Genomic DNA, 57671 nt, shown 5'->3' with positions numbered 1-57671 from the left:
GGGTTCGCGCGTCGAGGTGGAGCTGCGCGCCGAGGGCACGACGGTCGTGCTGCGGGTGTCCGACGACGGTCCCGGCGTACCGCCCGAGGCCCGTGAGCAGATCTTCGCCGAGGGCTGGACGACGAAGCGGTCCCCGGCCCACCGCGGCCGCGGGCTCGGCCTCGCGCTCGTGCGGCGGCTCGCCGAACGGTACGGCGGCATGGCCCGGGTGACCGCCCGCGCGGGCGGCGGCGCGGTCTTCACCGTCGTCCTGCCGGAGGCGCTGGCCGGCGTGGAACTCACCTCGGCCGCGTCCGCGGCCTCCGGGGCGTCCGCGGGGGGAGCACGATGATCGACGTCATGGTCGTGGACGACGACTTCCGCGTCGCCGAGATCAACGCGGCGTACGTCGCCAGGCTCCCCGGGTTCCGGGTGACCGCCCGCGCCCACACCGCGGCCCAGGCGCTGGCGACGCTGGAGCGCATGCACGTCGACCTCGTCCTGCTCGACCACTACCTGCCGGACGAGACCGGCCTCACCCTGGTGCGGCGCATGCGCCAGCTCGGCCACAGCGCGGACGTGATCATGGTGACGGCCGCCCGTGACGTGGCGACCGTGCAGGCGGCGATGCGCTTCGGCGCGCTGCAGTACCTGGTCAAGCCGTTCAGCTTCGCCGGACTGCGGGCCAAGCTGGACGCCTACGCGGCGCTGCGCCGCACGCTCGACGGCGTCGGCGGGCGCGGTGAGGCCGGCCAGGAGCAGGTGGACCGCATCTTCGGCGCGCTGCGCACGGCCGGTGCGGCGCCGGCGGACCTGCCCAAGGGGCACTCGGCACCCACCGCCGACCTGGTGCGCAAGGTCCTCACCGAGGCCGCGCAGCCGCTCTCCGCCCACGAGGTCGCCGCACGCGCGGGCATCAGCCGCTCCACCGCGCAGCGCTACCTGAAGTTCCTGGAGCGCGAGGGCCGGATCAGCCTCACCCTCAAGTACGGCGACACCGGCCGCCCCGAGCACCGGTACGCGTGGGCGCGGACCGGCTGACCCGGTTCACCGGCGGGCGAGTTCATGGCTCAGCGCCCGCGCCGCCGCGCACACCACGGGCGCGACGCGGTCCGGCCGCAGCCCCCGCGTGGCGCCGGTGACGGAGACGGCGGCGACGGGGAAGGCGCTCGGGCCCAGCCGCGGCCCGTAGACGGGGGCGGCGACGGCGGAGACGCCGACCTCGGCCTCCTCCCAGTTCACGGCGTAGCCGCGGACCCGGGTGCGGACGAGGTCCTGCTGGAGCAGCCGCGGCACGACGATGGTCCGCGGGGTGCGACGGCGCAGCCCGCCGCCGAGCACCACCGCCAGGCCGGGCGGGGCCCCGTAGGCGAGCAGCGCCTTGCCGGTGGCGGTGCAGTAGGCGGGGAGGCGGCCGCCGACCCGCGAGATGATCTGCATCGAGCGGCGGCCGGTGAGCTTCTCCAGGAAGACGGTGTCGGCGCCGTCGACGACGGCGAGGTGCACGTTCTCGTGGGTGGCCTCGTACAGCTCCTCCATGAACGGCAGCGCCGCCTCGCGCAGCCGCCGGTGCGGCACCCGCTGGCCCAGTTCGAAGAGGGCGAGACCGAGCCGGTAGCCGTCCGTCCCGCGCTCCACCAGGCCGACGGCGGTCAGTTCGGCGAGCAGCCGGTGCACGGTCGACTTGGGCAGGCCGGTGCGGGCGGCGAGTTCGCCGAGCGGGATCCCGTCCTCGCCCGCGGCGAAGGCACCGAGCAGCGCGGCCCCGCGGGCCAGCATCGACCGGCTCTCCGTCACGGTCGCATCCTCGGCGCTCATGCGTGCCCCCGCAAGGGCACCTCGACCAGGAGCGGGCCGTCGAGCCCGCCCACCGCCGCGACCGTCCGCGCCAGTTCCTCCGTGCCGTCCGCACGGATCGCGGGGATGCCGAAGAAGCGGGCGGCCAGCCGCCAGTCGAGCTCGCCCAGGTCGAGACCGGGGTGCGGGGCGGAGGGGCGGCCGCCACGGGTGTCGAGGGTGTCCTTCAGGGTGCGGTACTCGCCGTTGGCCATCACCACGAACAGGACCGGCACCCGGTGGTGCGCCGCGCTCCACAGCCCCTGCAGCCCGAACATCGCGCAGCCGTCCCCCAGCACGGCCACCACCGGGCGTCCGGGCGCGCCGAGTCGGTGGCCGACGGCCGCGCCGATGCCCCAGCCGAGGCCCCCGCCGACCGTGTGGACGAAGCCGCCCGGACGGTCCCGGCGCAGCACACCGCGCAGGTGCACCCCGACGGTGATCGACTCCTCGACGAGCACCGCCTCCTCCGGCAGCGCGGTGGCCAGGGCGTGCGCGGCGGCGAGCGGGTCGACCGGGGCACGGTGCCGCGCCGACCGGGCCCGCAGGCCGAGCCGGTCCCGTGCCTCGGCGTGGCGGGCGCCCGCCTCCCGTATCCGCTCGCGGGCGGTGTCCTCGGGAACCAGGCGGGCCAGATGACCGGCGAGCGCGGCCAGCGAGGAGTCCAGTGGCCCGGTGAGGCCGAGGGCGACGGGGAAGTTGCGGCCCGGTTCGGCGGGGTCGGCGTCGATCTGCACGACCGTCAGGTGCTCTGGGACGGGCGGGCCGGGACTGTAGTGGTGGGGGGTGAAGGCCCGGCAGCCGGCGATGAGCAGCGCGTCGTGGCCCTTCAACCGCTCGTGGATGCGGGCGTTGACGGGCGGCAGCGGTCCGGCGTACAGCGGGTGGGAGCCGGGGAAGTCCAGGTGGTCGTTCATCGGCTGGTGGTAGGTGACCGCGCCGAGCGCCTCGGCGACCCGTACCAGCGCCGCGACCGCCCCGTCCCGGCCGACCCCGTCACCGGCGACGACCGCGGGCCGTCCGGCGGCGGCCAGCAGGGCCGCCGCCCGGTCGAGCCCGCCGGCCGGCCCGGGCGGCGCGAGGGGGGAGCGTGCGGGGATCTCCACGGGTGCGGCGTCCTCGAGGACGTCCATCGGCACGGAGACGAACACCGGGCCCTGCGGCGGCTGCCGGGCCAGCGCGAAGGCGCGGCGCAGCACGAGCGGCAGGTCCTCGGGGCGGTGCACCTCCTCGGCCCGTTTGGCCGCTCCGGCGGCGAGGGCGACCAGGTCCCCGGCGAGCATGGGCTCCTGGAGCAGGTGGCGCCGGTCCTGCTGGCCCGCCATGACGACCAGCGGGGTGCGGGAGCGCCGGGCGTTGAGCATCCCGATCAGGCCGTTGGCGGTGCCGGCGGCGATGTGCAGGCTGGCGAACGCGGGACGGCGGGTGGCCCGGGCGTAGCCGTCGGCCATGGCCACGACCGAGCCCTCGTGGACGCCGAGGACGTACTCGGGCGAGGGGCGGGGCCCGGACAGCGCCTCGAGGAAGGGGAGTTCGGTGGTGCCCGGGTTGCCGAAGACCCGGTCCCCCCCTCGTCGGCGAGGATCTCCAGCAGGGCCCGCAGGGCGGTCGTCATGGCGGGGACGCCTCTCATACGCTCATGCCGCCGTCGACCGCGACGGTGGCTCCGGTGGTGAAGCTCGCGTCGTCGCCCGCGAGGTGGAGCACGGTGCGGGCGATCTCCTCGGGTGCCGCGTGCCGGCCGAGGGGGACCATCGCGTCGAACGCCCTGGCCGCGTGCTCGGAAGGCTGCCCGGTGGCGGCGGTCTCGATGCGCCGCATGAACGGGGTGTCGGTGGGGCCCGGGTGGATGGTGTTGACGCGGATGCCGCGGGCGGCGCACTCGCGTGCCGCGACACGCATCAGCCCGACCTGGGCGTGCTTGGCCGCCGCGTAGCCGCTGATGCCGGGGTCGGCGGTGCGTCCGGCGACGCTGGAGTTGATGATCACGGAGGCACCGGGCCCGAGGTGCGGGAGGGTGTGCTTGAGCAGGAGGAAGGCTCCGACGACGTGGACCTCGACGACCCGCCGGAAGACCTCCTCCGGGTAGTCCTCGACGGCCGCGACCTCACCGGTGATCCCGGCGTTGCTGAAGACGACGTCGAGGCGGCCGAAGCGGGCGAGGCCCTCGGCGACCGGGACGGCCACCGCAGCCGCGTCGGTGACGTCGACGACGCCGGCGCAGCAGCGGCCGGCGCCCACGGGGACCAGCCGTCGCGGATGCAGACCGCGCCGGCGGTCACGCCGAGCGCGTAGACCCCGCCGACCGACAGGTCGACCTCGCGCATGGCGAGGGCGAAGACCATGCCGGCCGCCATCAGCCCCACGTAGCAGGCGTTGTGGGCGGTCCCGGTCAGGTTGGACCGCGTCAGGAAGTCGGGCTCGGCGATGCCCACGACGAGCACCAGCAGGACCAGTACCGCTGCCACGCCCGTCTCGTCGCGCAGCAGCCAACGCACACGGCTCGATGGCATGCCGCACAGCGTGGAGGCGCCGCGGGCCTGCGGCAATCGATGCGTTCCGCCAGGCGGAACGGGTGTCAGACCGCTCCGGCCCCGGTGAGCGAACGGACCTCGACCTCGGCGAACTTGTCCTCGTCGGCGCGCTCGCGGGACAGGACCGTGCCCAGCCAGCCCGCCGCGAAGCCCAGCGGGATGGACACCAGGCCCGGATTCTCCAGCGGGAAGTACTGGAAGTCCACGCCGGGGAAGAGCGACTGCGGGCTGCCCGACACCACCGGGGACAGCACCACCAGCGCGACCGCCGGGAGAAGGCCCCCGTAGATCGCCCACACCGCGCCGCGGGTGGTGAACCTCCGCCAGAACAGCGTGTACAGCAGCGCGGGCAGGTTGGCGGACGCGGCCACCGCGAACGCGAGCCCCACCAGGAAGGCCACGTTCTGGCCCTGCGCGAACAGGCTCAGCGCGATGGCCACCCCGCCGATGCAGACGGCGGCCACCCGGGCCACCCGCACGTCCTGGTTCTCCCGGCGCCTGCCGCCCGGTGCGGTCCTTCGACGGCGCAGCGTCGCGTGGAGGTCGTGGGCGACCGAGGCGGACGAGGCGAGCGTGATGCCGGCGACGACGGCCAGGATCGTGGCGAAGGCGACCGCCCCGACGACCGCGAAGAGGACCGTTCCACCGGTGGAGCCCGCTCCCCCGCCCAGGTCGAGGGCGAGCAGCGGCACCGCCGTGTTCCCGGCGGCGTTGGACGCGCGCACGGTGTTCGAGCCGACCAGCGCCGCCGCGCCGAAGCCCAGCACGATCGTCATCAGGTAGAAGCCGCCGATGAGTCCGATCGCCCAGACCACCGAACGCCGCGCCGAGCGTGCCGTGGGCACGGTGTAGAAGCGCGACAGGATGTGCGGCAGCCCGGCGGTGCCCAGGACGAGGGCGAGGCCGAGGCTGATGAAGTCCAGCCGGTCGGTCCAGCTCTGCCCGTACAGCCTGCCGGGGGCGAGGAACTCCCGGCCCTGGCCGCTGCCGTCGGCGGCCGAGCGCAGCAGCGCTCCGAGGTCGCCGTGGAAGCGCACGAGGACCAGGACGGTGAGGGTGATCGTGCCGCCCATGAGGAGCACGGTCTTGACGATCTGGATCCAGGTCGTGGCGCGCATGCCGCCGAAGGCGACGTAGAAGACCATGAGCGCGCCGACGCCGATGACGGTCCAGGTGCGGGCGGCCGATCCCTGACCGCCGAGCAGGAGGGAGACCAGGCTTCCGGCGCCGACCATCTGCGCGACCAGGTAGAGCACGGAGACGGTGACCGCGGAGGTGCCCGCGGCGATCCGGACCGGGCGCTGGCGCATACGGGCGGTGAGGACGTCGGCGAGGGTGTAGCGGCCGCAGTTGCGGACCAGTTCGGCGACGAGCAGCAGCACGAACAGCCAGGCGACGAGGAAGCCGACGGAGTAGAGCATGCCGTCGTAGCCGAAGAGCGCGATGAGCCCCGAGATGCCGAGGAAGGAGGCGGCGGACATGTAGTCGCCGGCGATGGCGAATCCGTTCTCCAGCGGGGAGAAGAGACGGCCGCCGGCGAAGAACTCCACGGACGAACTGCGCCGTCGGCCGGCCCAGGCGGTGATCGCCAGGGTGACGGAGACGAAGACGGTGAAGAGGACCAGCGCCAGGCCCTGGTGGTTGCCGGTCACCGCATCCGCTCCTGGGTGTCCCAGCGCAGGTCGAGGGCGGCCCGGTCCCGGCGCAGCCGGGCGTGCCGGGCGTAGGCCCAGGTCAGGAGGAAGGTCGTGGCGAACTGGGCGAGGCCCAGGACCATGGCCACGTTGAACTCGCCGACCAGCGGCCGGGCCATCAGCCGCGGCGCGGTCGTCGCCAGGACGAGGTAGAGCAGGTACCAGGCGAGGAAGGCGGCGGCCGCCGGGAAGACGAACCGCCGGTAGCGGGAACGCACCTCCTGGAAGGGGCCGCTGGCCTGCACCTCGCGGTACACCCGGGCGTGTGCGTCGGCCGGGCGGGCCTGCGTCGGGAGGGAGACCGGCGGTGGCTCGGGGCCCTCCCACTCCCCCGCGGCCAGGACGTCGTACCAGGGGTCGTCCACCCACAGCCCTCCGGTTTCCGCCCGGTCGTGCTCTTTCACGAACTCTCCTCGCCTCACGGGCCGATCGGCCGTGCGCCCAAGCATGGACATTGCGGGAAGATCCGGGAGCCTCCAAGCAGAAACCTTCACCTCATCGGGTGATGGTGCCCCACTCCTGGGGGTGGGGAGGCTCCGGCGCCCTCCACGGGTGGGTGACCGCGGAGGGCGCCGGCACGGGGAACCGGTCCGTCAGGCGTCGATCCGCGAACGGTCGAGCGTGGCTGCGGAGTTGGCGATGAACTCACGACGCGGCGCGACCTCGTTGCCCATCAGCAGGTCGAAGGCGAGCTCCGCGCCCTCCAGGTCGCTGATGTTGATGCGGCGCAGGGTGCGGTGGCGCGGGTCCATCGTGGTCTCGGCCAGCTGGTCGGCGTCCATCTCGCCGAGACCCTTGTAGCGCTGGATGGAGTCCTTGTAGCGGATGCCCTTGCGCTCGAACTCCAGCAGCGTCTCGCGCAGCTCCCGGTCGGAGTACGTGTAGACGTACTTGTCCTGGCCCTTGCGGGGGTTGGTCAGCTCGACCCGGTGCAGGGGCGGCACGGCGGCGAAGACCCGGCCGGCCTCGACCATGGGCCGCATGTAGCGCTGGAAGAGCGTCAGCAGCAGACAGCGGATGTGGCTGCCGTCGACGTCGGCGTCCGTCATCATGATGATCTTGCCGTAGCGGGCCTGGTCGATGTCGAAGGTGCGGCCCGAGCCTGCTCCTATGACCTGGATGATGGCGCCGCACTCGGCGTTCTTCAGCATGTCCGTGACCGAGGACTTCTGGACGTTGAGGATCTTGCCCCGGATCGGGAGCAGCGCCTGGAACTCGGAGTTGCGCGCGAGCTTGGCCGTGCCCAGGGCCGAGTCGCCCTCGACGATGAAGAGTTCGCTGCGGTCCACGTCGTCGCTGCGGCAGTCGGCCAGCTTGGCCGGCAGCGACGAGGACTCCAGCGCGGTCTTCCGGCGCTGCGCGTCCTTGTGCTGCCGGGCGGCGATCCGGGTGCGGGCCGCGGCGACGGCCTTCTCCAGGACGGCGCGGGCCTGCTGCTTGTCGTCCCGCTTGGTGGAGGTGAGGAACGCCTTGAGCTCGCGGGACACCACGTTGGCCACGATGCGGTTGGCCGCCGAGGTGCCCAGCACCTCCTTGGTCTGGCCCTCGAACTGCGGCTCGGCGAGCCGGACCGTGACGACCGCCGTCATGCCCTCCAGGGCGTCGTCCTTGACGATGTCGTCCTCGGCGACGCGCAGCATCTTGGTGGCGCGCAGGACCTCGTTGAACGTCCTGGTGACGGCGCCCTCGAAGCCGCGCACATGGGTGCCGCCCTTGGGGGTGGCGATGATGTTCACGAAGGAGCGCAGCGTGCTGTCGTAGCCGGTGCCCCAGCGCAGGGCGACGTCGACGCCGAGCTCGCGGGTGACCTCGGTCGGGGTCATGTGGCCGAGCTCGTCGAGGACCGGGACGGTCTCCTTGAAGGTGCCGCTGCCGGTCAGCCGCAGCACGTCGCAGATCGGCTTGTCCGGGGTGAGGTACTCGGCGAACTCGCTGATGCCGCCGTCGAAGTGGAAGGTGTCCTCGACCGGCTTCCCGTCCTCCGAGCCGTTGTCGGGGCGCTCGTCGCGGACGACGATCGTGAGCCCGGGGACCAGGAACGCGGTCTGGCGGGCGCGCTGGTGGAGCGTGTCCAGGGAGAGCTTGGCGTCCTTGAGGAAGATCTGACGGTCCGCCCAGTAGCGGACGCGGGTGCCGGTGCGGGCCCGCGGCACCTTCTTGACCTTGTCCAGCCCGTTGCCCGGCTCGAAGGCCGCCTCGGGGCCGACCTTGGCGAAGCTGCCGGGGACGCCGCGGCGGAAGCTGATCGCGTGCGTGTGGCCGCCGCGGTCGACCTCGACGTCCAGCCGCGCGGAGAGCGCGTTGACGACGGAGGCGCCGACACCGTGCAGACCGCCGGAGGCCGCGTAGGAGCCGCCGCCGAACTTGCCGCCGGCGTGCAGCTTGGTCATGACGACCTCGACGCCGGACAGACCGGTCTTGGGTTCGACGTCGACGGGGATGCCGCGGCCGTTGTCCCGCACCTCGACGGAGGCGTCGCCGTGGAGGACGACCTCGATGTGGTCGCAGTGGCCACCCAGGGCCTCGTCCACCGAGTTGTCGATGATCTCCCACAGGCAGTGCATGAGGCCGCGGCTGTCGGTGGAACCGATGTACATGCCCGGGCGCTTGCGGACCGCTTCGAGGCCCTCGAGCACGAGCAGGTGTCGCGCGGTGTAGTTGGAGCCGTCACGATCTGCACCGGTCAGCAACGCGGTGGACGGCACGGATGTTTCGGCGGTCACGCGAACGTCTCCTCATGAAGTTCTTCAGCCGTATCGGTGAGAGGGTACCGAGGTCACGCACGGCCGTTTCGCCGCGACCCGGTACGGGCATCATGCTAGCCCTTTTTCGAAGGTACGTTCGATCCCTCGTTTGAGTGATACACATGTCACGTTCCCCTGGAGGCATGAACCATTTAGGCTCGGGGCACGTCCTCCTCAACAACCGGCTTCCGGGCCGGGGGGACACAACCGAACAATCTGACCAGTTCTGCCAGAACGACCCGAAGCCGACAGATAAGACGCCAGAGGATCTTTCGCCGCCAATCGGTAGCATCCGGCCGCTACAACGACAGTTTCCAAGGAAAAGACCTGAGCGGGAACACTTTGGGCCTGGTTGGATGTTGACCCTGGTACGACAGCTCGTCGAGCTAGAGAAGAGGCGACGTGACTACAGTTCTGACCCCCGCGAGCCCGCTGACGGCGGCGGACCGCTGCGACCGTTGCGGCGCCCAGGCCTACCTGCGCGTCGTACTCATCAGTGGCGGCGAGCTGCTCTTCTGCGCGCACCACGGGCGTAAGTTCGAGCCCGAATTGAAGAAGATCGCTACGGAGATACAGGACGAGACCGGTCGGCTCACCGCCACCCCGGCCGTCGCGGCCGAAGACGAACGCTGACGCGTAGCACTGCGACGAGCTCTCACGACGGGCGGCCCCCCTTGCGGGAGGCCGCCCGTCGGCTTGTCCGCCGCACGTCACGAAGAGTGCTGGCCGACCAGTCCCGCCACCGAAGAGACCCGGGTGTACACACCGGGATGCCCCGCCTGGGCGCATCCCGCGCCCCAGGACACAAGCCCTATCAGCCGCCCCTCCGCCACCAGCGGACCGCCGCTGTCCCCCTGGCACGAGTCGTGCCCGCCGGCCAGGTCGCCGGCGCAGACCATGTCGCTCTTCTGGTACTTGCCTTCCGTACTGCCCGGATACGCCTGCTCACAGACCGAGTCGGCGAGCACCGAGACGTTCGCCGCCATCAGGACGTTCGAGTAGGTCCCCAGGCCCGCCGTGTCCCCCCAGCCGAAGACCTGTGCCGGCGCGCCCGCCTCGTAGGAGTTCACGTCCCCCGGTGCCGCCATGCGTATCGCGCTTCCCACGGGGAACGGCTCCGCGGTCGTGACGACCGCCACGTCGCCGCTGTTGGTCGTGGGGTCGTACGCGGGGTTGACCCAGACGTTGCGGACCGCCACCTCCCGGCCGTCGGAACCGGCGAGGTCCGTCCGCCCCGCGATGATGCGCAGGTCGGGCACCTGGTCCCAGTCCCCGCCCAGTGCGGTCGGACTGAAGCAGTGCGCCGCGCTGACCACGGTGTTCGGCCCGACGAGCGCTCCGCCGCAGAACTGCCCCGAACGGCCTGTCCCGTAGCGGGACCGGCTCGACAGGACCACCGCCCACGGGTGCTGCTCCGTGGTGACCGGCGTGCCACCTATGACACCGTTGTCGGCGCCCGGGGCGCCGGGGGCGTACTCCACCGCCGCGGCGGTGGCGGAAGCCGGTAGCGACAGCGCGAGCGCGGACCCGGCTATGAGCCCGCCGATCAGCGTGCTGATCGAGGAACGCATGCATTCTCCTCACCCTCCGGAATGCCCAGAACACCCACAGTGACGTGAGGGAACGGGAGCCGCATCCGGAGAACTGTCCGGAAAGGCCGACGGGCCCGCGGCCGCCGTGGCGGTCGCGGGCCCGTCCGGGCGTCCTGCCGGATCAGTCCAGGTAGTCGCGGAGCACCTGGGAACGCGAGGGATGACGCAGCTTGGACATGGTCTTGGACTCGATCTGGCGGATGCGCTCACGGGTGACCCCGTACACCTTGCCGATCTCGTCCAGCGTCTTCGGCTGGCCGTCGGTGAGGCCGAAGCGCATGGAGACCACGCCCGCCTCGCGCTCACTGAGCGTGTCGAGCACCGAGTGCAGCTGCTCCTGCAGCAGCGTGAAGCTGACCGCGTCGGCCGGCACGACGGCCTCGGAGTCCTCGATGAGGTCACCGAACTCGCTGTCGCCGTCCTCGCCGAGCGGGGTGTGCAGCGAGATGGGCTCGCGGCCGTACTTCTGGACCTCGATGACCTTCTCCGGGGTCATGTCGAGTTCCTTGGCCAGCTCCTCCGGGGTGGGCTCGCGGCCCAGGTCCTGGAGCATCTGGCGCTGGACGCGGGCCAGCTTGTTGATGACCTCGACCATGTGCACCGGGATGCGGATGGTGCGGGCCTGGTCGGCCATCGCGCGGGTGATCGCCTGGCGGATCCACCAGGTCGCGTACGTCGAGAACTTGAAGCCCTTGGTGTAGTCGAACTTCTCGACCGCACGGATCAGACCGAGGTTGCCCTCCTGGATCAGGTCCAGGAAGAGCATGCCGCGGCCGGTGTAGCGCTTGGCCAGCGAGACCACCAGACGGAGGTTGGCCTCCAGGAGGTGGTTCTTGGCCCAGCGGCCGTCCTCGGCGATGATCTCCAGCTCGCGCTTGAGCTTGGGGGCGAGCTTGTCGGCCTGGGCCAGCTTGTCCTCGGCGAACAGACCGGCCTCGATGCGCTTGGCGAGCTCCACCTCCTGCTCGGCGTTGAGCAGCGGGACCTTGCCGATCTGCTTGAGGTAGTCCTTCACCGGGTCGGCGGTGGCGCCGGCCGCGGCGACCTGCTGCGCGGGCGCGTCGTCCTCGTCCTCGTCGGACAGCACGAAGCTCTCCGCCTCGGCCTCGGCCGGGACGTCCTCGTCCTTGCCGGGGGCGGCGTCCTCGATGAGCTCCTCGCCCTCGACGAGCTCGTCGTCCTTCTTGGTCTTGGTCGCGGTGGTCTTCTTCGCCGCGGTCTTCTTGGCGGTCGCGGTGGTCTTCTTCGCCGCAGTCTTCTTGGCGACGGCCTTCTTCGCGGATGCCACGGCATCGTCCTCCGGCTCCGCCACGGGCTCCGCCGCCATGGTGGGGGCGGGGGCCGCGGTGGTCTTGGCAGCGACGGTCTTCTTGACCGGGGCGGCCTTGGTGGCGACGGTCTTGGTGGCAGTACGCTTCGCCGGGCTCTTGGCTGCGACGCTCTTACGGGTGCGCTTGGGCGCCTCGGCGGCACTCACCATCAGCGTCACACCCTCCTCGTCGAGGACCTGGTTGAGGCTGCGCAGAACGTTCTTCCACTGGGTTGCCGGGATCTGGTCCGCTTCGAAGGCTCGGCGCACGTCGTCGCCGGCGATCTGACCCTGAGCCTTACCCCGCTCGATGAGCGCCATCAGAGACTCGGACTCGGCGATCTCCGGCGGGAGCGTACGGGATGTGCTGGCCGACACGAACAACCTCTCGGAACGATGGAAAACGACTACGGTGGGAACCGCTCAGCAACTCAGCGTCATGTTCGTCGCGGATATTCCTCGCACGGCCGCCACCTCTAAGCTCATCGCGCTGCCGCCGAGAGCGTTACGCCCGGCCGTACGTGGGCCGGGTCACACCCCGGATCGGCACCAAACCGTCGATAGCGGGACACTCCCCTGCACGCCACGACCATGCCCGGTCGGATGCGGGCGTCAAACATGGCGGACGGCTCCGCCGCCGGGCCCGGAGGGCGTGGGCCGGCGGCGGAAGTCGATGCCGTCTCGTGCTGCCCGGGAGCGGTCAGTGCTCCCGGGGGGCGGGAACGACGTGGTCCGTCGAGCCGCCGGCACCCGGGTCGGGGTGGGCGGCGAGCAGCTGGCGCATGGCGGTCTCCGCCTCGGCACCGTCGGAGGCGGCCAGCGCCTCGACGACCCGCGTGTGCAGGGCCACCGAGTGTTCACCGGGGCGCTCGCAGCCGGTGACGGGGCCGCCGGAGACCTGCAGGGCGGAGGAGACGATGCCGGAGAGGTGCTCCAGCATCCGGTTGCCCGCGACCTGCAGCAGCAGGGCGTGGAACTCCGCGTCCGCCCGGGAGAAGGTGAGGCCGTCACCCTGTCCCACGGCGTGGGACATGATGTCGGTCATGTCGACGAGGCGCTGCTGGACGTCCTCCCGGCCGTGACCCGCCGCGAGGCGCGCGGCGAGGGGCTCGATCGTCCAGCGCAGTTCGAACAGCTCCCGGCGCTGGTCGTCGCGCTGCGGGCCGAAGGCCCGCCATTCGATGATGTCGGGGTCGAGCAGGTTCCAGTCGCTGACCGGGCGGACCCGGGTGCCGACGTTGGGCCGGGCGCTGACGAGGCCCTTGGCCTCCAGCACCCGCAGCGACTCGCGGACGACGGTGCGGGAGACCTCGAAACGCTGGCCGATCTCCTCGGGGACGAGCGGGCGGTCGGCCCCGAGATCGCCGGAGACGATCATCTGGCCGAGTTGCTGGACGAGTTGGCCGTGCAGCCCGCGGCCACGGCTCCCGGCGGCGCGACGGCCGACCCGGCCCATGTCGGTGTCGCCGCCGTCCCAGGAGGGTGCGGGGCCGGGGCGGTCGAGGCCGACGGGGGCGTCGGCGTACGGATAGCGGTCGATGTCCCCGCCGCCGAGACTCGGGTCGGCGGGGCGGGCCGCGGTCATCATGGTGTGCGCAAGGGTACTCACGCATCATTTGTCGGCGATGGCGCGGGAGGCCTTGAGGGCTTTCCTGAAAAGCACACGAAAGGGTGAGCACTCATCACCTGATAATTGACGCTTTATCGGAAGGAAATGGGGTTTCTCCGGCGCAAGACCGTTGCCGCATAGGCACACAAGAGAGCGAAGAGCGACAAGGCGAAGGAATAGCGCACCGGTTGGGTCGCCATGCGGACCACGTCGATCGCCGGGGCGGACGCCGCCCGCCTCACCACCGGCGCGACCAGCAGCGGAACCGCGAGGACACCGGCCAGCCCGAGCGCGGTGGTGCGGAACACCCCGGCCGCCAGCACCCCGGCCCAGCAGCAGACGAGCACGAGGGCGACCGAGGCCGCCGTGGTGGAGGCCAGCGCGAACGGCGCGGGCAGTCCGCCCGCCCCGAACTCCAGGCGCATCACGACCAGGCTGAGCCCCGTCCCCAGGAGGGCGATCAGCGTCGCCGCCGACCCGTTGACGACGAGTTTGGCGAGCAGCAGACGCAGTTGACGGGGCACGGGCGCGTGCGCGGGTGCCAGCGCGGGATAGCGGAACTCCTGGCCGTAGGCGAGCGCGCCGAGGAGCCCGCCGCCCAATGCGGCGGGCGGCAGGGGCAGGGAGTGCGACCAGCCGGTCAGCAGGCGCAGGGAGAAGGCGTCGTGCCCGGTGCGCAGCAGCGCCAGGGTGGCCAGTCCCGAGGCCAGGACGGAGACCAGCGCGACGAGCCAGGGGCCGCGGACGCCGGTGAGGCGGCGCAGTTCGTAACGGACCGGCCGGGCGGGACCGGCGGGCGGCACCGCGGCGCGCGCGGCCGCCAGGGGCACGGCGGGCCGGTCGCGGTCGCCGAGGGGACCCTCCGGAACACCGGTGTCGGCGACCTCGTCCGCGAGACGGTGCAGCAGGATGCCGTTGCGGAAGGCGGTTTCGCCGACCTGGGCGGTGGTCGCGCCGTGCACGCGGATGCGGCTGCCGCTCTCGTGGGTGATCTCGGTCCCGTCGTCGGTCAGCAGCAGGCCCAGGCGTTCGGCCTGGGGCGAGTGGACGGCCACGTACGGGCGCAGCCGGCGGCAGCCGAACTCGTGGGCGGACTGGTCGGCGACGAGCCGGCCCTTGTCGAGGGTGACGACGCGGTCGCCGAGCCGGCCCGCCGCCTTGGGGTCGGCGCAGGTGACCACGACGGCGCCGCCGCGCGCCGCGTACGCCTTGAGCAGGCCGTACAACCAGGCGGTGTCGTGCGGGGAGAGCCCTTGGGCGGGATCGTCCAGGAGCAGCGCGGGAGGGTCTCCGAGGAGCGCCGCGGCCACACCCAGACGGCGGTCCATCCCGAGGGAGAAGGTCGACAGGCGGCGTCCGGCCGTTTCGCGCAGGCCCACGATCTCCAGGACCTGGTCGGCGCGTTCGGCGGGGGCCCCGGCCGCGGCTGCGAGCATGCGCAGGTGGCCGCGCGCGGTCCGGGAGGGGTGGCCGGGGACCTCACCGAGCAGCACGCCCACCGCGTTGGCCGGATGGGTGTGGCGGTGCAGGGGGCGCCCGCCGAACAGCGTGATGCCGCGGCCCGGTTCGAGTTCGAGCATCAGCCGCAGGACGGTGGACTTGCCGGCGCCGCCGTCGCCGAGCAGGACGGTGATCTCGCCGGGACGGGCGTCGAAGCTGAGGTCGTCGACGGCGGGGGGCTCTTCGCCCCGGGACGCGCTGGTCAATCCGATGGCCTGGATCACCATTGCACCATAACGCGCAAATGGCCCGGAATTTACACCTCTGGTCGCAACATCGGCGGATTGAGGATGGTTGCACCACCCGCGCGGAACAACTGCGCGGGGCGGCCGCCCTGACGGGTCGTGGTGCCGCCGCTGGGGACGAGGAAACCGACCGTCCCCGTCACCTTGCGGTGGAAGTTGCGCGGGTCCAGGGCGACGCCCCACACCGCCTCGTAGACCCGGCGCAGCTCGCCGACGGTGAACTCGGGCGGGCAGAAGGCGGTGGCCAGAGCCGAGTACTCCAGTTTGGAGCGGGCGCGCTCCACGCCGTCGGCCAGGATGCGCGTGTGGTCGAAGGCGAGGGCACCCTCCTCGCCGTTGCGCAGCAGTTCCTCGACCGGGGCCCATCGGGCGCTGCGGGCGTCGCCGCCGGCGCGGGGCGCGGGCAGGTCCGGGGCGAGCACAAGGTGGGCGACGCTGACCACGCGCATGCGAGGGTCGCGCTTGGGATCGCCGTAGGTGGCCAGCTGCTCGAGGTGGACCCCGCTGCCCGCGCGCAGTCCGGTCTCCTCCTCCAGTTCGCGGGCGGCCGCCCCGGACAGGTCCTCGTCGCCGCGTACGAAGCCGCCGGGCAGCGCCCACCGGCCCTGGTAGGGCGGCTCACCGCGGCGGACCGCGAGGGCGCACAGGGCGTGGCTGCGCACTGTGAGCACGACGAGATCGACAGTGACGGCGAAGGGCGGGAAAGCTGACGGGTCGTAGGGCGCCATGCCCGCGATCATAGTCGTCTGCCTGACGATAAACAGCAGGTTGGCGGGATGACGCGACCCGCTTTCGGCCTGTTGTTCGACGTCACGGCGCCGGTGCGGCGCCCGGTGCCGCCGACGGGTTCAGGCACCGAGCTGAAGTCCCGGAGCCGCCTCCTCGATCACGGCCGTACCGGACGCGCCGATCCGCAGCGCGAAGGGCTCCTCGGCCACCCGCAACCCAGTGAGGCCGAGGTCGCCGAGCGGGGCGGTGACCAGAGGGCGTACGGCCACCATGCGTTCGGGGGCGTCGGGGCGGATCCCGGCGAGGGCCATCAGCAGGTGGACGGCCCCGGCCGCGGCCACCGCGGCGGGCCGCGAGGCCGTCGGGTGCGGGGCGGGACGACGGGAGTCGTCGCGCTGCTCCCCCGCGTACATCTCGGGCAGCCGGTGGCCGAAGGCACCGGCTGCGTCCAGCACGCCCAGGAGGAGCGCCGAGGCCTCTCGCTCGTGGCCGGCGGCCGCCAGCCCGGCGACCGCGACGGCCGTCTCGTGGACGCGTACCGCTCCGCCGCGGTGGCCGAAGGGGTTGTAGCCAGGGGCCTTGGCGGACAGTGTGCGCAGCCCCCATCCCGAGTCGAGTTCCGGGGCCGCCAGGAGGCGGGCGAGCTGCTCCGTCTGCACCTTGTCCAGCAGACCGGGGGCGAGCTCGCAGCCGCCCAGCAGACCGGTGTCGAGCAGATGGGCGGCTGCCGAGCCCAGGTGGGGCACGGGTCTGCCGTCAGGGGTGAGCGCGGCGGCCGGGCTCCCGCCGGCCAGGTCGTCAAGCCAGAAGTCCTCCCGGAACCTCCGGCGCAGCGCCTCGGCCCGCTCCCGCCATTCCTCGGCGCCCGGGCGTCCGTGGGCCTGGAGCAGATCGGCGCCGTGCAGCATGGCCCGGTGGGCGTGTGCCTGCACGTCGCAACGCAGCGGGCCGCCCGGCGCGGGGTCGGGGACGTATCCGCCCTCACCCGCGACGGACCGCAGCCACCACAGACTGCGCTCGGCGGCCGGCAGCAGCTGTTCGGTGTCCCGCTCCGGAAGTCCCCACCGGCGTGCCTCGGCGAGCAGCGTGACGAAGAGCAGCCCCGCCTCCACTCCGGAACAGGTGGGCGGCAGATGCGGACCGGCATGGCGCAACGGCCCAGGCAGGCCGCCGGTCTCCGGGTCCTGACGGCGGGCGAACGCCCGCAGGGTGCCGGCCGCCAGGCGGGTGCCGAGCGGCAGCAGCATGCGGGCCGCCCACAGGGCGTCGGCCGGGGCGGGACCGAGCCGCCAGGGGGCGCCCGCCGCCACATGGACGTCCAGCGGGTGGCCCGGGTCGCGCAGCAGCAGCGCCCGCAGGTCGTCGAGGGCGGCGCGCAACAGCGTCTCCGCCCGGCCGTCGGCGCCGCGGATCTCCGGGGCCGACCAGGGCACGGGGACTGCGGGGGCGGATCCGCCGTTCACGCCGGCCGCCGCGGGCTCCAGCGTCACGCGCAGCTCGATCGTGCGGGACGCCCCGGAGGGCAGGGCCAGCTCCCAGCACAGCAGCCCGGCGGAGGCCATGGCGCTCTCGGGTGCCGGCACGGCGGTCACCCGGGCCCGCAGGCCCTCCGCCGACCACAGCAGCCCCGCGTCGCAGACGCTGGGCTGCAGTTCAGGCCCGGAGGATCCGGCCGCGATCGCCGCCAGCTCGGCGAGGTCGGTCGCCAGCGCCACCTCGAACGGGATGCGCAGGGCGCGGGAACCGGTGTTGTGGACCGTGATGCGCTCGGTGCCCCCGGCCGTGCGGAGCCTCTCGACGGTGAGGGCCGGGTCGGGTGCGGTGTCGCCGGGAACGCGGGCGACGGAGGTGAACCGCGCCCGCCCCGCCGTGACGAGCCCGCCCTGCACGGGGACCGGTGGCGCCCCTGCGATGCGCAGCTCGCAGCGGGCCAGGACCCGGCGGCCGCCCTGGTAGAAGCCGGCGAGACCGCTTCCGTCCAGTTGTCCGTGCTCCGGCGAGACCGCGAGGGCCGGGGCTGCGACGCACATCACGGCGTCGTGCACCGGCTGCGGCCCCCGGTCCTGCCGGGGCGGCCGGTTGACCGGCTGCGGGCTCATGCCACCTCCTCGTCGAACGGTCGCTCGGGCGCTGCCGCCACTACCCACGAGAACGGCCGTGTGGGCACTCGGGTCACGCGCCGTCTACCGTTCCTGATCGGGAAGCCCTCCGTATCACCGGAAAGAGAGCCATGGCCGTCTACCGTCAGCCGGGAACCGTCATCACCGACCACACCTTCCAGGTGCCGCTCGACCACGCGGACCCCGGCGGTGAACGGATCGAGGTGTACGCACGCGAGGTCGTGGCCGCCGGGAAGGAACGAGATCCGCTGCCCTGGCTGCTGTTCCTGCAGGGCGGGCCGGGCGGCCGGTCGCCGCGGCCGCTGGGCCGCGACGGCTGGCTCACCCGGGCGCTGGACGACTACCGGGTGCTGCTGCTCGACCAGCGGGGCACCGGCCTTTCCACCCCGGCGAACCGGCAGACCCTGCCGCTGCGCGGGGACGCCTCCGCCCAGGCCCGTTATCTGGAGCACTTCCGGGCCGACTCGATCGTCCGCGACTGCGAGCTGATCCGCCGTGAGCTGCTCGGCGAGGACGGCCAGTGGAGCCTGCTCGGCCAGAGTTACGGCGGCTTCTGCACGCTCACCTACCTGTCCTTCGCCCCCGAGGGCGTCCGCGAGGCCTTCGTGACCGGCGGGCTGGCCGGCCTGCGCAGCACGGCCGAGGACGTCTACCGGGCTGCCTACCCCCGTGTGGAGCGGAAGGCCGCGGCGCACTACGCGCGTTACCCGGAGGACGTCGAGACCGTCCGCGCGATCGTGCGGCACCTGCGCGAGCGCGAGGTCAGGCTCCCGGGCGGCGGACTGCTGACCGCGGAGGCCTTCCAGACCACCGGGATGCTGCTCGGTACGGGCACCGGCTCGCACACGCTGCACTACCTGCTCGAGGACGCCTTCGTGACCGGAGGATCCGGCCTCCAGCTCTCCGACTCCTTCCTCGCCGAGGTCCAGGGCCATCTGTCGTTCGCGGGCAATCCGCTCTACGCGGTGCTGCACGAGTCGATCTACGGCCAGCGTTCGGTCTCGCCGCGGGCCACCGGCTGGGCCGCCGAGTCGGTCCGGGCCGAGTTCCCGCAGTTCGACGTCGACAAGCCGCTGGCGGACGACGCGCCGGTCCTGCTGACCGGCGAAATGATCTACCCCTGGATGTTCGCCACGGACCCGGCACTGGCGCCGCTGCGCGAGACGGCGCACCACCTCGCGCAGCACGAGGAGTGGCCCGACCTGTACGACCCGGATCAGCTGGCGCGGAACGAGGTGCCGGTGGCGGCGGCCGTCTACCACGACGACATGTACGTGGACACGGCCGACTCGCTCGCCACCGCACGCTCGGTCCGCGGCCTGCGCACCTGGGTCACCGACGAGTACGAGCACGACGGGCTCCGGGTGAGCGGCGGCCGGGTCCTCGACCGGCTGATCCGGCTGGCCCACGGCGAGCTGTGAGGAGCGCTGCCCGGCGGGCCCGTGCGATGCTCTGCCGCCGCAGGTAGCGTCGGAGCGGCTCCGGTGAGAGGCCGTTGTTGACGGCGGCGTGGAGCAGCCGGGCGAAGGTGTAGTCGGGGGCGAGGTGCAGGGCGCGGCCGAAGGCCACGCGCGCCGCCGCCTCGTCCCCGGCGGACCAGGCCACCCAGCCGGCGAGGGTCAGGGGCGCGGCGGCGTGCTCGTGGTACGGCTCGACGCAGCGCCGGGCGAGCGCCCGCCACAGGCGCACCGCAGGGTCGGTGTGCGGCGGGTCCATCCACTCGGCGGCCTCGTCGCGGGTGGTGCGGTCCTGCAGGCCGAGGATCATCGTGGCGGCCTCGTCGTCGTCCAGCAGGGCGTCGTCGCCGTGGTCGGCCTCCGGTCCGTCCCCCACCGGGGTGGCGGCCCGGAAGCGGTCGAGCGCCTCCCGCAGCAGCCGCAGGGTGGTGCGCCGCACCTCTTCGGAGTCGTCACGCTCCAGCATGCGGGGGACCAGTGCGGCGGCCGCCGCGTCCAGGGCGTCCCCGCGGGCCGCGGAGGCCGGTGCGCCGGGCGGCGGCGGGGTGAGGCGCTCCTCCATCTCCTTGAGGGAGCCGCTGATCCGCAGGCCCGCGTAGGCGGCCGCCGCGGCCATCACGGAATCGCCGGACCGCGTGATCCCGATGCCCTCACGCGGGAACCGCTCCGTGTCCGGGCAGCAGTACGACCACCAGCGGCCGGCGGCGACGCACAGCGCCTCGACGACGGGGATGTCGAGCGTGCCGCAGGCGATCCGCAGCCGCTGCGCCAGCGGGCGCAGCCGTTCCATGACCCGGTGGGGGTCCTCGCCGGGAGCGGGCTCCTGGACGAGGAAGAGCACGATCGCGTCCGGCCGCGCGCCGCGCTGCTCGCTGCCGTTCACGAGGCACTCCGCCAACTGCTGGGCGGCGCCGGGCCACTCGGCGGCGTCCCGTGGGATGCCGAGCCGGGCCCGGCCGCCGAAACGGCCGTGTTCGCCGTGCAGGGCGATCATCAGAATGCTGTCGTCGGGGTGGAAGCCGCACAGGTAGGGGAGCGCGGCGGCGAGTTCGGCCGGGCTGCGCAGCGTGACCTTCGGGTCGTCCGAGGGACGGGGGGATTCGGTGTGCTGAGTCATGATCCGAAGGTCCCGTACGCCGTGGATCTCCGCCAGACCCCTCCAAAACCTGTGGATAACTCGCGCATATCATCACAATTATGCGAGGCGGGTTGTCCACAGGCCGCCTCCCCACGGTTGGCGCGGTGTCGGTGCCATCGGGTTGCATGGGGGCATGACCACCGCACTGCGCACCGCCGCCGACACGATCCTCAGCCGGCTCGTCGGGGACCCGACGGGCACCGCCCGCCTGCGCGAGGACCAGTGGCGTGCCGTCGAGGCGCTGGTCGCGCACGGCCGCCGCGCCCTGGTGGTCCAGCGCACGGGCTGGGGCAAGTCGGCCGTGTACTTCGTGGCCACCGCGCTGCTCCGTGAGCGGGGCAGCGGTCCCACGGTGATCGTCTCCCCGCTGCTGGCGCTGATGCGGAACCAGATCGAGGCCGCCGACCGGGCCGGGATCCGCGCCCGCACGATCAATTCGGCCAACCCCGAGGAATGGGACACGGTGCAGGCCGAGGTCGCCTCGGGGGAGATCGACGTCCTGCTGGTGAGCCCGGAGCGGCTCAACAACCCCGATTTCCGGGACCATGTGCTGCCCAAGCTGGCCTCCACCACCGGCCTGCTCGTGGTCGACGAGGCCCACTGCATCTCCGACTGGGGCCATGACTTCCGGCCCGACTACCGCCGGCTGCGGACGATGCTCGCCGATCTCACCCCGGGCGTTCCGGTGCTGGCCACGACGGCCACCGCCAACGCACGCGTGACGGCCGACGTCGCCGAGCAGTTGGGGACCGGCGACCACGAAGGTGCCCTCGTGCTGCGCGGGCCGCTGGACCGCGAGAGCCTGTCGCTCGGGGTGCTGCGCATGCCCGACGCCGCCCACCGGCTCGCCTGGCTCGCCGACCACATCGGCGACCTCCCGGGCTCGGGCATCGTCTACACCCTGACCGTGGCGGCCGCGGAGGAGGTCACCGCCTTCCTCCGGCAGCGCGGTCACCGGGTCGCCGCCTACTCGGGGCGCACCGAGGACGCCGACCGCCGGGCCGCCGAGTCCGCGCTGCTGAACAACGAGGTCAAGGCGCTGATCGCCACCTCGGCGCTCGGCATGGGCTTCGACAAGCCGGACCTGGGCTTCGTGGTGCACCTGGGTTCGCCCTCCTCCCCCATCGCCTACTACCAGCAGGTCGGACGCGCCGGACGCGGTGTGGACCACGCGGAGGTGCTGCTGCTCCCCGGGCCGGAGGACGAGGCGATCTGGCGCTACTTCGCCTCGCTCGCCTTCCCCCGTGAGGAACAGGTGCGGCGCACCCTGGAGACGCTGGCCGCCTCCGGGGGCCCGATGTCGGTGCCCGCGCTCGAGACCCGGGTGGACCTGCGCCGCAACCGGCTGGAGACCATGCTCAAGGTCCTCGACGTGGACGGTGCGGTGCACCGGGTGCGCGGCGGCTGGACGGCCACGGGCCTGCCCTGGACGTACGACACCGAGCGGTACGCGTGGGTCGACCGGCAGCGCAAGGCCGAGCAGCAGGCGATGCGCGAGTACGCCACGACCTCGGTGTGCCGCATGGAGTACCTGCGCCGTCAGCTCGACGACGAGGAGGCCGCCCCCTGCGGCCGCTGCGACAACTGCGCCGGGCCCCGGTTCAGCGCGGAGGTCTCCCGCGAGGCCCTGGAGGCGGCACGGGCGGCCCTCGGGCGCCCGGGGGTCGAGGTCGAGCCCCGCCGGATGTGGCCGACGGGTCTGCCCGCGATCGGCATCGACCTCAAGGGGAAGATCCCGCCGGGCGAACAGGCCGCGCCCGGACGGGCACTGGGACGCCTCTCCGACATCGGCTGGGGCAACCGGCTCCGCCCGCTGTTCGCCGAGAACGCGACGGACGGCCCCGTTCCGGACGACGTGGCGCAGGCCGTGGTGCAGGTGCTCGCGGACTGGGCGAAGGGCCCGGGCGGCTGGGCGAGCGGTGAGCCCGACGCCCCTCAGCGGCCGGTCGGCGTCGTCACCGTCGCCTCGCACACCCGGCCGCAGCTCATTGCGTCGCTCGGTGCGCGCATCGCCGAGATCGGCCGCATGCCGCTGCTCGGGGAGGTGGCGCACAGCGGTGACCTGGAGCCCTCGCGGGTGCCGCGCAGCAACAGCGCACAGCGACTGCGGGCGCTGCACGGGGCGTTCACCGTTCCACCCGCCCTCTCCGAGGCCCTCGCCGCGGCCGCGGGACCGGTTCTGCTGGTCGACGACTTCACCGATACGGGGTGGACCGTGGCCGTCGCCGCGCGGCTGCTGCGCCGATCCGGTGTTACGGCGGTGTTTCCGCTGGTCCTGGCCTTGCAGGGCTGACCGGTAGTCACCATGTGAGACGGAGACGGGATCTAAGCGGCGGAGGGTCAGATAACAGACAGGTCGACAAAATGACCGTTGCCGCCTGCGTGTGCGACAGGAACAATTGAGTCTGGATCCCCGCATCGGCTCTTGGAGCCCCACGACCGGCATGCCCTCGCACGCCCGGTCGCGGACGCATACCCGAAGGGAGGACCGTGGCCATCGGCTTCGCTCCGGAAACCGCTTCCGTGAATTCCTCCCGCCGTGCCGGACGCCATCGCACCCTCGAGCCGACCGAATGGACGGCCGCGGGCATCCCCCTGCTGATCAACCCGCGCGAAGTGGTCACGGACCTCCACACACGCCACCTCCCGGCCCCGGGAACCGCCGTGGTCGCGGTCTACTCCCCGGACGAACGGCTGACGGCCAGCGCGTCCTTCGCGCAGCGCCCCGGCGTCACCGACGGCTGGGAACGCCGCAACGCGATCCTCGTCCACCTGCGCCGGATCACCGCGGACGACCTGCGGCGGCGCAGGCCCGTGCGCACCGCGGTCCTGCTCGTCTGCCGCGACGGCGGAGCGGGGTGGACCGAGGTGGACGGTGCGTGGATGTGGGGACTGCGCGACGCCTGCTCGCTGTACGGGCTGCGCCCCGGTTCGTACATCACCCTGACCGAAGACGGCTGGCGGGTGCAGGGCGAGGACCGTTCGGGACGTTCTCCGAACGCCACCTCCTGGTCGGCCACGAGCCGCGGCGCAGCGAGCCTGCGTCCCAGTGGGACGCCGTCCCTGCGCCGCGCGGCGGCGCGCTGATCAGGCGTTGACGCCGAGCAGGGCGTTGATCCGCTGCGGGTCGCCGCAGACGACCAGCAGGGTTCCGGCCCGCGCCATCGCGGAGGGCAGGACACGCGCCACGGTCTCGTCGGAGCCGCCGTTGACGGCCACGACCACCACGGGCCGCCCCTTGGCGCGGTCGGCGTCGTGAGCGGCGTAGAACACGTCGTCGCCGGCGTCGTGCTGGGCCCAGTAGGACGTTTCGCCGAAGCTCAGCTCGTGGGCGGCCCAGGGGTGCTGCTCGCCGGTGGTGAGCACCAGGACCTCACCCGGAGCGCGCCCGCTGTCCAGCAGCAGGTCGACGGCCTCGTCGGCGGCGTCGAGGGCACCGTCCACCGAAGCGGGGATGAGCTGGATCTGCGCCGACGCGCCGGCGGGGACGGAGGCCATGACCTCGGTGTCCCGCGGCGAACGCTGCTGCGGGGGTACGACGGGTCCGCGGGCCGGACCGGGACGGCCGGGCCGGGCGTTGGCCGCCGGGGCGCCACGCGGCGGCGCGGGGCGGGGGCCGGGGCCCGGTACGGGACGGGGGGTCGGCGCGGGCCGGCCGGCGGCCGGGGCTACGCGGGGACCCGGGACACTCTCGTGAATCTGAGGCTCCTCGGGGGTGAGAGGCATGTGCTGATGTCTATCAAATGCACCGGAACAACGCAGCGGCGGGTAGGTCACAACTCGGCTCAGAAGTCGAACCCGAGTTGCTCACCCGTCTCCCCCGCCTCCACGGTCTCCCGGACCTTCTTCAAGTGCTGCCAACGCGGCAGCGTATCGAGATATGCCCAGGACAGCCGATGGAGGGGGGTGGGCCCCAGCTCCTCCAGTGCCGCCCGGTGCACCGGCGAAGGGTACCCGGCATTGTCCTCGAAGCCGAACGGAGCATAGTCGACGCCCAGTTCCGCCATCATCGCGTCCCGTCGCACCTTGGCGATCACGGACGCGGCCGCCACGGCCACGCACGAGCGGTCGCCCTTGATGACCGTGCGCACACGCCAGGGACCCCCGAGGTAGTCGTGCTTGCCGTCGAGTATCACCGCGTCCGGACGCACGGGCAGGGCGTCCAGGGCGCGCGTGGCGGCGAGCCGCAGCGCGGCGGTCATCCCCAGTGCGTCGATCTCCTCCGGGGAGGCGTCGCCGAGCGCGAAGGAGTTCACCCATCCGGTGAGCGCACCGGCGAGCGCGGTACGGCGCTTGACGGTGAGCAGCTTGGAGTCGGTGAGGCCGTCGGGGGGCCGTCGCAGCCCGGTGACGGCCGCGCACACGGTGACGGGACCGGCCCAGGCGCCCCGTCCGACCTCGTCGACGCCCGCGATGACCTTGGCGCCGAGGGTCGCGCGCAGCGAGCGCTCGACGGTGTGGGTGGGGGGTTCGTGGACCATGGCAAGGCTTAGCCTACGCTCCCGCGTTGGACCGGCCGGGAGCAGGTCGGGGAGCACGGCCGCAGGTCGCGAGCGGGCCGGCCCGGCGACCGCGTCAGGGGCGCAGCAGCGGCAGCATCACCTGGTCGACGACCTCGATCAGGTCCTCCTCGGTGATCTCCCGGCCGCCGATCTTCGACCGGTACATCATCAGCGCGGGCACCACGTCGGCGACGATGTCACCGGTGGCGTCGGGCCGCACCTCACCGCGCTCGATGCCGCGCCGGACCACGTCCAGGATGCGGTGCTTGGTGGGTTCGACGACCCCTTCCATGATCAGCCGTACGAAGCAGTGGGCGGCTTCCTGGTCGCACTCGTCGATCACCGAGCGCAGGGCGAGCCCGCCGCGCGAGTACATCGCCTCGCGCATCCGCAGCACGAGGAAGACCAGGTCCTCCCGCAGGCCGCCCAGGTCCGGGACGTCGGGGACCTCGGGGAAGGCCGTCTGCAGGGCGTCGGCGACGAGGGCCTGCTTGGACGGCCAGCGGCGGTAGACGGCCGCCTTGCCGGTCTGGGCGCCGGCTGCGACGCCCTCCATGGTCAGCCCTCGCCAGCCCACCGTGCTGAGCTGCTCCAGAGCGGCTCCGAGGATCGCCCGCTCCAGAACGGGCCCGCGACGGCGGGTCCCCGCTCCCTGCGACATGGTCATGGCACCTTCTCATTCACTCTCTAGTGAACGCTTGCGTTCACTACCACCATCACCCTAGTGTCGTACACAGTGAACGCGACCGTTCACTAAGTCACCGACTGGGGGACCTCGTGACGACTGGGCAACTCACCTCACCACGAAAGCCCGGAGCCGCGCGACGCGACGGCAGGCCGGGCATCGCACTCGCGGTGATCGCGGCCTGCCAGCTCATGGTCGTGCTGGACGCCACCATTGTGAACATCGCGCTCCCGCACATCCAGGACGCGCTCTCCTTCTCCACCACCGACCTGTCCTGGGTGCTCAACGCCTACACGCTCACCTTCGGCGGTCTGCTGCTGCTCGGCGGGCGCGCGGGCGACATCCTCGGACGGCGCAGGGTGTTCGTCTTCGGCATCCTGCTGTTCTCCCTCGCCTCCCTCCTCGGAGGCTTCGCCCAGGAGCCGTGGCAGCTGCTCGCCGCACGCTCCCTGCAGGGCGTCGGCGGCGCGATAGCCTCGCCGACCTCGCTCGCCCTCATCACCACCAACTTCCCCGAGGGCCCGGCGCGCAACCGGGCCTTCGGCGTGTTCGCCGCGGTCTCCGCGGGCGGCGGCGCCGTGGGCCTGCTGGCCGGCGGCATGCTCACCGACTGGCTCGACTGGCGCTGGGTGTTCTTCGTCAACGTGCCGATCGGCCTGCTGATCGCCTTCCTGGCACCGCGCTTCATCAGCGAGTCGCAGCGGCACCCCGGGCGGTTCGACGTCGCCGGAGCCGTCACCTCGACGCTCGGCATGGCCTCGCTGGTCTACGGCTTCATCCGCGCCGCCCACTCGGGCTGGCGGGACACCCTGACCGTGTCCTCGTTCGCGGCCGCCGTCGTGCTGCTCGGTGCCTTCGTGGTCATCGAACGGCGGGCCCGGGAACCGATCACCCCGCTGCGGATGTTCGCCGACCGCAACCGCTCCGGCACCTACCTGATGATGCTGAGCCTGGCCGCGGCCATGTTCGGGATGTTCTTCTTCATCGTCATCTTCGTGCAGAACGTGCTCGGCTACAGCCCCATCGCGGCGGGCTTCGCCTTCCTCCCGGTCACCGCGGCGATCGTGACCGGGGCAGGGCTGTCCACCCGCTTCCTGCCGGTGCTCGGGCCGAAGCCGTTCCTCGTGGCCGGCTCGGCGCTGACCGGTTCCGGGATGGCGTGGCTGACGCTGATCGACCCCGGCAGCAGCTACGTGGGCGGGGTGCTCGGTCCCATGCTGCTCTTCGGCTTCGGAATGGGCCTGAACTTCGTCACGCTGACGCTGACGGCCGTCTCCGGCGTCGCCCAGCACGAGGCGGGGGCCGCCTCCGGGCTCCTGAACGCGATGCAGCAGGTGGGTGGTTCGCTCGGACTGTCCATCCTGGTGACGGTGTTCGGCACCGCGAGCCGCGACAAGGCCACCGGTCTCGTCCCGGACTTCCTGGCCCACTCCACCCGGGAGCAGCAGGCCGCCTTCCAGCGGACGCACGAACTGCCGCCGCCGTGGGGCCACGAGGTCCTCGCGCACGGCATCTCGACCGCGTTCTACGCGGCCGTGGGGCTCGTCGCGCTCGCCCTGGTCACGGCGTTGTTCGTGATCCGGGTCCGCAAGAGCGACCTGGAGGCGCTCAGCGGCAGCGCGGGCGTGCCCGCGGCCTGACGCCGGCGCCGCCGCCCGGTCCGAGGGGAGGCCGGGGCGGCGGCACACGGCGTTCCACCTCACGGGAAGACCGGGTCGCCCCACTCGTCGTAGAAGCCCGGCAGCCCCGCCGCGTCGCACGGCCGGCCGCCGGTCTGCGGCGGGCGCCCGTCGAGCAGCGACCGCGCCCGGACCTCACCCAGACTGGTGGTGAACCAGGCCTCGGTGCCGTCCTCGTAGAGGTGTTCGACGATCATCTCCAGGGCGCAGGAGCGCTGCGGCTCCGGCAGCCGGTCCAGCTCCGGGACGGCGTCCGCGGAGAGGTGCCGCAGGTACTCCAGGTCGATCTTGCCGGTGCTCTCGTAGCGGCTCACCTGCTGGTCGGCGATGAGGGCGTCGGGCGACAGCAGCCCGAAGGCGAGGACGGACGCCGCGGCGCTCACCGCCACGGCGCGCGGCAGCCAGCGCGCGCCGAACACCCCGGCCGCCATGACCAGGACGATCAGCAGCCCGAGCCACAGCTCCACCCCCGCCACCGAGATCCGCAGCCGGGTCAGCCCGTACGCGTCGACGTACAGGTCCATGCGACGCAGCGCGGAGGCGACCACGACCAGGGTCAGCACGCAGATCGTGCCGAGGACGGAGCGCACGAGCACGCGGTCGCGGTCGGTGCCGCGCGGCGCCCAGCGCTGCGCGAGGGCGATGACCACCACGGTGAGCAGGGTGACGACGAGCAGCTGCCAAAAACCCTGCCGGGCGTACTGCGCGTAGGTCAGGCCGGTCTTGGCCAGCACCTTCTCGTAGCCGCCGAACAGCACCGCCAGCTGGACGGCGTTGAAGGCCGCGAACAGCGCGGCGAGGACGACCAAGGGCAGTGCCCACTCGGCGCGCCGGCGCGCGCGTCCCGGTTTCACCTCGATCCGGTCCCAGCGGCGCGGCGCCGCGGCGGTCCACGCCGCGCTGAGGGCGAACAGCGTCCCGACGAGGAGGAGCAGGACGCGCAGGGGGAGGTCGGTGACGGTCACATCGGGCATGAGGTCGCCCAGCAGGTCGGCGAACGCCGCGTCGGCCCCCGCGAAGAGCGCGCCGAAGACGACCAGGAGCACGACGGTCACGCCGACGGTCTTCAGCATCGGCAGCAGCCGGCTCCGGTCGTGGGCGGACCGCTCGCGCAGCCCGCGCAGCGCCCAGCCGATCGCGGACGCCGGAGCGAACCACAGCCCGGCGCCGCCGAGCAGGACGCCCGGCCAGCGGCGTCCGCCGTGCAGGGCCAGCGAGCCCAGTAAGGCGGCGGCGACGACGGCCAGGAACGACGGCCACCAGGCGTCCCGCAGTGCCGGAACGAGCAGCAGCGTCAGGCCTGCCACCGCCCACAGGGCCGACCAGGGCCGCAGCCGCCGTCCGTGGTCGAGGGCGGCGACCGCGGCCGCGGCCGCGGCGGGCACGCTCACCAGCAACAGGTTGATCCCCAGGCCGCCGCGCAGCAGGACCGCGGCCAGCACACCGGTGAGCAGCGCCGTCCACAGCACGGCGGGGCGTGCGGGGCGTGGCTTCCGCGACCGGCTCGCGATCACCCACGCCGGCGGCGGGGGCGGTGGCGGAGGCGTCCAGGGACGCGGGTACGGCGGCGCCGGATGGACGGGTGGACCGTGCTTCTGCAGCGGTGCCTGCGGATGTGCCTGCGCGGGCGCCTGCGCCGTCGGCGCGGCGTCGGACGGCGTGTCGGACATGAGAACCCCTCCCCGCCGGTCGCACGGCGCCCGGGGGCTGCGCGCGGGACCGGTGCTCGACTGCGCGTCCGGCGAAGATCGGCCGGACGGCGTGGCCGACAGGCTAGGCGCGCCGACGAGCTGCGCGAACGCGGTACGGGCCCGAGGGCGCAGTCTGTGACAGGGCCGTGACAATGCAGAGGGTTGGGAGGCCCGCGAGCGGGCCGGGGCGCGGCTCAGCCGGCGGGCAGCCATTCCGGCAGGGGCTCGCACCGCTCCTGCCACTCCCGCGGGGGCTCGCCACCGGCGCCGGCGGCGATGATCCCGCCGACGATGGCGCAGGTGGTGTCCACGTCACCGCCCGCGCGGGCGGTGGTCCAGAAGGCGCCCTCGTAGTCGCCCAGGCCCCGGGCGGCGGACCACAGGGCGAAGGGGACGGTGTCGTGCGCACTGGTGCGGCGGCCGTTGCCGAGGACGGCCGCGACGGTGGCCACGTCGTCGTAGTCGAGCATGTCGACGGCGCGGCGCAGCCCGGCGTGCACGGCGCTGCGCGGCAGCAGCGCCACGACGCGGGTGATGAGGTCCGCGGGGTCGCCGGGGCCGGCCGGGTCCGCGGCGAGCGAGGCGGCGGCCGCGACGGCCATCGCGCCGACGACGGCCTCGCGGTGCTGGTGGGTGGTGTACGCCGACAGTTCGGCCTGCTCGGCGGCCTTCTCCGGCTCGCCCGCGTACCAGGCGCCCAGGGGCGCCACGCGCATGGCGGCGCCGTTGCCCCAGGAACCCTGGCCGTTGAACATCTCGGCGGCGAGCGTGCGCCAGTCGGCGCCTTCCTGCCGGATCAGCCGCAGCATCCGGTTCACGCCCGGGCCGTAGCCGCGGTCGAAGTCGTGGTGTGCCGCGAAGGAGGCGGCCAGGGTGTCCTGGTCGACGGCGCCGTGCGAGTCCAGGACCGCGACGACCGAGCACGCCATCTCGGTGTCGTCCGTCCACTGCCAGGTTCCCGGCGGCAGCGTGCGGCCCTGCAGTGCCGGGTAGTGCGCCGGCACGAAGAACTGGGACCCGAGGGCGTCGCCCAGGGCGAGACCGCGCAGGCTGGACAGCGCGCGGCGGCGTGGGAGGTCATGGGGGTCAGCGGTCATGGCGGGAGAACTCTGACATCCGGTGCCACCCGGGTCAATCGTCCTGTGCGCAATCTCACCCGTGATATCGCGCCAGGTCGGAGTCGGTGGTCCGCCAGCGGGCGAAGGGCCGGTCGAGCCGGTACCGGCCGTCGGGCTCGGCCAGCAGCATCCGCGTCTCACCGTTGTCGGGGTTCGACAGGCACTCGAACTCGTCGACGGTCCAGTGGAACCACCGCATGCAGAACAGCCGCATGGTGAGCCCGTGCGTGACGAGCAGGACGTTCGGCGGGAACTCGGGCTTGTCGAAGGCGCGGTAGAGCGTCTCCAGGAAGGACCCGACGCGGTCGTAGACGTCCGCCCCGGACTCGCCCTGGGCGAAGCGGTAGAAGAAGTGGCCGTAGGCGTCCCTGGCCTTGCGCTGCCGCTGCACGTCCTCGGCGTCCTGGTAGTTCCCCCAGTCCTGCTCGCGCAGCCGGGGCTCCTCCTTGGCGCGGGTACGGCACGGCTCGAGGCCGAGCAGGTGGAAGGTCTGATGCGTCCGGCGGTATGGCGAGACGAAGGCCTGCACCCGCTCCTCGCCGAACAGCTCCCGAAGCTCCCGGCCCGCCGCGCGGGCCTGCTCCTCACCTCTCGTGGTGAGGGTCAGCGCGTGGTCGGGCACCCGCTCGTAGATCGTGTCGTCGGCATTGCCCTGGGACTCTCCGTGCCTGATGAGCACTATGCGACGCGGTCGGGCCATGGCCTCACTGTAATTCGTACGCGCGAGCAAGGTCGCGGCGGTCCCCGGCGGAGGCCCTGGGCAGCCCCCGCCGCAGGCCTGCCACGGGCCCCGGGCGACGGTAGCCGGCTCCGTCCACAGGCCGGGCGTCCCGCCCCCGATTGTCAGTGGCGTACCTCAGACTCAGCATGAAGAGGGGGGCGCGTTCGCGCGCCACGGTTGGAGGCCGCCATGAAGACCACGTCGTTCGTTCCCGGCACACCCTGCTGGACCGATCTGAGCAGTCCCGACATCGAGGCCTCCCGTGCGTTCTACGGCGGCCTGTTCGGCTGGGACTCCCAGGCGGGCCCTCCGGAGGCCGGGGGATACACCTTCTTCAGCCTGCGCGGCGAGCACGTGGCCGCCGTCGGGCCCGTGATGGCCGAGGGCGACCGGCCGCGGTGGATCACCTACATGGCCACGAGCGACGTGACCGACACGGCCAAGGCGGTCGAGGCGGCGGGCGGCTCGGTGTGCGTACCGCCGATGGCGGTCTTCGACCAGGGCAGCTTCGCGCAGTTCACGGACCCGCACGGGGCGGAGTTCGCCGCGTGGCAGCCGGGCCGGTTCAGCGGCGCGGGCCTGCTCGACGAGCCGGGCGCGCTGTGCTGGATCGAGCTCAACACCCGGGACGTGGACGGCTCCCGCGCCTTCTACCGCAACGTCTTCGGCTGGACGGGCGAGACGCACCCGTTCGCCGGGGACAGCTCGTACACCGAGCTCGAAGTGGAGGGAACGGACCGGAAGTTCGGCGGCATCCTGCTGATGAACGACGCCTGGCCGCAGGAGATACCCCAGCACTGGATGCACTACTTCTCCGTCGCCGACACCGACGCGGCCGCCGCGCGAGCCACCGAGCTCGGGGGCAGCGTCTCCGTGCCGCCGTTCGACCTCGAGCACGTCGGGCGGGTCGCCGTGCTCGACGACCCGCACGGCGCGTACTTCTCGGTGATCACCCGCCCCGCACAGAGCGGGAAGGGCTGACCGCGGCGGCTCCCGGGGCGGTCCCCGGTCGCCGCGCCGTCATATCGACCAGGTCTGTTCCAGGTCGACGACGTCACCGGCGACGGTGAGGACGTCGGCGTCGAGATCGGCACGTTCGGACAGTCGCAGGATGGAGCCGTCCCGGTACTTGGCGTGCTCGGACGCCGAGTCCCACATGGACAGCACCAGGAAGTCGGACGCGGGTCCCTGCGCGAAGACCCCGCGCAGCATCCCCGGGGAGCCGGCCATGGCCGGGTTCCAGACCTTCTCCTGCATCAGCACGAAGTGCTCGACGCGGTCCGGCCGCACCTTGCAGTGCGCCAGCCGCAGCAGGTCACTGTCGGCGAAGCGGGGGCGGAAGCCGACCTTGACGTCCAGGCGGTGCTCGAAGAGCTTGACGCCGAGGCTCTCGTAGGTGCCGGCCTGGGCGGCCGCGAGGCGGTCGTGCGCGCCGGCCATGAAGGCGTCGTAGTACTCGCGGTCCTCCCAGAACGCGAAGAGGTGCGCGACGCCCGGCTGGCTGCGGCTCCAGCCGCCACCCTGCCCCCGGAACCCCGGCTCCCCCATGAGCCCGTTGGCCCATTTCCGCTGCCCGCGCTCGAATCCGGCGCGATCGACGATTCCGCAGCGAATCCACTTCACCAGCACCGCGCCATCCTATGGCCCGCCGGTGGCCCTTCCGCCCCATCGAGGGACCAACTCCCCTGAACGGGAGAGGAATACGATCACGACATGGACGCCCTGTACCCGCGCCTCCTCGTCGAGGACTTCGACACCGCCGCCCGCTTCTGGACCGCAGCCCTGCGCGACCTGCTCGGCATAGAGCCCGTCAAAGTGATCCCGCAGGCCGGATACGCCAACTGGGACCTGGGCGGCGAGGCCGCCCTCACCCTCTTCTCCCGCACCGCGCTCGCCCGCGCGATCGGCACCGAGGCGCTGCCCGCGCACGCCCCCGCACAGGACGCGGCCATGCTCGTCCTGCGGGTGGACGACGTCGAGGCGGCCGCGGGGACGCTGGCCGCGTACGGTGCGAGTGTCGTGACCGGACCCCGGGACCGGCCCGAGTGGGGCCCCGGGCTGCGGACCGCACATCTGCGCACACCGGACGGCAGCCTCGTGGAGCTCCAGTCGTACTGACCGGGCCTCAGAAGGCCCGAAACAAATAGTCTTCAACAAAACCATCTGCTAGCGTCTTACCTGGGTCCTCGACAACCAGGAGACGACGCCATGCCCTTACGCGCACAGCTCTCGCCCGCGGCGGCGACCACGGGAGCCGCCCCCGACCACCGATCCCGCGGACTGGCCCTCGCGGTCCTGTGCGCCGGGATGCTGATGATCATCCTGGACGGCAGCATCGTCACCGTGGCACTGCCCGCCATCCAGCATGACCTGCACTTCTCCCCCGCCGACCTGACCTGGACCGTCAACGGCTACATGATCGCCTTCGGCGGGCTGCTCCTGCTGTCCGGCCGGGTCGGCGACCTCCTCGGCCGCAAGCGGATGTTCATCGCCGGGCTGGCCGTCTTCACCGGGGCCTCCCTCCTGTGCGGCCTCGCCACCGGGCAGGCCGTGCTCATCGGCGCCCGCTTCCTCCAGGGCATCGGCGGCGCGATGACTTCAGCCGTCAGCCTCGGCCTGCTCGTCACGCTCTTCCCCGAACCCCGTGAACGCGGCCGGGCCATCGGCGCGTTCAGCTTCGTCGGCGCCGCCGGGGCGTCGATCGGCCAGGTGCTCGGCGGTGTGCTCACCCAGGCCGCCGGCTGGCACTGGATCTTCTTCATCAACCTGCCCATCGGGCTGGCGGCCGCGCTGTTGGCGGCGCGCGTGCTGGAGCCCGACCCGGCACGTCCCCCCGCCCGGGGCGCCGACGCCCTCGGCGCACTCCTGGTCACGACGGGCCTGATGACCGGCGTCTACACGATCGTCCAGACCGGCGGCCACGGCTGGGCCTCCGCACGCACCCTCGGCCTCGCCGCCCTGGCCGTGGCGCTCCTGGGATCCTTCGTGGTCCGCCAGGCGACGGCCGCGTCCCCGCTGCTGCCGCTGCGCATGTTCCGCTCGCGTGAGGTCTCGGGCGCCAACCTCGTCCAAGTGCTCATGATCTCCGCCCTCTTCGGCTTCCAGATCCTCATGGCGCTCTACCTGCAGAACGTCAGGGGGTACGGTGCCGCCGCCACGGGGCTTGCCATGCTGCCCGCCGCGCTGTCCATCGGCACCGTCTCGCTGCTGCTCTCCGCCCGGCTGAGCGCGCGCTTCGGCGAGCGCCGCGTCCTGCTCACCGGGCTCGCCCTGCTCGTGGTGGCACTCGGTCTGCTCACCCGGCTGCCGGTCCACGCCGGTTACGCCGTCGACCTGCTGCCCACGATGCTGCTGGCGGCCGGCTTCGGCCTCGCCGTCTCCGCGCTGACGGTGCTCGGCATGTCCGGCGCGGGGCCGGAGGACGCGGGGGTCGCCTCGGGCCTGTTCAACACCACCCAGCAGGTCGGCGGTGCCCTCGGCGTCGCCGTCCTGTCCACCCTCGCCGGCTCCCGGACGCACACCCTCGTCGCCGACGGGCACGACGCCGCGTCCGCCCTCACCGCGGGCTTCCGCCTCGCCTTCGGCACCGGCGCGGCCCTGCTGGCCGCGGCTTTCGTGCTCGCGCTGGTGATACTGCGGCCGCGGCGCGAACGGGACGTCCCTCCGCCGGCCTGACGGCGGCGGCCCGAAGCCGCTCCTGCCCACGGCGGCGGCATCCGGAGCCGCCACGATCACGGGCCGCCGCCCTGGGACGGGGCGGCGGCCCGTGATCGTGGCCGGAGCGGCGGTCAGTGACCGGCGCCCACCGGCAGGTCCTTCTGCACGCCGGGGTCGCCGGCGTCGGCGGTGAAGTCGGCCTTGCTGGTCTCGTCCACGCCCTCGGGGGCCTTCAGGGCCCGCAGGACGAAGGTGAGGACGACGGTGACCACCAGGTTGAGCACGAAGGCGGTCAGGCCGATGTAGCCGATCTGCCCGATGACCGGGATGGTGTCGGAGGAGCCGCCGAAGTGCTTCTGGGCCGGGCTCGCGACGCCGTACGCCACCCAGGTGCCGTAGACCATGCCGACGGCCCAGCCCGCCAGCAGCGCCCAGCGGTGGAACCACCGGGTGAACAGGCCGCCGACCAGGGCCGGGAAGGTCTGCAGGATCCAGATGCCGCCCAGCAGCTGGAAGTTGATCGCGACCGTCTTGTCCATGGTGAGGACGAAGACCAGGGCGCCGACCTTGACCAGCAGCGAGACCACCTTGGAGACCTGGGTCTCCTGCGCGGGGGTGGCGTCCGGCTTGAGGAAGTCCTTGTAGATGTTGCGGGTGAACAGGTTGGCCGCGGCGATCGACATGATCGCCGCCGGCACCAGCGCGCCGATGCCGATCGCGGCGAAGGCCACGCCCGCGAACCAGGACGGGAACATGTTCTCGAACAGCTGCGGGATCGCCAGCTGGCCGTTGTAGCCCTTGACCCCGGCCCCGACACCGCTGGCCAGCGCCATGAAGCCGAGCATCGCCAGCAGGCCCAGCATCAGCGAGTACAGCGGCAGCACGGTGGTGTTGCGGCGGATGACGTCACGGCTGCGGCTGGAGAGCACGGCGGTGATGGAGTGCGGGTACATGAACAGCGCGAGCGCCGACCCCAGCGCCAGCGTGCCGTACGCCCACTGGGCGGTGTCGCCCGGCGCCAAAGATCCGCGCGGCTTGCCCGTGGCGGGGTTGACCTGGGAGTAGGCGTCGCCGGCCTTGGCGAAGATGTCGTCGAAGCCGCCCAGCTTGATCGGGATGTAGATGATCGCCACCGCGATGACGATGTAGATCAGCGTGTCCTTCACGAACGCGATCAGCGCCGGCGCCCGCAGGCCGGAGGAGTAGGTGTAGGCCGCCAGGACACCGAAGGCGATCAGCAGCGGCAGGTCCTTGACGAACCAGTTGGACGACTCGCCGCCGCCCACGCCCATCACGTCCAGCACGGCCTGGATGCCCACCAGCTGCAGCGCGATGTAGGGCATCGTGGCCAGGATGCCGGTGACCGCCACCGCCAGCGACAGGCCCTTGGAACCGAACCGCCCGCGCACGAAGTCGGAGGTGGTGACGTAGCCGTGCTTGTGCGACACCGACCACAGCCGCGGCAGGAAGGTGAAGATCAGCGGGTACACCAGGATCGTGTACGGCACGGCGAAGAAGCCCGACGCACCCGCCGCGTACACCGCCGCCGGCACCGCCACGAAGGTGTAGGCCGTGTACAGGTCACCGCCGAGCAGGAACCACGTGATCCAGCCGCCGAAGCTGCGGCCGCCCAGGCCCCACTCGTCCAGGTGCAGCGCGTTCTCCGCCCTGCGCCAGCGTGCGGCCAGGAAACCCAGGACCGTCACGACCAGGAAGAAGAAGATGAAGACGCCGAGCGCGACGCCGTTGACCCCGTCCTTCACTTCGTGGCCTCCTTCCGTGCCCGCTCCTCACGACGGACCAGCACGTACGCGGCGTACGTCAGTCCGGAGGACAGGAACACCCACAGCATCTGGTACCAGTAGAAGAACGGGATGCCGATGAACTCCGGCGTCAGCTTCGCGTACGAGCCGACCCAGAGCATGGCAACGAAGGGGATGACGAGGCAGACACCGGCGATCACGCGGGTGGTGGTCACCACCGGTGGCCGCGCCGGGCCGTCGGTCTGCTGTTCGGACACTGCATTCTCCTCAGACTTTCAGCACGTCAGGAATACGCGCGGGGGACGAAAAGCACCCGGCCGTCATGCGATGCGGCACGGGAGCGGAATTTCACGCGTCCCCCGGACACCTGCGGCGGCTTCGTCGCCACGAAGAATGCCGGGGCCGACGGCCGTACGAGGGGCTGGACACGTGGAAGCGGCACGCGGGGTGCCACTTTCAAACGTAGTGCCTACCACCTGGACTTCATTGAACGAGGGAGACAATTCCATTGATCATGCGTGCCGCTGCCCCCTCCCCCTCCGCGTGACCCGCGGGCCGAGGGATCAGCCCGAACTCCACTTCTGGTTGTCCGCGCCCGTGCAGGACCACAGCCGCAGCGCCGTGCCGTTGCCTCCGTACGGGTCCGTGGCCTCCACACACTTGTGGGCCTGGAGGTTGACCAGGTCGTGGGCGGGGTTGAGCCGGAACCTCTGGGATGCGGCACCGCTGCAGTCGGCCAGTCGGACGGCCGCACCGTCGGCCGTTGATCCGCCCGCGACGTCCATGCACGTGCCCGAGATCCTGATGCTCCTGTCCTCCGGCACGATCCGCCATGACTGTCCGGCGCTGACCGTGCAGTCCCGGAGCCTCAGCGGCGCGCCCTCCGCGGGGCCGCCGTCGATGCACCTTCGGGAAGCGTGACTGCGTATCGCCACACCTGGAGCCACCTCGGAGGAGGAGGGTCTCGCGGAGACGGGAACCTCGCCGCTCTCCGCCCCGGGGGCGGCCTCACCGGGTTCGGGATCCCGAGGGGACGGCGGGAGTTCGCTCCCGGCATCGCCCGCGGACGACTGCCCCGGAGCCCGTCCCGGGGACGGCCGCGTCACGTCGAGCGGGCTCGCCGGGACGGTGCCGACCGGGGAGGACCCGGTGCCCGGCACGGAGCCGGGGCGGGGAGCAGCCGCCGAACCGCCCTCGCCGGGGTCCGAACCCCGCAACAGGAAGGGGACGCACAGCAGTAGGCCGGCCACCAGACAGGCGCCCGCCAGCAGCAGCCGTCGGGGCCCGCGGGTACGGGGGGCCGCGTCCCGGCCGCCGTCCCCGTGCGGTTCCGCTCCGGGCGCCGGATCGCCCCCGGACGCGGGCGTCTTCGGGTACGAGGCGAAGGCGAGCCCCGCCGCAAAGCCGTCCGCGTAGCCGGACGGCGACGTACCGGACGCGTCCCCGGGCTCCACCGGAAGGGCGGCGGCCTGCCTGGCGCGCAGCGTCTCGGTCCTGTGCGTGGTCCAGTCCGGGGGATCCTGGCTCCGGGTGGCGTCGGCCTCGGCGATCGCGTTCGTCCTCCGCGTCCGCCGGGGCAACGGCGACGGGCCGCGGCGGCGCACGGCCCCCGCCTCGTCGTCCGCAGCCGTCGGCTCGTCAGGAGAGGCTGCCATCGAATCCTTCCAACATCCGGGGGGTGAGAGGGCTTCACCGCGCGATCCGGAAGCGGACGCCGCGGCTGGCCGGCCGCGCACGCGGCAGGCGACGACGAGGCGCACCGGACCGAGGTGCCGGCGCCCGCACGGCCTTTCCCCGCCGGCGCCCGTCCCGACCCGGGAATCCACCCCGTCCGAACGGCCGCACCACGCCCGGGGCAGGGCAGGGCCGACCCGTCGGCGACAGCCGCTCCCACTATCCCCGAGCGCACCGTCGGTCGATAGAACCCGCGTGCCATCCTGGCGTCGCCGTGGATCGACGACCGATGCGTCGGCGAAACCGCTGACCAGCGCCAACCTCGCGGCGGTGGGCGCATCTTGAGCTCACCTCAGACATCTGAGGCAATTCCACAAGACTCTTGTGCACGGGCTCAGCCGTATGTAATTTCACCTCAACGATCGGAGGGTCATGGTCAAGTCCCCGGAGTCATCGACCGCCAAGCAGGACATGGAGGCCGATCACATCGGTACTCGGCTCAGGCAACGGCGGCTGGCTCTCCGGCTGACGCTGCGGAACGTGGCGGAAGCAGCCGGTCTGTCGGAAGGCTTCGTGTCACAGCTCGAGCGGGGCGTCCACTCGGGAAGCATCGCGACCTTGCAGAAGATCGCGAAGGTGCTGGGGCTCGAAGTGGGTGATCTCTTCACCGCTTCCTGGGACAACAGGCCGGCGGTCACCAGATTCACCGATCAGCAGGGATTCTCCTTCGGGGTCGACGGGCGCAAACTCCGGCTCACCCCGAAGCACTTCAACCACCTCGAAGTCTTCATCGGGGTTTTCGAGGCGGGCGGCTCGACAGGCGTCGAACCGTACAGCCACGGCGACTCGGAGGAACTGCTGCTCGTGATCTCCGGCGAAGTCGAGGTGACGGTCGCCGAGGCCGTCCACCGGTTGTCCGCACTCGATTCGATCACCTACTCGAGCAGCGCACCCCATCGCGTCCGAGAGGTCGGAAACGCAACAGCCACGGTCTTGTGGGCGATAGCACCGCCCAGTTACTGACCTAAACCATCAGCGAGGACACAACATGCGCATCGGCGTCGAATGCGGCGGCACATTTACCGATCTCGTGGTGCTGGACGACAACGGGGTCCTCCGCGCGACCGACAAGGTCTTCTCCACCCCCTCCCATCCCGACCGGGCGGTGACCACCGGTCTGCGGAACCTCGATCCCGCCCTGCGCGACCACGCGGTGCTCCTCCACGGATCGACCGTCGCGACCAACGCGCTGATCGAACGGAAGGGCGCACGGGTCGGGCTCATCGTGACCCGGGGCTTCCGGGACCTGCTGGAGCTGCAGCGCCAGGACCGTTCCAGCATGTACGACCTCGCCTACCGCAAGCCGGCCCCGCTGGTGCCCCGCGAACTGGTCGCGGAGGTGTCGGAGCGCCTCGACCGCTCCGGTGCCGTTCTCCAGCCGCTCGACGAGGACAGCGTGCGTGCCGCACTCGCGGACCTCACGGAACGCGGGGCCGAAGCGGTCGCGGTCAGCCTGCTGCACTCCTACGCCGAACCGGCGCACGAGGAGCGGATCGCGGAGCTGGCCGCGGCGGAGTTCCCCGGCCTGGTGGTGTCCCTCTCCAGCTCCTGCGCACGTGAGTTCCGGGAGTACGAGCGCACCACGACCACGACGATCGACGCGTTCCTGCGCCCCCGCATCCAGCGCTACCTGGCGGATCTGGAAGCTTCGGCCCACGAAGGCGGCGTCGCCGAGCTGCACGTCATGCAGTCGAACGGCGGCATGGTCCCGGCCCGCGCGGCGGCGTCGGCCCCGCTGAGCATGCTGCGGTCCGGGCCGGCGGCCGGCGTGGCCGGCGCCATAGCCGTCGCCGAGAACGCCGGCGTCCGCAACATCGTGACCATGGACATGGGCGGCACCAGCACGGACGTCGCCGTCGTCCACGAGGGACGGACGGAACTCACCACCGAGGTGCTCGCCGACGGGCTTCCGGTCAGGGTGCCGATGGTCGACATCACAGCCGTCGGAGCGGGCGGCGGCAGCCTGGTGGACGTCGACAGCGGTGGTCTGCTGACGGTCGGCCCCCGATCGGCCGGTGCCGACCCGGGACCGGTGTGCTACGGCAGGGGCGGCACCCGGCCCACCGTCACCGACGCCAACGCGGTGCGGGGGCTGCTCCGCCCCGAGACCTTCCTCGGCGGACGCCACACCCTGCACACCTCGGCCGCCCGGGAGGCCCTCGCTCCCCTGGCGGAGCGGCTGGGCCGGACGGTGGAGCAGATCGCCGAGGACGTCTACCTGCTGACCAGCGTGGCGATGGCCGGAGCCATCCGGGTCACCACGACCGAACGCGGTCACGACGTCAAGTCCTACACCCTTGTCGCCTACGGCGGTGCGGGACCGCTGCACGCCGCCACCGTGGCCGAGGACCTGGGGATGACCCGGGTGATCGTTCCGCCGCACGCCGGCCTGGCGTCGGCCTACGGCCTGCTGACGGCGGGATTCCGCAGGGAGTTCTCCCAGACGTACCTGAGCGACGCGACCGCACTGGGGGAGGAATGCCTGCGGCCGGTGATGGACGGTCTGCGCGCCACGGCCGAGGAGCAGCTCGGGGCCCAGGGTGTCGCCTTGGACGACGCGGGCTTCTCCTTCGCCGCCGACATGCGGTACGGCGGGCAGGGCTTCGAGGTACCGGTCGACCTGCCCGACGGGCCCTCGACGACGGTCGACGGGCTGGTGGGGCACTTCCACAAGGTGCACGCCCGCCGGTACGGCCACGCGGAGAGCGACCGTCCCGTCCAGGTGGTCACGGTGCGGCTCACCGTGACCCGGCCGCGGCCGCCACTGGTGCTGCCCCGGGTGGACATCGACCCGGAGCTGCCCGTCGGCACCTTCCCGGTCACCGAGAACGGCGCCGTCGTGGACGCCGTCTTCCGCTCCCGGCGCAGCCTGCCGGTCGGCGGCAGGCAGATCGGCCCAGCCGTCATCGAGGACGGCACCTCCACGACGTTCGTCCCGACGGGCTGGTCGGCATCCGTGGACGCCCACACCAACCTCCTCCTGGAACGGAACTGATCATGCATCTCGCCCCCAGCCAGCTGAGCGTCATCAAGACCGGTCTGGATGCCATCGGCCGCGAGATGGCGGTCAACCTGCGCCGCTCGGCCATCTCGTCCATCGTCCGTGAGGCACGTGACTTCTCCGTGGCCCTGACCGACGCCAAGGGCGAGGTCGTGGCCCAGGCCGAGTGCATACCGATCATGACCGCGGGCATCGCGCTCGCCCTGCAGGGAATCTCCCGGCGCATCGACCTCGCGGACCTGACGGAGGACGACGCGCTGCTGATGAACGATCCGTACCACGGCGGCCAGCACCTCCAGGACATCTACCTGCTGACCCCCGTCTTCGTCGACGGGGAACTCATCGGCTTCGGCGCCTCGACCGCGCATCACGTCGACATCGGAGGCTCGCACGCCGGACTCTCGGCGCACGCCACGGAGCTGTACCAGGAGGGGCTGCGGCTGCCGCTCTCCCGCTTCTCGGTCTCGCGGGACTTCGACGATCCGAACGGCTTCGTCCGCCAGATCATCGCGGCCAACGTACGGGTCCCCGATGCGGTGATCGGGGACCTCCAGGCGCAGTTCGCCGCGAGCGGGACGGCGGCCCGGCGGCTGACCGATCTCGTTCGACGGCACGGCCGGGACGAGGTGCTCCAGGCGATGACGGACGTCAAGGACTACGCGGAGAAGCGGGTCCGTGCGGCCGTCAGCCTCATCCCGGACGGCGTCTACCGCGCCGTGGAGACGTTCGACGCCACCCCGTGGGGAGCCGGCCAGGCCCGGGTGGAGGCCGAGGTCACCGTCTCGGCCACCGAGATCTCCGTCGACTTCGGCGGCAGTTCCGAACAGATCCTCGGCAATGTCAACTGCCCGATGGCGTCGACCGTCTCAGCCGTCCAGTCGGCCGTCCGATGCATGCTGGACTCGCCCGACATCGGCTTCAACGAGGGCTGCAACCGTCCGATCACCGTGTCGGCCCCCTACGGCTCCGTACTCAATCCGCGGCCACCGGCCGCCGTACGCGCGCGGCTGACGCCGGCCTCCCGGGTCTTCAACGCGGTCGTCCGGGCGCTCGGACAGGCCTTGCCGGAGCGTGCCGTGGCGACCGGATTCGACACCACGACGGCGATCGCGGTCAGCAAGCGTGGCACCGACGGCTACCAGGTGTCACTGGAGATCCTCGGCGGCGGCTGGGGCGCGTGCGCCGATCACGACGGGCCCGACGCTCTGGACAACCCCATCTCCAACTGCGCCAACGCTCCCGTCGAGGCCCTGGAGACGGACTTCGACCACTTCCGGATCGAGGAGTACGCGCTGGTGGACGGCTCGGGTGGGGCCGGCGCCCACAGCGGCGGACGCGGCATCAGCCGCACCTACGTGGCGACCACCGACGGAGTCTCGGTCGCCGGGTACGCGGACCGGCACACGGTCGGAGCCGCCGGGATCAAGGGCGGTGACCAGGGCGGCACGGGCAACTTCACGATCGAGCGGGCCGACGGCAGCGTCGAGGTCCTCGACTGCACGTACCAGGAGATCCTCAACCGCGGAGACAGGATCACCGTCCGCACCGGCGGTGGCGGCGGCTACGGATCGGCTCACTGACGATGGCGCCACCGACGAGAGGTGACTCATGAGCACCAGCGCGACCCACTCGACCACGTCCCCGCTCCGCATAGCCGCCGCCTCGTTCGTGGGCACGGCCATCGAGTGGTACGACTACTTCATCTACGGCACCGCGACGGCACTGGTCTTCAACGACGTGTTCTTCCCCTCGGAAGACCCCCTGGTCGGAAAACTCCTGTCGTTCATGACGCTGGCGGTCGGCTTCTTCGTACGTCCCCTGGGGGCCGTCGTGTTCGGCCACTTCGGTGACCGCTTCGGCAGGAAGAGCACGCTGGTGGTGACGCTCCTGGCGATGGGGAGCGCGACCTTCCTCATCGGCCTGCTGCCCACCTACGCCGGCATCGGCGTGGCGGCCCCGATCCTCCTCATCGTCCTCCGGCTCGTGCAGGGCCTCGCGGTCGGCGGCGAATGGGCGGGGGCCGTGCTCATCGCCACGGAGAACGCCCCCGAGCGGAAGAAGACGCTCTACGGTTCCTTCGCACAGCTGGGAAGCCCCGGCGGTCTGCTGCTCGCGACGACCGTCTTCACCGTGCTGAGCACCTCCGTCGGGACGGCGCAACTCCGGGACTGGGCATGGCGCATACCCTTCCTGGCGTCGGCGCTGCTCGTCCCGGTCGGCCTGTACATCCGCGTGAAGGTGTCCGAGACCCGCGAGTACGCCACGGCGGCGGAGCGGCAGGAGCGGGCCCGGGTGCCGTTCTTCCAGGTCCTCAGGAGTGGGTCCCGGCAGGTCCTCATCGGCACGCTCGCCTTCTCCGGGGTCTTCCTCACCTACTACCTGCTCACCTCGTTCGTCCTCAGCTACGCCACGACGACGCTGTCCATGCCCGCCTCGATCGCGCTCCCCGCGAACCTGATCGCGGCCGTCGTCCAGGGAGCCTTCATCTACGGGGGCGTCCTCGCGGCCCGTCGCATCACGGCTCGCCGGGTGGCCGTCATCTCGACGTCCGCGCTGCTCCTGTGGGCGTTCCCGGCCTTCGCGCTGATGCAGACGCGTGAGCCGGCCCTGCTCTACGTGGCGGTGGGCGGGGCGATGGTCTTCATCGGGTCCGGGTACGGCGTGCTCGCCGGCGAAGTGGCGGAGTTGTTCGCCCGGGAGGTCCGCTACACGGGAAGCAGCCTCTGCTACCACCTGGCCGCCGCGATCGGTGGCGGCTTCGGTCCGATGGTCGCCACCTACCTCCTGTCACTGGGCGGTTCCTCCTGGCCCGTCGCGCTCTTCACCGCGGCGGTCTCGCTGCTGACCGCGCTGGCCTGCGTCGCCCTGCCCAAGCGTAAGGGCGCACTGAGTGAGTCTCCCCGGCAGCCGGCCGGGGCCGCCGTCTGAGGCAGCCGGGTCCGGGGCCGGCCCGCTTCGGGCGGGCCGGCCCCGGCGTGCCAGGTCCGTTTCGCGGTCGCCGGACTCGAATAGCCTTCCGGCCTCCGGGCGAAGGGGAGGGGACACGCCCCTCTGGGCACCGACCTCCCCGTGGGCGGGTGCCACCATGCCCCTGGGTGGCCGGTGTGTGCGCCACCGACGCCGCGGACGACGGGAGCACCGAGCCGATGAACGACACCCCCGAGGCAACGTGGCCGCTGACCGACGCCCAGCCGGGCCAGGTCGTCGTGATCGCCCGGTGGAGCCCCGGGCCCGGCAGCCGCGACACCGTCCTCGCCACGCTCACGGCACTGGTACGGGCCTCCCGGGACGAACCGGGCTGCCTGGGCTACCAGGTCTTCCACCCGGACGGGACCGACGACGGGGACATCGTGCTGGTCGAGCGCTACGAGGACCGGGCGGCCCTCCAGGCCCACCGCGACAGCCCCCACTTCCGCGACCTCGCCCTGGAGCGCGTCATCCCGCTCCTGAGGGACCGTCACGCGGTCGTCACCACCGTCGTGTGAGGCGGCCGGGGAGCTCCCCACGCCAATCGGTCCACGGCGAGGCGAACATGGCACGTCCGTTCTATTCATCGCCGCGACGGCCGGGAAAAACTGGGGCTTGAAGACTTCGCCCAGGTCGCGGACACCTCGGCCTGCCCTCGGACACGCCCTCGCCGGGCGGCCCCGCGCACCGCGGGACGGTCCGGGCGGGCGCGGGGGCGGCACGGGGGCGAGCGGCGCATCACGGGGGTTCCATGAAGATTCCGAGCGACATCCTTCCCCTCCTGGAGGAGGCGGAGGCGGAGGAGATGTTCGAGTTCGAGGGTCTGGTGTCCGGCCAGGACCGCGTCGACCTGGCCATGGCGGCGGCACGGCTCCACGGAGGCGTCTGCCTGTCGGTCGGTGACCCGACAGGTTCTGGAGCAGGGCGCTCGGGTTCGGCTTCGGGACACCGGTCACCGCGGGCCTCGTCGCCGACGTGCTCGACTTCTACACGGCTCACCGGCCCGGCCCGGCCGTTCTCCAGTTCGCGCCCTCCGTGCTGCCGGAGGACTGGGACCGGATCGCCGAGAAGTTCGCGCTGCAGGGCAGCGCGGGAGTGGTCAAGTTCGCCGCCCCGGTGGAGGACGTCATCGCCGCCGGCCGCTCCCTGCGACCGGGTGACGGCCTGTCCGTGGAGGTCGTACGACCGCAGCACGCCGCGGAGTGGGCACGTACGGTCGCCACCGCGATGGGGATCGGCGGACGGTGCTTCCCGCCCGCCGCCGTCGCCACGGCTGGGCATCCCTCATGGCGTCCCTTCGGTGTGAGGGACGGCGAGGGGAAGATCGTCGCGGGAGGCAACCTCCGCATCCACGGCCGGGTGGCCTCCCTCTTCGCGGGAGGGACCCTGCCGCAGGCGCGCAACCTCGGGGCGCAGGGGGCCCTCATCCACGCCCGGGCCCTGGCGGCCCGCGAGGCGGGCTGCGAGTGGCTCGTCGTGGAGACCGGGCCCTCGACCCCGGAAGAACCGAACCCCTCCTACCGGAACATGCTGCGGTACGGCTTCGAGATCGCCTACCGGCGGCCGAGCTGGATCTGGCGACCGACCGGCGCGTAAGGCGGTTCCCGCGGGCCGGCCTCGGCGCGGGCGGCCCGCCGCACACGGCGTGGCATCAGGGATGCCCAGAAGGAAGACCATTGAAGGACCAGTTGCGTTATGCCGTCCTGGGACCGGTCAGGGCATGGCGGGGGGCGGACGAGGTCGACCTGGGGCCGCCCCAGCAGCGGGCGGTGCTGGCCGCGCTCCTGCTGGCCGACGGCGCCCAGGTGTCGGCCGGCGAACTGATCGACGCGGTGTGGGGCACGCGGACGCCCGCTTCCGCGCTGGGCACGTTGCGCACCTACGTGCACCGGCTGCGCAGGGCACTGGACCCCGCCGGGGAGGGCGCGTCCTCCACGATCCAGTCCGTGGGGCGCGGTTACCAGCTCCGCATGCCACCGGACGGACTCGACCTCGGGATCTTCCAGGAACTGCTCACCCGGACGGAGCGCGCCCTCGACGCGGGGAGCCCGAAGGAAGCGGCCGGGCACGCACGTGCGGCCCTGGGGCTGTGGCAGGGGTCCGCCCTGTCGGGAGTCCGCGGCGCGTACGCGGACTCCCAGCGGCACAGGCTCGGTGAGCAACGGCTGTCCGGCGAGGCGATGCTCATGAGGGCCGAGATCGACCTCGGTTCGCACGTGCAGGCGGTCGGCAAGCTGACCGGCCTCGTGAGCGAGCACCCGCTCGACGAGCGGTTCCGGGAGATGCTGATGCTCGCCCTCTACCGGTCGGGACGGCAGGCGGCGGCCCTGGCCACCTACCGGGAGGGACAGGAACTGCTGGCGGAGGAGCTCGGCGTCGACCCCGGCCCGGGCCTCCAGCGGATGTTCCAGCGCGTGCTGCGTGCGGACGGCGACCTCGTCGCCCCGTCGGCCCGGACCGGCACGGCCCAGACCCGTACGGAGCCGGCCCGCACGGAGCGGGCCCGCACGGAGCCGGCCCGCACGGAGCAGGTGGACACCGCCCGCGGGCAGGTTCCCGCCACGGCGGCGACGCCGGCCCAATTGCCCGCGGGCCCCGCGACGTTCGTCGGCCGGGAGGCCGAACTGTCCGCCGCGACGGGCCTGCCGGCGGAGAGCGGGGCGGCGGTGAGCGTCGTCACCGGCATGGCGGGCGTCGGGAAGACGGCCTTCGCCGTCCACTGGGCCCGGCAGGTCGCCGACGGCTTCCCCGACGGGCAGATCTACCTCAATCTGCGGGGCTTCGACCACGCGGGTCCTCCGCTCGGCCCGGAACAGGCCCTGCGCACGGTGCTGGACGCCCTGGGTGCCAACGTCGGGAACGAGCCGCAGGACGTCGACGCGCTGGCGGCCCTGCACCGCACCTGGCTCGCCGGCAAGCGCGTGCTGCTGCTCCTGGACAACGCGCGCGACGCCGCCCAGGTCCGGCCCCTGCTGCCGGGGGCGCCCGGATGCCTGGTGATCGTGACCAGCCGCGACCAGATGGCCGGCCTGGTGGCCGTCGACGGTGCCCGGCCGATCCCCCTGGACGTGCTGTCGGTGTCGGAGGGACACAGCCTCCTGACACGTCGTCTCGGAGGTACCAGGACGGCGGCCGAGCCCGAAGCGGTCGCTGACATCGTCGCGATGTGCTGCCGGCTGCCGCTGGCGCTGGCGATCACCGCCGGCCGCGCGGTGACCCGCCCGGCCATGCCGCTGTCGGTCATCGCGGCGGAACTGCACGACAGCGCCGGGGACCTCGACGCCTTCCGTAGCGGCGACGCCGCCGCCGACGTCCGCGCCGCCTTCGCCTGCTCCTACCGCGCCCTCGGCGCCGATGCCGCGCGGCTGTTCCGCATGCTCGCGCTCCATCCGGGTCCCGACGCCGGGGCGGGTGCGGCGGCGAGCCTCGGCGGGTTCTCCATGGCGCACACGCGCCGGTTGCTGGACGAACTGCTCCAGGCCCACCTCGTGGACGAGCGCAGCCCCGGCCGGTTCGTCTCGCACGACCTGTTGGGCGCGTACGCCTCCGAACTGCTCGACTCGACGGAGACGGAGGACGAGCAGGACGCGGGGCGCCGCAGACTGCTGGACCACTACCTGCACAGCGCCGGCCACGCCAGGCGGCTGTTCACCTCCGGCCGGGACGACATCGGCATACCCCCGGCGTCGCCGGGGGCGTACGTCGAGGAGTTCGCCCGCGGGGGCGGCGGCGAAGCGGCACGACGATGGTTCGACGCCGAGCACGCCGCGCTGGTCGCCTGCGTCGGCCTGGCCTCCGACCGGTCCTTCGACACGCACGCGTGGCGACTCGCCTGGGCCGTCAGGCCCTACCTGGACCGCCGGTTCGGATGGCACGAGGTAGAGGAGACCCACCGGGCGGCCCTGGGCGCGACGCGCCGCCTCGGGGACCTGCTCGCCGAGGCGCACACCCTGCTGGGGCTCGCCCGGGCGACGGCGACGCTCGGTCGCATGGAGGAGGCCCGTGCGCACATGGCGCGCTCGGTGGAGCTGTTCGTCCGCACCGGGGACGCCGCCACCGCCGGGAACGCCTACCGCCAGGCCGGATGGCTGGCCGAGCGCCTGGGCGACGTACGCGGCGCGCTGGACCACGCCTCACGGGCACTGGAGTTGAGCCGGGCGAGCGGCGACGCCGTGACGACGGCACGTTCGCTCAACGCGGTCGGCTGGTACCACGCCCTGCTCGGACAGTACGACCAGGCCCTGGTCCACTGCCAGGAGGCCGTGCCCCTGCACGACGCGGTCGGCGACGTGTGCGGCTCCGCCGACACCCACGACAGCATCGGCTACGTCCACCATCGGCTGAGCCGGCACGAGCAGGCCGTGTCCGCCTACCGGGAAGCCCTCGCCCGCTACCGCGCGATCGGCGTCCTGTACGGCAGTGCCGACACCCTCGGCCGGCTCGGCGACACCTACCTGAGCATGGGCCGGCCGGCGGACGCGCGGGACGCCTGGTGCGACGCCCTGGACGTCTTCGACGCGATGGGCCACGGGCGGGGCGACGACATCCGGACCAGGATCAAGGAGTTGGACGGGGGCGGTCAGGTCCCGCCTCCCCGGCCACCCCCGGGAGCCGCGCCGGGTCGCCCGTGAACGGGTCGTCAACGAGACGTCCATGGAACGTGGATGCCCGTTCGGTTGTCTGTCGGTGGCACGGCATCGCCCCGTGGGCGGTGCGCCCCGCGTGCCGTGTGCACCTGCTCGTACGAACACAGCAAGGGAAGAAGCAATGTCGCGTTCCTACGCATCGCTCGGCATGGCCGCAGCACTCGGAGGTGTCCTGCTGCTCGCCGGATGCGGTGACCCCGACGGCGGATCCGCGTCCCAGGCTCCCGCCACGCCCGCCGCCGCCTCGCAGGACGCCGGATCCGGCGGCGCCACGAACGGCGGTGCCGGGAACGGCGCCTCCGGCGGTCAGGGGGCCGGGGCGACCAACCCGTCCGGAGGCTACTGGCCCGCCACCGTGCAGCTCGGCCACAACGACGGCCTCGGCAGCACTGTGGTGGACGGTGAGGGCAGGACGCTCTACCGCTTCGACCCGGACTCCGCCCATCCCTCGAAGGCGACCTGCGTCGACGCCTGCGCGGTCACCTGGCCACCCGTCCTCGTCAACGACGAGATCACCTTCAAGGGGCTGGACAGCATCACGATCTCCGCGGTCGTCAGGCCCGACGGCACGCATCAGCTGACCATCGGAGGCTGGCCGGTCTACAAGTTCTCCAAGGACACGGCGGCCGGGGACACCAAGGGCGAGGGCGTCGGCGGCACCTGGTTCGCCGTCGCCCCCGACGGCACGAAGGCCAAGGACAGCAAGGACTGACGGCCGGTCGGGCGCCGGGCCGGACCCCACCGGCCCGGCGCCCGGAACGCGTGGGACAGGACGGTGACGACGATGGCGGTACACGCGACAGGCACGACAGGTACGACAGCTACGGCAGGAAGGGCGGCCGAGGCGATCACCCGGCGGCCACGGCCCCGCTTCACGGAAGGCGCACGCGCCGGCACCCCGGGAGCCCACCGGTGATCCACGAGGTCGACGAGGCGCTGCGGCGCCTGCTGTCCGCGCGGGCGCTGCCCGGCCGGGCCGCGGACATCGCCTTCGATGCTCCCACCCGCGCCTGGGCGAACCGGCGCGAGGGTCCCACCGTGAACGCGCACCTCTACGACGTGCGGGAGGAGACGGAGACGGCCGCTCGGGAGCACGGTGCGGCGGCACTGCGCGATCCCGTCGGCACGTTCACCGTGCATCGGCGACCGCCCCGCTGGTTCCGGCTGTCGTACCTGCTCACGGCGTGGGCCGACCGCGCCGAGGACGAGCACCGGCTCCTTTCCGCGGTCCTGTCCTGCCTGCTCCCGCACGAGTCACTGCCCGCCGGGTACCTCGAAGGAGCCCTGGCGGACCTCGGCCTGACCGTTCCCCTCGTGATCGGGACCCGGCAGGGCGAGCCCCGATCCAGCGCGGACACCCGGTCCGCCCTCGGCGGAGAGTTCAAACCCTCGCTGGAGGTCGTGGTGACCATGCCGATGGCGGTCCGCACGGACCACACGGTGCCACGGCAGGTCCTGGAGCCGAGGGTGGCGATGGTGCACGACTTCCCCCGGCGGCCGTGAAGGCGGGGACTCCACGTCCGCCGGCCCGGCCCGGCGCGGCGACGCCGCACGCCGTCCGGGCCGGGCCCCACCGGTCGTCACGCCTGCTGCGGGGCCGAGATCATGGTCAGCTGTTCCTCGGTGCGGAAGCCGGCCGAGGCGTACACGGATTCGCCCATGCTGCTCGCGTAGAGGTACGCGGTGGTGGCACCGGCGGCGTGGCCCGCGCGCACGATCTCCATGGTGACGGCCCTCCCGTAGCCGCGGCGCCGGTGCTCCGGGAGCGTGGAGATGTTGAAGATCCCCGTCAGACCACCGGCCACGGCTCCCAGCCCCGTCCCCACCGGAACGCCGTCCACCTCGGCCAGGTAGCAGGTGAAGCCCTCGATGCGGGCGACGGCCGGATCGGCGAACATGCTGAAGAATTCGTACGGTGCTTCGAAGCCCTCCGCCATCACCTCGGCGTACAGGCCGAGTTCGCCGCCGCCCAGAGCGCGGACGGTCAGGGACCCGTCGACGGGCTCCGGCGGCATCCCCTCGGCTGCGTTCCTGATCATGAGCGGTGTGCGGTCGAACCGGGTCAGCCCGTGCCGTGCCGCCACCTCGGTGACCTCGGCTCCCGGTATCCCGCGCACGTAGATGCTCCAGGGGACGTCCCACGGCTCGGAGGCCGCCAGCGCGGCTATCTCTTCCGCACTCGGTTCCAGCGCCGGGGCGAGGATGCCGTTCAGCGAGGCGACCGGCGCCCCGGTGACGGCCAGCAGGGTGCCGCCCGCACCCCTGCGGGTGCGTCCGGTGGCCGCGCCGGCCAGTCCCTCCACGACGTCGGTGTAGGCGGATGCGACCGGCGCGAGCGGGTCCTGGACTCGGGTCATGACGGACCGACCTTTCTCTGGTCTCTCAAGTAGGCGGCCGGAGTGGCCCCGTAGAACGATTTGAAGTGCCTGATGAAGTGACTGGCGTCCGAGAAGTGCCAACGCGCCGCGATCTCCGACATCCCGGCCGCGCCGCCCACGTCCATGAGCTCGTCGTGCGCCCTCTGCAACCGCCTCCGCCGGGCGAACGCCATGACGGAGTCGTCCGACGCCGAGAAGCACCGGTGCAGCGTCCGCAGGGACACCCCGACGCTCCGGGCGACCATCGGAGGGGACAGGTCACCGCTCTCCAGGTGCTTCTCTATGACGTTCTTGGCGGCGACCACGACGGCCCTGGGGTGGTCGTCCAGCCCCGGACCGGGGCGCTCCGAGATGATCCGGGAGAACAGGGTGGCCAGTGCGTCCCTGGCCATCCGCTGCGCGGCGACCGAACCCTCCAGTTCGCCGCTGCTCCTCTTGATCGTTTCAAGGAAGTTGACGAAGAACCGGACCTCGGGGACGTCGACGTCCGACACGTAGGCGTCGCTGAGCGCCTTGAGCGATCCGAGGTGCGCAGCGACGAGGTGCCGCGGGATCGATATGACGTGCGCGGTCGTCGCCGGCGAGCAGGAGAACTGCCAGGAGGACTTGGTGTCGCGAATGCAGATCTGCCCGGGCCTGACCGCATGCCTTTTCTTCCCGCCCAGGAACTCGATCCATCCCGAGGTCACCAGATCGGCCACGATCGGATCCCGGTCGTGGTTGTTGCCCGATACCCCGGTCAGCGAATCGCAGTACACCTGGGCGGACAGCAGGCCGTCGATGAGGTGCCCGTTCGCGGCGAATCGAAAACCGCGGTAAACGGCGGGACGGGGAACGGCCAGGCGTATGAGGTGCGAGAACGGACCCCGCTCCCATTGCGTGAAATGGCGCTCAGAAACTTGTGCCTGTTCGGCCGAGAGGCTCATTCTCTCCCGGTACTTTATCGCGCTGCCGTGAACCGGCCATGAGTTCACCGGGCCCGCCGTCCGCTGACCTTCCACCCGTATCCTCCCGCGATCGCCCCGTCACCCACCACAGAACGCGTTGGGCGATCGACGTAAAACCTGAATTGATGTTGTCCACCCCCGACCGGCCGCCCGGTCGGCACACCCGCAAGGGGGTGCCGAGCACCTCAGCCGATTCCCGACGATGAGGACACCGCATCCGGGCGCCCCGTACCCAAGAGGCCACAGCGCGCTCCGGCTCCTCTGACAAGGTTGTCACCGAGACGGGCCTCATTGCCCGTGAGGTCGTTCACGACCGGGTGCGCCGGCGCCGGGAGTGCGCGTCATCCGACGGCAACACCGCACAGCGGGGAGGCACAGCTCGTACGGCACGCCACGGGCGCGTCGACGGCTGCTCGTCGGCATTATTTCCGACGGCACCGCTCACCGAATAGTACGACCGTGCCAGATCGGCGCCCGCGTGGAGCGTGGAGCCGGCACTCCGCTTCCATGCGTCACGGCCCCGGACCGCCTGGGGGGATCCGGCCACCGGCCCGGTGGCCGGATCCCCCCAGGACACGCGGGTCAGCGGGCGGGCCGGACCGGGCCGACCTTCAGGCCGCCCGCGCCCCGGCCGCTGCACTGCGAGGCCTTCCACGCCACGTTGATCTGGTCCTTCGAACCGGGCGGGAACACGCCGAGGTAGTTGACGCTCCGCAGCGCGCACGCGTCGTCGGAGTACCCGGCCTGCCCGTTCGGCGCCTGCGCGTCGACGACGGCGCGGGCGTCCGGGTCCAGCGTCACCGTGGCGACCGGCGTCCCCGTGGTGCGTTCCGCGGCATTCCCCACTTGTCCGCCGTCACGCCCGTGGAAGGACACCCCGGGGAAGCCCGTGAGCGTGCACGCCGCCCTGCCCGTGTTACGGAAGACCAGCTGGAAATGCGTCGTGCCGGCGCCGGAGTCCTTGTCCCCGATGGAAACCGAGAGCTGCGAGGACGCGCACCGCTGCGCTCCGCCCTCACGCCCCGAGCCGGAATCGGCGACGGGATCCTGTCCCGCGGAACGGTCGGACGACCCGGCCTCGGAATCCCTGCCCTCCCCGTCCGAACCGCCGTCGCCCGAATTTCCGCGGGCCGGTGACGCGATCTCGGAGGGCGCCGCCGCGGAGGACGGGGACGAGCCGGCTCCGGAAGCGTCCTTCGTATCCGATCCGCACGCCGTCACGGCGAAACCGGCCACGACCAGAGCGAGAACGGGAACGGCATGGCGGACAGTCGAAACCTGCATCGGAATAACCCCAATTTCTTGACGCCGGCGAGGTCTTTCCCCGCCGTGTCCTTCACTCTGACCGTTCAGCCGGCACCGGACCAGGCACGCAGGGGCCCTGTGACGACCTCATCCGTGATCGGTTACCGACCGATGACACCGAAGAAATTCCCGGCACCTAAATGGATGCACGTGCATTCAGCCGGTGCTGCCGGCACGCGGGAAATAGATCCGCCTGCCGGCGCTTCCACGGCGTCCCCGGAGGTTCTTGACGTCCACCATGTGTCCGTTCCGTCGTCTTCGTTCGTGGTGTGCTGTCGCTCCCACCAGTCAACCCGGTGGGTGTTCACACCTCGTCGACTGTGCGTTGACGAATCGTCCTTCGACGGTTGACGCCGGTCCCGGCCGACCGGGCCTCCCGGCACGCCCGAATGGAAGATCCACGCCCGGCGATGGAAGAGCTGTGCCGATATCGCAGGGGCGTTGGCCACCGCCTCTGACGCTTTGTCATGCTGATGTCCCCGCCGCCCCCTGTGCCTCGCGCATCGCCGTGCCGCGCGGTCCCCGGTGCGTCAACCGCCGTCCGAGGTCGAAGGAGACCGCACACCGTGAACCATCCGCGCGTGTCGTTCCATCAGGTGCGCGTCACCATGGCCGTGCTGAGCCTCGCGCTGTTCGCCCAGACGGTGATCTGGCTCGTGCGCGACGTCGTCGTGCGCGGCCTGCCGGGTGCATGGGCGCTGTGGACGGCCGGTGACGCGCCCGGCCTGTCGGCGACGTCCTCACTGGACCTCGGCCTGGCGGCGCTGCAACTGGCCGCCGGGCTGGCGACGCTCCATCAGACCCGGGGCGCCGGCGGTCTGCTGGTGACCGCGTGCACGGTGACGCTCGGCTTCCGGCTGCCCGCGGTCTGGTACTTCCTGCTCGACTCGCCCTCCGACCCGTGGTTCGGAACGCTCAAGGGTGCCTCGGTGAGCGCCGTCGGCGGCACCGCCGCCGTCGCCGTGGTGCTGGCCCTCGTCCTCGGCGGGCTCCTGGTCCTGGCGCGGCAGATGGAGTACGGGGCCGCCGCCGCGGACGCGGTCTCTGGCGGCGGGATCCGCCCGGTGAAGGTCACGGCCACGACCTCAGGCCTGCTGCTGGCGGTGCTCAACGTCTTCTACATCGGCCGGAACGCGGTGACGGCCTTCGAGGTGGGCCCCGGCACGCTCGGCGAGCTGCTCGTCGGCAAGGGCACCGGGCGGGCGGTCCTCGCGGTTTCCGCCCCCTACCAGTGGGCCTGCCTGACGGTGCTGTGCGGGGCCGGCATGCTCCTCGCCGCCCGGCGCCGCCCCGTCGCGACCGGCTTCTCCGTGGGTCTGTCGCTGTTCATGATGCCGTCGGCACTCACGGAGTTGTGGGCGCACGCGGCGGGCACGGTGCCGCAGTCCCTCGTGGACACGTCCCAGAGCCTGCTGGAGTTCGTGGGTTCCGCGGCTGTCGTCGCCCTCGTCGCCGGGGACGTCCGCCGCGACCGCCGGCCGCACTTGCGCACCCTCGCCGACGCCGCCCCCTCGGTACCGGCAGGGGCCGCCGAAGCCGGCGACCCGGCACAGCGCGCCTAGTCGTCGAGGCGCAGTCCGGCGACCGCGTTGTCGAAGACCGCCCGGTAGGAACCCCACCGGTCCGACGGAGCGGAGAGGTAGACGGTGAACTCCTGTTCCCCGGGCTGCCCGAAGCCGAGGTCGACGGCGCGGAAGTCCCGGGCCGTCCCCTTGAAGGTGAACTCCCATACGGCGGCGGGCCGCCCGCGCCACCGGGTGCTCTGCATCCGCAGCCGCTCGTAGCCCTCCAGGTCGGGGACCATCTGCTCCTCGACGTCCTCGAAGTGCTGCAGCGGGCTGGGGCCCGCGAAGTCGAGCGCGGCAACCCGCAGGCCCACCAGCCCCGTCGGGTCGACGTAGACGAACTGCCGCCCGCCGTCGCTCACCTGGCGCTTCCAGCCGTCCGGCACGGGGACGGAGAAGCCGCGGTCCCGCTCCTCGACGAGGTGGTAGCCGTCCGGGACAGGGGGCGGTGTGTACGAGGGTGCGGCCGACGTGGAAGGGCCGGCCGCCGCGGAGGCGGCGGGCGTGCCCGGCGTGGTCACCGCGGGCGGGGACGAGGGCGAGGTCGCCGTGCCGTGGTGCCGGCCGCCGACGTACGGGACGGCGTACACGACCCCGCCCGCGAGGGCGGGCACCAGGGCGGCGGCGGTCCACAACGGGGCGCGGCGGCGCCGGGGGCGCGGCAAGCGGACGGGAGCGGTCGTGGTGCCGCTGGTCCGGGGGCGCACGGCAGGGGCCGTCCCGACCGGGGATGCGAGGCCGTCCCGCGACACGTTCGCGATCTCGGTCTCCGTCTCGGTGGCGCTCGCCCGCAGCATCCGCTCGGCCTCCGCCGCCGACAGACGCCGCTCCGGCTCCCGCACCAGCAACCCCGCGATGACCGGCCCCAACGACCCCGCCCGGCCCGCCACCGGCACCTCATCGGTGGCGATCGCGTACGCCGTCTCGATCGCCGTGTCCCGGCGGAACGGCGAACGCCCCTCCACCGCCTGGAACAACGTCGCCCCCAACGCCCACAGATCCGCCTCAGGACCCGGAGCACCACCGGTCAGCCGCTCCGGAGCCAGGAAGTCGATCGAACCGATCAGCTCACCCGTCCGCGTCAGCGTCGACGTCCCCGAGGCCTGCGCGATCCCGAAGTCCGTCAGCACCACCCGCCCCGACTCCGACAACAGCACGTTGCCCGGCTTCACATCCCGGTGCAGCACCCCCGCCGCATGCGCCGCACGCAACGCCGCCACCATCCCCCGGCCGATCCGGGCCGCCTCCCCCGGCGCCACCGGACCCCGCTCCTTCAGCAGATCACCCAAGGTCGTCGACGGCACGTACTCCATCACGATCGTCGGCAGACCCCCGTCGTCCACCACGTCGTGCACCACCACGACATTGGGATGACTGATCCGCGCCGCACTACGAGCCTCCCGCCGGGTCCGCTCGAACAACGTCTCCAGCTCGTCGTCCTGCAGGTGCGGCTGGGGCTGGTGGAGGCGCTTGACCGCCACCGCACGCCCCAGCAGCTCGTCCTCCGCCCGCCAGACCGTGCCCATGCCGCCACGGCCTATCCGCTCGACCAGCCGGTATCTCCCGGCCACCAGGCGTCCGAGCTCGGACATCGCGCGATTCTCCTTGGTCATCCGTTGACGGGTCCCCTCGGCCGACCGGGCTCAGGACAGGGCGACGACCCGCGCCTGCGCCGGGCCCGCGTCGAAACGCAGGACGATGTCGTAGAGGTAGGTGTCGCCGGCCCGGGGTCCCAGGGCCGTCCGGGTCCCGGGGCGCAGCAGGCGGGAGACGGTCTCGTGCCGCTCGCCCGGCGCCGAGCCGCTGACGGTGACGAGCCGCAGGGCGGTACGGCCGGTGTTCTCGAGGGTGACGGTGCGGGTCCGCGGGCACGCAGTGGTCGCGGTGCCCGCGGACCCGCACCGGAAGCGCACGTCGCCGAAGTTCCCCAGCCCGCAGGAGACCTCGGTGGCGTAGTCGATGTCCGACGAGCAGACGGCGCCGACCCGCAGACCGGCCGGCGGGGCGGCCTCGACCGCCGACCCGTGAGCGTCGGAACCCCGTGGCTGCACGACGGCGAACACACCGAGTACGGCGGTGGCGAATACGGCGGGTACGAGTGCTTTCCGCACCGGGTGCTCCAGGAGGCGGGCGAGCCGCGGCGGGCGCCGGACGGCGGATGCCTCCGGGCAGCGGGGCGCCGCGGCTGCTGCGGGATCAGTGACGGATCGCGGATCGGGGGCCGCGGTGAGGACGACGGCGCTTGCCTTCGGGGATGGCACCGAATTCACGGGATCCGCCCGCTATCCGCGGTTTCCCGTTCCGGCGTAGTGGCGCATGAAATGGGCTTCGGCGACGGCGAGCCGCCGCAGTTCGTCGACGGACACGCTCTCGTCCACGGCGTGGATCTGTGCCTCCGGTTCGCACAACCCGATCAGGAGGATCTCCGCCCGGGGGTAGAGGGAGGCGAGGGTGTTGCACAGGGGGATGCCGCCGCCGAGCCCCGCGATGTTCAGGTCGCGACCGCTGTAGGCCGTACGCATGGCCTCGGCCATGGCGGTGTAGGCGGGGCTCGAGGTGTCGGCGAGGAACGGCTCGCCCCGGGCGACCTGCTCCACGGACACCCGCGCGCCCCACGGGGTGTGCTTCTCGACGTGGGCGGTCAGCAGCTCCGTGGCCCGCGCGGCGTCGACGCCCGGGGGGATGCGCAGGCTGATCGCCGCCCGCGCGCTCGCGTGGACGGAAGGGGTGGCACCCACGACGGCGGGACAGTCGATGCCCATCACGCTGAGGGACGGCCGTGCCCAGAGCCGGTCCGCGACGGAGCCGGTGCCGACGAGGCCCACC

At 72.4% G+C, this 57671-nt stretch carries 49 protein-coding genes (2 of these 49 cut by a window edge); 20 read left to right on the top strand and 29 right to left on the bottom strand.

Annotation, left to right across the window (positions count from 1 at the left end; all coding sequences use genetic code 11):
* Together AC1VWI_RS32055 and AC1VWI_RS32050 are read left to right on the top strand one after the other, a co-directional pair.
* Positions 1-331, top strand: partial view of a sensor histidine kinase gene (locus AC1VWI_RS32055; protein WP_499514475.1) — the end only. The gene continues 1298 nt to the left of window position 1, outside the view; the window shows 331 of its 1629 coding nt (coding positions 1299-1629); the start codon falls outside the window, past its left edge; its stop codon occupies positions 329-331.
* Positions 328-1020 (top strand): response regulator, encoded by a 693-nt coding sequence (locus AC1VWI_RS32050; protein WP_499514474.1) that lies wholly within the window; start codon positions 328-330, stop codon positions 1018-1020. Before AC1VWI_RS32055 ends, AC1VWI_RS32050 begins: the two co-directional genes overlap by 4 nt.
* 6 nt (positions 1021-1026) lie before the next feature.
* Here the strand turns inward: AC1VWI_RS32050 and AC1VWI_RS32045 are convergent, their stop codons facing one another.
* From AC1VWI_RS32045 to AC1VWI_RS32020, 6 genes are all read right to left on the bottom strand, one after another.
* Entirely contained in the window at positions 1027-1797 is a 771-nt protein-coding gene (locus AC1VWI_RS32045) for an IclR family transcriptional regulator (protein WP_499514473.1), read from the bottom strand.
* Complete coding sequence (locus AC1VWI_RS32040) at positions 1794-3329, bottom strand: thiamine pyrophosphate-dependent enzyme (RefSeq protein ID WP_499516969.1); 1536 nt, start codon at positions 3327-3329, stop codon at positions 1794-1796. Before AC1VWI_RS32040 ends, AC1VWI_RS32045 begins: the two co-directional genes overlap by 4 nt.
* A 115-nt stretch (positions 3330-3444) precedes the next feature.
* The gene (locus tag AC1VWI_RS32035; protein ID WP_499514472.1) at positions 3445-4056 is read right to left on the bottom strand and encodes an SDR family NAD(P)-dependent oxidoreductase; all 612 of its coding nucleotides are present in this window, start codon (positions 4054-4056) and stop codon (positions 3445-3447) included.
* 337 nt (positions 4057-4393) lie between these two features.
* Positions 4394-6001, bottom strand: a complete 1608-nt coding sequence (locus tag AC1VWI_RS32030; RefSeq protein WP_499514471.1) for a monocarboxylic acid transporter — start codon at positions 5999-6001, stop codon at positions 4394-4396.
* The gene (locus AC1VWI_RS32025; RefSeq protein WP_499514470.1) at positions 5998-6447 is read right to left on the bottom strand and encodes a DUF485 domain-containing protein; all 450 of its coding nucleotides are present in this window, start codon (positions 6445-6447) and stop codon (positions 5998-6000) included. The genes AC1VWI_RS32030 and AC1VWI_RS32025 overlap by 4 nt, the downstream gene beginning before the upstream one ends.
* Positions 6448-6636: 189 nt before the next feature.
* Positions 6637-8766, bottom strand: coding sequence for a DNA gyrase/topoisomerase IV subunit B (locus AC1VWI_RS32020; RefSeq protein ID WP_499514469.1), 2130 nt, complete (start codon positions 8764-8766; stop codon positions 6637-6639).
* Between the two features lie 423 nt (positions 8767-9189).
* Between AC1VWI_RS32020 and AC1VWI_RS32015 the strand changes: the two genes are divergently transcribed.
* Positions 9190-9420 (top strand): DUF7455 domain-containing protein, encoded by a 231-nt coding sequence (locus tag AC1VWI_RS32015; protein ID WP_499514468.1) that lies wholly within the window; start codon positions 9190-9192, stop codon positions 9418-9420.
* Positions 9421-9497: 77 nt separating this feature from the next.
* On the opposite strand, the gene AC1VWI_RS32010 is transcribed toward AC1VWI_RS32015, so the two are convergent.
* From AC1VWI_RS32010 to AC1VWI_RS31985, 6 genes are all read right to left on the bottom strand, one after another.
* A complete protein-coding gene (locus tag AC1VWI_RS32010; protein WP_499514467.1) occupies positions 9498-10358 on the bottom strand; it encodes a S1 family serine peptidase in 861 nt (286 codons plus the stop codon).
* A 142-nt stretch (positions 10359-10500) separates the two neighbouring features.
* Positions 10501-12066, bottom strand: a complete 1566-nt coding sequence (locus AC1VWI_RS32005) for an RNA polymerase sigma factor (protein WP_499514466.1) — start codon at positions 12064-12066, stop codon at positions 10501-10503.
* Between the two features lie 322 nt (positions 12067-12388).
* Complete coding sequence (locus AC1VWI_RS32000) at positions 12389-13297, bottom strand: FadR/GntR family transcriptional regulator (protein ID WP_499514465.1); 909 nt, start codon at positions 13295-13297, stop codon at positions 12389-12391.
* A 92-nt stretch (positions 13298-13389) separates the two neighbouring features.
* The gene (locus AC1VWI_RS31995) at positions 13390-15024 is read right to left on the bottom strand and encodes an ATP-binding cassette domain-containing protein (RefSeq protein ID WP_499514464.1); all 1635 of its coding nucleotides are present in this window, start codon (positions 15022-15024) and stop codon (positions 13390-13392) included.
* Positions 15025-15053: 29 nt separating this feature from the next.
* Positions 15054-15770, bottom strand: a complete 717-nt coding sequence (locus AC1VWI_RS31990) for an NUDIX hydrolase (RefSeq protein WP_499514463.1) — start codon at positions 15768-15770, stop codon at positions 15054-15056.
* Between the two features lie 120 nt (positions 15771-15890).
* Complete coding sequence (locus AC1VWI_RS31985; protein WP_499514462.1) at positions 15891-17870, bottom strand: glycogen debranching N-terminal domain-containing protein; 1980 nt, start codon at positions 17868-17870, stop codon at positions 15891-15893.
* 131 nt (positions 17871-18001) lie between these two features.
* Between AC1VWI_RS31985 and AC1VWI_RS31980 the strand changes: the two genes are divergently transcribed.
* A complete protein-coding gene (locus AC1VWI_RS31980; RefSeq protein ID WP_499514461.1) occupies positions 18002-19312 on the top strand; it encodes an alpha/beta fold hydrolase in 1311 nt (436 codons plus the stop codon).
* On the opposite strand, the gene AC1VWI_RS31975 is transcribed toward AC1VWI_RS31980, so the two are convergent.
* Complete coding sequence (locus AC1VWI_RS31975) at positions 19224-20465, bottom strand: DUF4192 domain-containing protein (protein ID WP_499514460.1); 1242 nt, start codon at positions 20463-20465, stop codon at positions 19224-19226. The two genes, AC1VWI_RS31980 and AC1VWI_RS31975, sit on opposite strands and share 89 nt — an antisense overlap.
* A gap of 154 nt (positions 20466-20619) precedes the next feature.
* Between AC1VWI_RS31975 and AC1VWI_RS31970 the strand changes: the two genes are divergently transcribed.
* Both AC1VWI_RS31970 and AC1VWI_RS31965 read left to right on the top strand, forming a co-directional pair.
* The gene (locus tag AC1VWI_RS31970; RefSeq protein WP_499514459.1) at positions 20620-22779 is read left to right on the top strand and encodes a RecQ family ATP-dependent DNA helicase; all 2160 of its coding nucleotides are present in this window, start codon (positions 20620-20622) and stop codon (positions 22777-22779) included.
* Positions 22780-22976: 197 nt separating this feature from the next.
* On the top strand, positions 22977-23573 hold the full coding sequence (locus tag AC1VWI_RS31965; protein WP_499514458.1) for a hypothetical protein: 597 nt from the start codon (positions 22977-22979) through the stop codon (positions 23571-23573).
* Here AC1VWI_RS31965 and AC1VWI_RS31960 read toward each other — a convergent pair whose 3' ends face one another.
* The 3 genes from AC1VWI_RS31960 to AC1VWI_RS31950 form a co-directional block, all read right to left on the bottom strand.
* Entirely contained in the window at positions 23574-24212 is a 639-nt protein-coding gene (locus AC1VWI_RS31960) for a hypothetical protein (protein WP_499514457.1), read from the bottom strand.
* Between the two features lie 59 nt (positions 24213-24271).
* Entirely contained in the window at positions 24272-24967 is a 696-nt protein-coding gene (gene rnhB / locus AC1VWI_RS31955) for a ribonuclease HII (RefSeq protein WP_499514456.1), read from the bottom strand.
* A 94-nt stretch (positions 24968-25061) separates the two neighbouring features.
* Positions 25062-25655 (bottom strand): TetR/AcrR family transcriptional regulator, encoded by a 594-nt coding sequence (locus AC1VWI_RS31950; RefSeq protein WP_499514455.1) that lies wholly within the window; start codon positions 25653-25655, stop codon positions 25062-25064.
* Positions 25656-25765: 110 nt separating this feature from the next.
* On the opposite strand from AC1VWI_RS31950, the gene AC1VWI_RS31945 reads away from it, so the two are divergent.
* Positions 25766-27313 (top strand): MFS transporter, encoded by a 1548-nt coding sequence (locus tag AC1VWI_RS31945; RefSeq protein ID WP_499514454.1) that lies wholly within the window; start codon positions 25766-25768, stop codon positions 27311-27313.
* A gap of 59 nt (positions 27314-27372) precedes the next feature.
* On the opposite strand, the gene AC1VWI_RS31940 is transcribed toward AC1VWI_RS31945, so the two are convergent.
* The 3 genes from AC1VWI_RS31940 to AC1VWI_RS31930 all read right to left on the bottom strand — a co-directional run bounded on the left by AC1VWI_RS31940 (position 27373) and on the right by AC1VWI_RS31930 (position 30861).
* Positions 27373-29022 carry a DUF4153 domain-containing protein gene (locus AC1VWI_RS31940; protein WP_499514453.1) on the bottom strand — a complete coding sequence of 550 codons (1650 nt, stop codon included), beginning with the start codon at positions 29020-29022 and terminating at the stop codon, positions 27373-27375.
* A gap of 215 nt (positions 29023-29237) precedes the next feature.
* Complete coding sequence (locus AC1VWI_RS31935) at positions 29238-30140, bottom strand: ADP-ribosylglycohydrolase family protein (protein WP_499514452.1); 903 nt, start codon at positions 30138-30140, stop codon at positions 29238-29240.
* Positions 30141-30195: 55 nt separating this feature from the next.
* Positions 30196-30861, bottom strand: a complete 666-nt coding sequence (locus tag AC1VWI_RS31930) for a phosphoglycerate mutase family protein (protein WP_499514451.1) — start codon at positions 30859-30861, stop codon at positions 30196-30198.
* A gap of 210 nt (positions 30862-31071) precedes the next feature.
* Here AC1VWI_RS31930 and AC1VWI_RS31925 point away from each other — a divergent pair, with 210 nt between their 5' ends.
* Positions 31072-31863, top strand: coding sequence for a VOC family protein (locus AC1VWI_RS31925; protein WP_499514450.1), 792 nt, complete (start codon positions 31072-31074; stop codon positions 31861-31863).
* A gap of 39 nt (positions 31864-31902) precedes the next feature.
* On the opposite strand, the gene AC1VWI_RS31920 is transcribed toward AC1VWI_RS31925, so the two are convergent.
* A complete protein-coding gene (locus AC1VWI_RS31920) occupies positions 31903-32511 on the bottom strand; it encodes a YdbC family protein (protein WP_499514449.1) in 609 nt (202 codons plus the stop codon).
* A gap of 84 nt (positions 32512-32595) precedes the next feature.
* Between AC1VWI_RS31920 and AC1VWI_RS31915 the strand changes: the two genes are divergently transcribed.
* Both AC1VWI_RS31915 and AC1VWI_RS31910 read left to right on the top strand, forming a co-directional pair.
* The gene (locus tag AC1VWI_RS31915) at positions 32596-33000 is read left to right on the top strand and encodes a VOC family protein (RefSeq protein WP_499514448.1); all 405 of its coding nucleotides are present in this window, start codon (positions 32596-32598) and stop codon (positions 32998-33000) included.
* Between the two features lie 90 nt (positions 33001-33090).
* Positions 33091-34557, top strand: a complete 1467-nt coding sequence (locus AC1VWI_RS31910; protein ID WP_499514447.1) for an MFS transporter — start codon at positions 33091-33093, stop codon at positions 34555-34557.
* Between the two features lie 113 nt (positions 34558-34670).
* Here AC1VWI_RS31910 and mctP read toward each other — a convergent pair whose 3' ends face one another.
* The 3 genes from mctP to AC1VWI_RS31895 all read right to left on the bottom strand — a co-directional run bounded on the left by mctP (position 34671) and on the right by AC1VWI_RS31895 (position 37957).
* Positions 34671-36302, bottom strand: coding sequence for a monocarboxylate uptake permease MctP (gene mctP / locus AC1VWI_RS31905; protein WP_499514446.1), 1632 nt, complete (start codon positions 36300-36302; stop codon positions 34671-34673).
* Positions 36299-36559, bottom strand: coding sequence for a DUF3311 domain-containing protein (locus AC1VWI_RS31900; protein WP_499514445.1), 261 nt, complete (start codon positions 36557-36559; stop codon positions 36299-36301). Before AC1VWI_RS31900 ends, mctP begins: the two co-directional genes overlap by 4 nt.
* 306 nt (positions 36560-36865) lie before the next feature.
* Positions 36866-37957 carry a ricin-type beta-trefoil lectin domain protein gene (locus AC1VWI_RS31895; RefSeq protein WP_499514444.1) on the bottom strand — a complete coding sequence of 364 codons (1092 nt, stop codon included), beginning with the start codon at positions 37955-37957 and terminating at the stop codon, positions 36866-36868.
* Positions 37958-38408: 451 nt separating this feature from the next.
* Here AC1VWI_RS31895 and AC1VWI_RS31890 point away from each other — a divergent pair, with 451 nt between their 5' ends.
* The 9 genes from AC1VWI_RS31890 (at position 38409) to AC1VWI_RS31850 (ending at position 50153) form a co-directional block, all read left to right on the top strand.
* Complete coding sequence (locus AC1VWI_RS31890) at positions 38409-38999, top strand: helix-turn-helix domain-containing protein (RefSeq protein WP_499514443.1); 591 nt, start codon at positions 38409-38411, stop codon at positions 38997-38999.
* Positions 39000-39024: 25 nt separating this feature from the next.
* On the top strand, positions 39025-41031 hold the full coding sequence (locus AC1VWI_RS31885; RefSeq protein ID WP_499514442.1) for a hydantoinase/oxoprolinase family protein: 2007 nt from the start codon (positions 39025-39027) through the stop codon (positions 41029-41031).
* 2 nt (positions 41032-41033) lie between these two features.
* Positions 41034-42617: a hydantoinase B/oxoprolinase family protein gene (locus AC1VWI_RS31880; protein ID WP_499514441.1), complete on the top strand. Its 1584-nt coding sequence runs from the start codon at positions 41034-41036 to the stop codon at positions 42615-42617.
* A gap of 28 nt (positions 42618-42645) precedes the next feature.
* The gene (locus tag AC1VWI_RS31875; protein ID WP_499514440.1) at positions 42646-43965 is read left to right on the top strand and encodes an MFS transporter; all 1320 of its coding nucleotides are present in this window, start codon (positions 42646-42648) and stop codon (positions 43963-43965) included.
* Positions 43966-44132: 167 nt separating this feature from the next.
* A complete protein-coding gene (locus AC1VWI_RS31870; protein ID WP_499514439.1) occupies positions 44133-44522 on the top strand; it encodes a putative quinol monooxygenase in 390 nt (129 codons plus the stop codon).
* A gap of 457 nt (positions 44523-44979) precedes the next feature.
* On the top strand, positions 44980-45600 hold the full coding sequence (locus AC1VWI_RS31865) for a GNAT family N-acetyltransferase (RefSeq protein ID WP_499514438.1): 621 nt from the start codon (positions 44980-44982) through the stop codon (positions 45598-45600).
* Between the two features lie 80 nt (positions 45601-45680).
* Positions 45681-48635, top strand: a complete 2955-nt coding sequence (locus AC1VWI_RS31860; RefSeq protein ID WP_499514437.1) for an AfsR/SARP family transcriptional regulator — start codon at positions 45681-45683, stop codon at positions 48633-48635.
* Positions 48636-48771: 136 nt separating this feature from the next.
* On the top strand, positions 48772-49362 hold the full coding sequence (locus AC1VWI_RS31855; protein WP_499514436.1) for a hypothetical protein: 591 nt from the start codon (positions 48772-48774) through the stop codon (positions 49360-49362).
* A 200-nt stretch (positions 49363-49562) separates the two neighbouring features.
* Positions 49563-50153: a Pvc16 family protein gene (locus tag AC1VWI_RS31850; RefSeq protein ID WP_499514435.1), complete on the top strand. Its 591-nt coding sequence runs from the start codon at positions 49563-49565 to the stop codon at positions 50151-50153.
* Between the two features lie 77 nt (positions 50154-50230).
* Here AC1VWI_RS31850 and AC1VWI_RS31845 read toward each other — a convergent pair whose 3' ends face one another.
* The 3 genes from AC1VWI_RS31845 to AC1VWI_RS31835 form a co-directional block, all read right to left on the bottom strand.
* The gene (locus AC1VWI_RS31845) at positions 50231-51007 is read right to left on the bottom strand and encodes a GNAT family N-acetyltransferase (RefSeq protein WP_499514434.1); all 777 of its coding nucleotides are present in this window, start codon (positions 51005-51007) and stop codon (positions 50231-50233) included.
* Entirely contained in the window at positions 51004-51729 is a 726-nt protein-coding gene (locus tag AC1VWI_RS31840; protein WP_499514433.1) for a helix-turn-helix domain-containing protein, read from the bottom strand. Before AC1VWI_RS31840 ends, AC1VWI_RS31845 begins: the two co-directional genes overlap by 4 nt.
* A gap of 828 nt (positions 51730-52557) precedes the next feature.
* A complete protein-coding gene (locus AC1VWI_RS31835; RefSeq protein WP_499514432.1) occupies positions 52558-53259 on the bottom strand; it encodes a DUF4232 domain-containing protein in 702 nt (233 codons plus the stop codon).
* A gap of 587 nt (positions 53260-53846) precedes the next feature.
* Here AC1VWI_RS31835 and AC1VWI_RS31830 point away from each other — a divergent pair.
* Complete coding sequence (locus AC1VWI_RS31830) at positions 53847-54842, top strand: hypothetical protein (protein ID WP_499514431.1); 996 nt, start codon at positions 53847-53849, stop codon at positions 54840-54842.
* On the opposite strand, the gene AC1VWI_RS31825 is transcribed toward AC1VWI_RS31830, so the two are convergent.
* The 3 genes from AC1VWI_RS31825 to AC1VWI_RS31815 form a co-directional block, all read right to left on the bottom strand.
* Complete coding sequence (locus AC1VWI_RS31825; RefSeq protein WP_499514430.1) at positions 54839-56437, bottom strand: serine/threonine-protein kinase; 1599 nt, start codon at positions 56435-56437, stop codon at positions 54839-54841. The two genes, AC1VWI_RS31830 and AC1VWI_RS31825, sit on opposite strands and share 4 nt — an antisense overlap.
* Before the next feature lie 51 nt (positions 56438-56488).
* On the bottom strand, positions 56489-56956 hold the full coding sequence (locus AC1VWI_RS31820; protein WP_499514429.1) for a hypothetical protein: 468 nt from the start codon (positions 56954-56956) through the stop codon (positions 56489-56491).
* A gap of 171 nt (positions 56957-57127) precedes the next feature.
* Positions 57128-57671, bottom strand: the end of a protein-coding gene (locus AC1VWI_RS31815) for a dipeptidase (RefSeq protein WP_499514428.1). Its footprint extends 824 nt past the window's final position; only the last 544 of its 1368 coding nucleotides appear in the window; the start codon falls outside the window, past its right edge; it ends in the stop codon at positions 57128-57130.

The sequence above is a fragment of the Streptomyces sp. TOM-9 genome, assembly GCF_056858595.1.
Note: the sequence above shows the minus strand (reverse complement) of the source record. Positions and strands in the feature narration are given on the sequence as shown.

What these genes read in the sequence shown, in the direction of transcription:
- AC1VWI_RS31930 (WP_499514451.1), bottom strand. Translation starts at nt 30,861, where the DNA reads ATGGCCCGACCGCGTCGCATAGTGCTCATCAGGCACGGAGAGTCCCAG.
- AC1VWI_RS31960 (WP_499514457.1), bottom strand. Translation starts at nt 24,212, where the DNA reads ATGCCTCTCACCCCCGAGGAGCCTCAGATTCACGAGAGTGTCCCGGGT.
- AC1VWI_RS31925 (WP_499514450.1), top strand. Translation starts at nt 31,072, where the DNA reads ATGAAGACCACGTCGTTCGTTCCCGGCACACCCTGCTGGACCGATCTG.
- AC1VWI_RS31950 (WP_499514455.1), bottom strand. Translation starts at nt 25,655, where the DNA reads ATGACCATGTCGCAGGGAGCGGGGACCCGCCGTCGCGGGCCCGTTCTG.
- AC1VWI_RS31855 (WP_499514436.1), top strand. Translation starts at nt 48,772, where the DNA reads ATGTCGCGTTCCTACGCATCGCTCGGCATGGCCGCAGCACTCGGAGGT.
- AC1VWI_RS31895 (WP_499514444.1), bottom strand. Translation starts at nt 37,957, where the DNA reads ATGGCAGCCTCTCCTGACGAGCCGACGGCTGCGGACGACGAGGCGGGG.
- AC1VWI_RS32045 (WP_499514473.1), bottom strand. Translation starts at nt 1,797, where the DNA reads ATGAGCGCCGAGGATGCGACCGTGACGGAGAGCCGGTCGATGCTGGCC.
- AC1VWI_RS31875 (WP_499514440.1), top strand. Translation starts at nt 42,646, where the DNA reads ATGAGCACCAGCGCGACCCACTCGACCACGTCCCCGCTCCGCATAGCC.
- AC1VWI_RS31825 (WP_499514430.1), bottom strand. Translation starts at nt 56,437, where the DNA reads ATGTCCGAGCTCGGACGCCTGGTGGCCGGGAGATACCGGCTGGTCGAG.
- AC1VWI_RS32050 (WP_499514474.1), top strand. Translation starts at nt 328, where the DNA reads ATGATCGACGTCATGGTCGTGGACGACGACTTCCGCGTCGCCGAGATC.
- AC1VWI_RS31980 (WP_499514461.1), top strand. Translation starts at nt 18,002, where the DNA reads ATGGCCGTCTACCGTCAGCCGGGAACCGTCATCACCGACCACACCTTC.
- AC1VWI_RS31940 (WP_499514453.1), bottom strand. Translation starts at nt 29,022, where the DNA reads ATGTCCGACACGCCGTCCGACGCCGCGCCGACGGCGCAGGCGCCCGCG.
- AC1VWI_RS31975 (WP_499514460.1), bottom strand. Translation starts at nt 20,465, where the DNA reads ATGACTCAGCACACCGAATCCCCCCGTCCCTCGGACGACCCGAAGGTC.
- AC1VWI_RS31880 (WP_499514441.1), top strand. Translation starts at nt 41,034, where the DNA reads ATGCATCTCGCCCCCAGCCAGCTGAGCGTCATCAAGACCGGTCTGGAT.
- rnhB (WP_499514456.1), bottom strand. Translation starts at nt 24,967, where the DNA reads ATGGTCCACGAACCCCCCACCCACACCGTCGAGCGCTCGCTGCGCGCG.
- AC1VWI_RS31935 (WP_499514452.1), bottom strand. Translation starts at nt 30,140, where the DNA reads ATGACCGCTGACCCCCATGACCTCCCACGCCGCCGCGCGCTGTCCAGC.
- AC1VWI_RS31970 (WP_499514459.1), top strand. Translation starts at nt 20,620, where the DNA reads ATGACCACCGCACTGCGCACCGCCGCCGACACGATCCTCAGCCGGCTC.
- AC1VWI_RS31985 (WP_499514462.1), bottom strand. Translation starts at nt 17,870, where the DNA reads ATGAGCCCGCAGCCGGTCAACCGGCCGCCCCGGCAGGACCGGGGGCCG.
- AC1VWI_RS31890 (WP_499514443.1), top strand. Translation starts at nt 38,409, where the DNA reads ATGGTCAAGTCCCCGGAGTCATCGACCGCCAAGCAGGACATGGAGGCC.
- AC1VWI_RS31845 (WP_499514434.1), bottom strand. Translation starts at nt 51,007, where the DNA reads ATGACCCGAGTCCAGGACCCGCTCGCGCCGGTCGCATCCGCCTACACC.
- AC1VWI_RS31885 (WP_499514442.1), top strand. Translation starts at nt 39,025, where the DNA reads ATGCGCATCGGCGTCGAATGCGGCGGCACATTTACCGATCTCGTGGTG.
- AC1VWI_RS31835 (WP_499514432.1), bottom strand. Translation starts at nt 53,259, where the DNA reads ATGCAGGTTTCGACTGTCCGCCATGCCGTTCCCGTTCTCGCTCTGGTC.
- AC1VWI_RS32010 (WP_499514467.1), bottom strand. Translation starts at nt 10,358, where the DNA reads ATGCGTTCCTCGATCAGCACGCTGATCGGCGGGCTCATAGCCGGGTCC.
- AC1VWI_RS31995 (WP_499514464.1), bottom strand. Translation starts at nt 15,024, where the DNA reads ATGGTGATCCAGGCCATCGGATTGACCAGCGCGTCCCGGGGCGAAGAG.
- AC1VWI_RS31990 (WP_499514463.1), bottom strand. Translation starts at nt 15,770, where the DNA reads ATGGCGCCCTACGACCCGTCAGCTTTCCCGCCCTTCGCCGTCACTGTC.
- AC1VWI_RS31915 (WP_499514448.1), top strand. Translation starts at nt 32,596, where the DNA reads ATGGACGCCCTGTACCCGCGCCTCCTCGTCGAGGACTTCGACACCGCC.
- AC1VWI_RS31910 (WP_499514447.1), top strand. Translation starts at nt 33,091, where the DNA reads ATGCCCTTACGCGCACAGCTCTCGCCCGCGGCGGCGACCACGGGAGCC.